This window comes from Aquibacillus halophilus (assembly GCF_009649745.1).
GTDB classification, from domain to species: domain Bacteria; phylum Bacillota; class Bacilli; order Bacillales; family Amphibacillaceae; genus Aquibacillus; species Aquibacillus halophilus.
In genome coordinates this window covers 1-57,671 of record NZ_WJNG01000022.1, presented here as the reverse complement: position 1 = coordinate 57,671, position 57,671 = coordinate 1, and the positions used below count along the sequence as shown (strand labels likewise).

At 36.0% G+C, this 57,671-nt stretch carries 55 protein-coding genes and 1 tRNA gene (1 of these 56 running past the window's edge); 51 read left to right on the top strand and 5 right to left on the bottom strand.

Annotation, left to right across the window (positions count from 1 at the left end; all coding sequences use genetic code 11):
* The 4 genes from yabA to rsmI form a co-directional block, all read left to right on the top strand.
* Positions 1-172, top strand: the end of a protein-coding gene (gene yabA / locus GH741_RS20405) for a DNA replication initiation control protein YabA (protein WP_338079589.1). The gene continues 176 nt to the left of window position 1, outside the view; the window shows 172 of its 348 coding nt (coding positions 177-348); its start codon lies beyond the left edge, outside the window; it ends in the stop codon at positions 170-172.
* Between the two features lie 237 nt (positions 173-409).
* Positions 410-1,159 (top strand): tRNA1(Val) (adenine(37)-N6)-methyltransferase, encoded by a 750-nt coding sequence (locus GH741_RS20400; protein WP_153738603.1) that lies wholly within the window; start codon positions 410-412, stop codon positions 1,157-1,159.
* A complete protein-coding gene (locus GH741_RS22340) occupies positions 1,101-1,301 on the top strand; it encodes a GIY-YIG nuclease family protein (RefSeq protein ID WP_338079588.1) in 201 nt (66 codons plus the stop codon). Before GH741_RS20400 ends, GH741_RS22340 begins: the two co-directional genes overlap by 59 nt.
* 113 nt (positions 1,302-1,414) lie before the next feature.
* Positions 1,415-2,290, top strand: a complete 876-nt coding sequence (gene rsmI, locus GH741_RS20390; protein WP_153738602.1) for a 16S rRNA (cytidine(1402)-2'-O)-methyltransferase — start codon at positions 1,415-1,417, stop codon at positions 2,288-2,290.
* A gap of 74 nt (positions 2,291-2,364) precedes the next feature.
* Here the strand turns inward: rsmI and GH741_RS20385 are convergent, their stop codons facing one another.
* Positions 2,365-2,646 (bottom strand): AbrB/MazE/SpoVT family DNA-binding domain-containing protein, encoded by a 282-nt coding sequence (locus GH741_RS20385; protein ID WP_153738601.1) that lies wholly within the window; start codon positions 2,644-2,646, stop codon positions 2,365-2,367.
* A 435-nt stretch (positions 2,647-3,081) separates the two neighbouring features.
* Between GH741_RS20385 and metG the strand changes: the two genes are divergently transcribed.
* The 25 genes from metG (at position 3,082) to GH741_RS20260 (ending at position 28,509) form a co-directional block, all read left to right on the top strand.
* On the top strand, positions 3,082-5,031 hold the full coding sequence (gene metG / locus GH741_RS20380) for a methionine--tRNA ligase (protein WP_153738600.1): 1,950 nt from the start codon (positions 3,082-3,084) through the stop codon (positions 5,029-5,031).
* Between the two features lie 105 nt (positions 5,032-5,136).
* The gene (locus GH741_RS20375) at positions 5,137-5,907 is read left to right on the top strand and encodes a TatD family hydrolase (protein ID WP_153738599.1); all 771 of its coding nucleotides are present in this window, start codon (positions 5,137-5,139) and stop codon (positions 5,905-5,907) included.
* Positions 5,908-6,260: 353 nt separating this feature from the next.
* Positions 6,261-7,463 (top strand): G5 and 3D domain-containing protein, encoded by a 1,203-nt coding sequence (locus tag GH741_RS20370; RefSeq protein WP_153738598.1) that lies wholly within the window; start codon positions 6,261-6,263, stop codon positions 7,461-7,463.
* Between the two features lie 797 nt (positions 7,464-8,260).
* The gene (rnmV, locus tag GH741_RS20365; RefSeq protein ID WP_153738597.1) at positions 8,261-8,821 is read left to right on the top strand and encodes a ribonuclease M5; all 561 of its coding nucleotides are present in this window, start codon (positions 8,261-8,263) and stop codon (positions 8,819-8,821) included.
* Positions 8,814-9,695, top strand: coding sequence for a 16S rRNA (adenine(1518)-N(6)/adenine(1519)-N(6))-dimethyltransferase RsmA (gene rsmA, locus GH741_RS20360; RefSeq protein WP_153738596.1), 882 nt, complete (start codon positions 8,814-8,816; stop codon positions 9,693-9,695). Before rnmV ends, rsmA begins: the two co-directional genes overlap by 8 nt.
* Positions 9,696-9,815: 120 nt before the next feature.
* Positions 9,816-10,691 carry a sporulation peptidase YabG gene (yabG, locus tag GH741_RS20355; protein ID WP_153738595.1) on the top strand — a complete coding sequence of 292 codons (876 nt, stop codon included), beginning with the start codon at positions 9,816-9,818 and terminating at the stop codon, positions 10,689-10,691.
* Positions 10,692-11,041: 350 nt separating this feature from the next.
* On the top strand, positions 11,042-11,296 hold the full coding sequence (gene veg, locus GH741_RS20350; protein ID WP_153738594.1) for a biofilm formation stimulator Veg: 255 nt from the start codon (positions 11,042-11,044) through the stop codon (positions 11,294-11,296).
* Positions 11,297-11,569: 273 nt separating this feature from the next.
* Positions 11,570-11,749 (top strand): small, acid-soluble spore protein, alpha/beta type, encoded by a 180-nt coding sequence (locus GH741_RS20345; RefSeq protein WP_153738593.1) that lies wholly within the window; start codon positions 11,570-11,572, stop codon positions 11,747-11,749.
* Between the two features lie 80 nt (positions 11,750-11,829).
* Positions 11,830-12,699, top strand: coding sequence for a 4-(cytidine 5'-diphospho)-2-C-methyl-D-erythritol kinase (gene ispE / locus GH741_RS20340; RefSeq protein ID WP_153738612.1), 870 nt, complete (start codon positions 11,830-11,832; stop codon positions 12,697-12,699).
* Between the two features lie 55 nt (positions 12,700-12,754).
* Positions 12,755-13,573, top strand: a complete 819-nt coding sequence (gene purR, locus GH741_RS20335) for a pur operon repressor (protein ID WP_153738592.1) — start codon at positions 12,755-12,757, stop codon at positions 13,571-13,573.
* Positions 13,574-13,773: 200 nt separating this feature from the next.
* The gene (spoVG, locus tag GH741_RS20330) at positions 13,774-14,064 is read left to right on the top strand and encodes a septation regulator SpoVG (RefSeq protein ID WP_153738591.1); all 291 of its coding nucleotides are present in this window, start codon (positions 13,774-13,776) and stop codon (positions 14,062-14,064) included.
* Positions 14,065-14,378: 314 nt separating this feature from the next.
* Positions 14,379-15,758, top strand: a complete 1,380-nt coding sequence (glmU, locus tag GH741_RS20325) for a bifunctional UDP-N-acetylglucosamine diphosphorylase/glucosamine-1-phosphate N-acetyltransferase GlmU (protein ID WP_153738590.1) — start codon at positions 14,379-14,381, stop codon at positions 15,756-15,758.
* Positions 15,759-15,773: 15 nt separating this feature from the next.
* Positions 15,774-16,727, top strand: coding sequence for a ribose-phosphate diphosphokinase (locus tag GH741_RS20320; RefSeq protein ID WP_153738589.1), 954 nt, complete (start codon positions 15,774-15,776; stop codon positions 16,725-16,727).
* A gap of 78 nt (positions 16,728-16,805) precedes the next feature.
* Positions 16,806-17,441, top strand: coding sequence for a 50S ribosomal protein L25/general stress protein Ctc (locus tag GH741_RS20315; protein WP_153738588.1), 636 nt, complete (start codon positions 16,806-16,808; stop codon positions 17,439-17,441).
* 261 nt (positions 17,442-17,702) lie between these two features.
* The gene (gene pth / locus GH741_RS20310) at positions 17,703-18,263 is read left to right on the top strand and encodes an aminoacyl-tRNA hydrolase (protein ID WP_153738587.1); all 561 of its coding nucleotides are present in this window, start codon (positions 17,703-17,705) and stop codon (positions 18,261-18,263) included.
* A gap of 86 nt (positions 18,264-18,349) precedes the next feature.
* On the top strand, positions 18,350-18,580 hold the full coding sequence (locus tag GH741_RS20305) for an anti-sigma-F factor Fin (protein WP_153738586.1): 231 nt from the start codon (positions 18,350-18,352) through the stop codon (positions 18,578-18,580).
* 146 nt (positions 18,581-18,726) lie between these two features.
* On the top strand, positions 18,727-22,251 hold the full coding sequence (gene mfd / locus GH741_RS20300) for a transcription-repair coupling factor (RefSeq protein WP_153738585.1): 3,525 nt from the start codon (positions 18,727-18,729) through the stop codon (positions 22,249-22,251).
* Between the two features lie 166 nt (positions 22,252-22,417).
* The gene (gene spoVT / locus GH741_RS20295; protein ID WP_153738611.1) at positions 22,418-22,951 is read left to right on the top strand and encodes a stage V sporulation protein T; all 534 of its coding nucleotides are present in this window, start codon (positions 22,418-22,420) and stop codon (positions 22,949-22,951) included.
* Between the two features lie 265 nt (positions 22,952-23,216).
* Positions 23,217-24,806: a putative polysaccharide biosynthesis protein gene (locus GH741_RS20290; protein ID WP_170287675.1), complete on the top strand. Its 1,590-nt coding sequence runs from the start codon at positions 23,217-23,219 to the stop codon at positions 24,804-24,806.
* Positions 24,807-26,252, top strand: coding sequence for a bifunctional methyltransferase/pyrophosphohydrolase YabN (gene yabN, locus GH741_RS20285; RefSeq protein WP_153738583.1), 1,446 nt, complete (start codon positions 24,807-24,809; stop codon positions 26,250-26,252).
* Between the two features lie 33 nt (positions 26,253-26,285).
* A complete protein-coding gene (locus GH741_RS20280; protein WP_153738582.1) occupies positions 26,286-26,543 on the top strand; it encodes an RNA-binding S4 domain-containing protein in 258 nt (85 codons plus the stop codon).
* A 90-nt stretch (positions 26,544-26,633) separates the two neighbouring features.
* The gene (gene yabP, locus GH741_RS20275; protein ID WP_153738581.1) at positions 26,634-26,936 is read left to right on the top strand and encodes a sporulation protein YabP; all 303 of its coding nucleotides are present in this window, start codon (positions 26,634-26,636) and stop codon (positions 26,934-26,936) included.
* Positions 26,933-27,523 (top strand): spore cortex biosynthesis protein YabQ, encoded by a 591-nt coding sequence (gene yabQ / locus GH741_RS22460; RefSeq protein WP_153738580.1) that lies wholly within the window; start codon positions 26,933-26,935, stop codon positions 27,521-27,523. Before yabP ends, yabQ begins: the two co-directional genes overlap by 4 nt.
* Before the next feature lie 16 nt (positions 27,524-27,539).
* Entirely contained in the window at positions 27,540-27,920 is a 381-nt protein-coding gene (locus tag GH741_RS20265) for an FtsB family cell division protein (protein WP_338079587.1), read from the top strand.
* Positions 27,921-28,089: 169 nt separating this feature from the next.
* Positions 28,090-28,509, top strand: a complete 420-nt coding sequence (locus GH741_RS20260; protein ID WP_153738579.1) for a S1 domain-containing RNA-binding protein — start codon at positions 28,090-28,092, stop codon at positions 28,507-28,509.
* Positions 28,510-29,375: 866 nt separating this feature from the next.
* On the opposite strand, the gene GH741_RS20255 is transcribed toward GH741_RS20260, so the two are convergent.
* From GH741_RS20255 to GH741_RS20245, 3 genes are all read right to left on the bottom strand, one after another.
* Positions 29,376-30,356, bottom strand: coding sequence for a polyprenyl synthetase family protein (locus tag GH741_RS20255; protein ID WP_153738578.1), 981 nt, complete (start codon positions 30,354-30,356; stop codon positions 29,376-29,378).
* Between the two features lie 22 nt (positions 30,357-30,378).
* Entirely contained in the window at positions 30,379-30,909 is a 531-nt protein-coding gene (locus GH741_RS20250) for a Gx transporter family protein (RefSeq protein WP_153738577.1), read from the bottom strand.
* Positions 30,910-31,272: 363 nt separating this feature from the next.
* Positions 31,273-33,180: an FAD-dependent oxidoreductase gene (locus GH741_RS20245; protein ID WP_153738576.1), complete on the bottom strand. Its 1,908-nt coding sequence runs from the start codon at positions 33,178-33,180 to the stop codon at positions 31,273-31,275.
* 409 nt (positions 33,181-33,589) lie between these two features.
* Here GH741_RS20245 and GH741_RS20240 point away from each other — a divergent pair, with 409 nt between their 5' ends.
* The 5 genes from GH741_RS20240 to GH741_RS20220 all read left to right on the top strand — a co-directional run bounded on the left by GH741_RS20240 (position 33,590) and on the right by GH741_RS20220 (position 38,163).
* Positions 33,590-34,630, top strand: a complete 1,041-nt coding sequence (locus GH741_RS20240) for an FAD:protein FMN transferase (protein WP_153738575.1) — start codon at positions 33,590-33,592, stop codon at positions 34,628-34,630.
* Positions 34,631-34,656: 26 nt separating this feature from the next.
* Positions 34,657-35,601 (top strand): 1,4-dihydroxy-2-naphthoate polyprenyltransferase, encoded by a 945-nt coding sequence (gene menA, locus GH741_RS20235; protein ID WP_153738574.1) that lies wholly within the window; start codon positions 34,657-34,659, stop codon positions 35,599-35,601.
* A gap of 95 nt (positions 35,602-35,696) precedes the next feature.
* The gene (locus GH741_RS20230) at positions 35,697-36,524 is read left to right on the top strand and encodes an energy-coupling factor transporter ATPase (protein ID WP_153738573.1); all 828 of its coding nucleotides are present in this window, start codon (positions 35,697-35,699) and stop codon (positions 36,522-36,524) included.
* The gene (locus GH741_RS20225) at positions 36,494-37,357 is read left to right on the top strand and encodes an energy-coupling factor transporter ATPase (RefSeq protein ID WP_338079586.1); all 864 of its coding nucleotides are present in this window, start codon (positions 36,494-36,496) and stop codon (positions 37,355-37,357) included. The genes GH741_RS20230 and GH741_RS20225 overlap by 31 nt, the downstream gene beginning before the upstream one ends.
* Positions 37,354-38,163 carry an energy-coupling factor transporter transmembrane component T family protein gene (locus GH741_RS20220; protein WP_153738572.1) on the top strand — a complete coding sequence of 270 codons (810 nt, stop codon included), beginning with the start codon at positions 37,354-37,356 and terminating at the stop codon, positions 38,161-38,163. The genes GH741_RS20225 and GH741_RS20220 overlap by 4 nt, the downstream gene beginning before the upstream one ends.
* 61 nt (positions 38,164-38,224) lie before the next feature.
* On the opposite strand, the gene GH741_RS20215 is transcribed toward GH741_RS20220, so the two are convergent.
* Positions 38,225-38,298, bottom strand: a tRNA-Met gene (locus GH741_RS20215).
* 218 nt (positions 38,299-38,516) lie between these two features.
* Here GH741_RS20215 and GH741_RS20210 point away from each other — a divergent pair.
* From GH741_RS20210 to lysS, 17 genes are all read left to right on the top strand, one after another.
* Complete coding sequence (locus GH741_RS20210) at positions 38,517-39,083, top strand: histidine phosphatase family protein (RefSeq protein WP_153738571.1); 567 nt, start codon at positions 38,517-38,519, stop codon at positions 39,081-39,083.
* A 43-nt stretch (positions 39,084-39,126) separates the two neighbouring features.
* Positions 39,127-39,741: an NUDIX hydrolase gene (locus tag GH741_RS20205; RefSeq protein WP_153738570.1), complete on the top strand. Its 615-nt coding sequence runs from the start codon at positions 39,127-39,129 to the stop codon at positions 39,739-39,741.
* 432 nt (positions 39,742-40,173) lie between these two features.
* Entirely contained in the window at positions 40,174-42,627 is a 2,454-nt protein-coding gene (gene spoIIE, locus GH741_RS20200) for a stage II sporulation protein E (RefSeq protein WP_153738569.1), read from the top strand.
* Positions 42,628-42,769: 142 nt separating this feature from the next.
* Positions 42,770-43,510, top strand: a complete 741-nt coding sequence (locus GH741_RS20195; protein ID WP_153738568.1) for a vWA domain-containing protein — start codon at positions 42,770-42,772, stop codon at positions 43,508-43,510.
* Positions 43,479-44,462 carry a protein kinase domain-containing protein gene (locus GH741_RS20190; protein WP_153738567.1) on the top strand — a complete coding sequence of 328 codons (984 nt, stop codon included), beginning with the start codon at positions 43,479-43,481 and terminating at the stop codon, positions 44,460-44,462. Before GH741_RS20195 ends, GH741_RS20190 begins: the two co-directional genes overlap by 32 nt.
* A gap of 233 nt (positions 44,463-44,695) precedes the next feature.
* Positions 44,696-46,084 carry a tRNA lysidine(34) synthetase TilS gene (gene tilS / locus GH741_RS20185; RefSeq protein WP_153738566.1) on the top strand — a complete coding sequence of 463 codons (1,389 nt, stop codon included), beginning with the start codon at positions 44,696-44,698 and terminating at the stop codon, positions 46,082-46,084.
* 10 nt (positions 46,085-46,094) lie between these two features.
* Positions 46,095-46,640: a hypoxanthine phosphoribosyltransferase gene (hpt, locus tag GH741_RS20180; RefSeq protein ID WP_153738565.1), complete on the top strand. Its 546-nt coding sequence runs from the start codon at positions 46,095-46,097 to the stop codon at positions 46,638-46,640.
* Between the two features lie 132 nt (positions 46,641-46,772).
* Complete coding sequence (ftsH, locus tag GH741_RS20175; RefSeq protein ID WP_153738564.1) at positions 46,773-48,761, top strand: ATP-dependent zinc metalloprotease FtsH; 1,989 nt, start codon at positions 46,773-46,775, stop codon at positions 48,759-48,761.
* A gap of 232 nt (positions 48,762-48,993) precedes the next feature.
* A complete protein-coding gene (locus GH741_RS20170) occupies positions 48,994-49,776 on the top strand; it encodes a type III pantothenate kinase (RefSeq protein WP_153738563.1) in 783 nt (260 codons plus the stop codon).
* Between the two features lie 15 nt (positions 49,777-49,791).
* Positions 49,792-50,664 carry an Hsp33 family molecular chaperone HslO gene (gene hslO, locus GH741_RS20165; protein WP_153738562.1) on the top strand — a complete coding sequence of 291 codons (873 nt, stop codon included), beginning with the start codon at positions 49,792-49,794 and terminating at the stop codon, positions 50,662-50,664.
* Positions 50,665-50,680: 16 nt separating this feature from the next.
* Positions 50,681-51,586, top strand: coding sequence for a peptidylprolyl isomerase (locus GH741_RS20160; protein ID WP_153738561.1), 906 nt, complete (start codon positions 50,681-50,683; stop codon positions 51,584-51,586).
* A gap of 101 nt (positions 51,587-51,687) precedes the next feature.
* On the top strand, positions 51,688-52,617 hold the full coding sequence (gene cysK, locus GH741_RS20155) for a cysteine synthase A (protein ID WP_153738560.1): 930 nt from the start codon (positions 51,688-51,690) through the stop codon (positions 52,615-52,617).
* A gap of 936 nt (positions 52,618-53,553) precedes the next feature.
* Positions 53,554-54,390 carry a dihydropteroate synthase gene (gene folP / locus GH741_RS20150; protein WP_153738559.1) on the top strand — a complete coding sequence of 279 codons (837 nt, stop codon included), beginning with the start codon at positions 53,554-53,556 and terminating at the stop codon, positions 54,388-54,390.
* Positions 54,383-54,748: a dihydroneopterin aldolase gene (folB, locus tag GH741_RS20145; RefSeq protein ID WP_153738558.1), complete on the top strand. Its 366-nt coding sequence runs from the start codon at positions 54,383-54,385 to the stop codon at positions 54,746-54,748. Before folP ends, folB begins: the two co-directional genes overlap by 8 nt.
* Entirely contained in the window at positions 54,745-55,257 is a 513-nt protein-coding gene (gene folK, locus GH741_RS20140) for a 2-amino-4-hydroxy-6-hydroxymethyldihydropteridine diphosphokinase (protein WP_153738557.1), read from the top strand. The genes folB and folK overlap by 4 nt, the downstream gene beginning before the upstream one ends.
* The gene (locus GH741_RS20135) at positions 55,227-55,427 is read left to right on the top strand and encodes a helix-turn-helix domain-containing protein (protein WP_153738556.1); all 201 of its coding nucleotides are present in this window, start codon (positions 55,227-55,229) and stop codon (positions 55,425-55,427) included. The genes folK and GH741_RS20135 overlap by 31 nt, the downstream gene beginning before the upstream one ends.
* A gap of 286 nt (positions 55,428-55,713) precedes the next feature.
* Complete coding sequence (gene lysS, locus GH741_RS20130; protein WP_153738555.1) at positions 55,714-57,195, top strand: lysine--tRNA ligase; 1,482 nt, start codon at positions 55,714-55,716, stop codon at positions 57,193-57,195.
* The last annotated feature ends 476 nt before the right edge of the window (positions 57,196-57,671 follow it).

Below are 57,671 nucleotides of genomic sequence, written 5' to 3'. Positions count from 1 at the left end.
AAGTAATCAAGGTGATACTGACATTAATAAAGATGTCTCTATAGGTGAGGGATACGACAATTTAGCCAGGCTTTATGAAGAAGGATTTCATATTTGTAATGTTCATTTTGGAAGCCCGCGCCAACATGAGGATTGTTTATTTTGTTTATTGTTTTTAAATAAAACAAAATAACTTATTAATTTTACAAGATGCCTAATAGATAATTATGTGCATAGATATCACGTAGATTAAAATATTAAGGACTAACCTTAAAGGCTTAAAAGTGCTTTTAGGTTAGTTCTTTTTTTATTTTTGTTTTACAAGTTATAAATGCCTAAAATATCTGTCCCGAAAACAAGTGTGCATTTTACGGACAGATAATCAACGTGATAAACTAATTATCATATTAACTCTGAAGGAGAAAAGTAAATGATTGATTTACAAGGTGATGAACGATTGGATTATTTATTAGCAGAAAAAGAGATGAAAATCATACAAAGTCCAACAATTTGTGCATTTTCCTTAGATGCTGTTTTACTCGCAAACTTTACATATGTTCCAATAAAAAGAGGAAGTATTTTAGATTTATGTACAGGAAATGCTGTGATTCCTCTATTACTAAGTCGACGTTCACAAGCAGAGATTACAGGAGTGGAGATACAGCCCCGAATAGTAGATATGGCTAAACGAAGTATAGAGATTAATGATCTGACGAATCAATTGACCGTGATACAAGGTGATTTAAAAGAAATGCCTCAGCTATTAGGTAATGGGAAATTTGATTTAGTGACGTGTAATCCTCCATATTTTAAAACAGCGAAAACAGAACATCAAAATAAGAATGATTATTTAACAATAGCACGTCATGAGATTAAATGTTCGCTGGAAGATGTAGTAAAGGCTTGTAGTATCCTTACTAGACCAGGTGGGAAAGTATCTATGGTTCATCGTCCAGGAAGATTAGTGGAAATCTTAACCCTATTTAAGAAATATAAAATAGAGCCCAAGCGCTTGCAATTGGTATATCCCAAAAAAGGAAAAGAAGCAAACATATTGTTGATTGAAGGGATCAGAGATGGAAGCCCAGATCTAAAAATTCTAGAGCCTTTATATACCTTCGATGAAGATGGTAAGTATACAAAGGAAATTAAGGAAATCATCTATGGAAAAAGAAAATAGACATTTTGTGTACATGCTAAAATGTAAGGATGGAACTCTATACACTGGATACACCAATGATATTAGAAAAAGAGTACGAATGCATGAGCAGGGAAAGGGAGCTAAATATACAAAGGGTAGAGGTCCATTTAAGCTTGTTTAAATCAGTGACTATCAAACAAAAACAAAAGCATTACAAGAAGAATATACAATAAAAAAATTAAGCAGAGCTGCCAAAGACAGCTTGATTAAAAATTATGAAGAGGGGCAGGATGGATGTTAAAGACTCAAAGTAGTTTCCAACACCAAATTTCTACAGGCACTTTATATATTGTGCCTACTCCAATAGGAAATTTAGAAGATATAACAATCCGCGCTATCAATACATTAAAAGCGGTAGATATGATTGCGGCAGAAGATACTAGAAATACAAAGAAATTACTTAATTATTTCGAAATAGATAATAAGTTGATATCCTACCATGAACATAATAAGCAGTCACGTGAGTCAAGACTACTAGATGCATTAAAGGAAGGTTCTGATATTGCTTTAGTAAGTGATGCCGGAATGCCGGCTATATCAGATCCTGGTTATGAAATTGTTAAAGCGGCAATAGAAGTAGATTTACCGGTAGTTGTTCTGCCCGGGGCAAGTGCAGCGTTATGTGCATTAGTTGGTTCGGGTTTACCTGCAAATGAATTTTACTTCTATGGGTTTTTACCAAGAAAGAAGAAAGATAGAGATGCTGATATGGAACGATTAAAATCCATAAATGCAACCTTACTTTTTTATGAATCCCCTCATAGGTTGTTAGATACTTTGGAGTATTTGCATGAGAAATTGGGCAATAGAAGAATTTCAGTTGCTAGAGAGTTGACGAAACGTTTCGAGGAATATATTAGGGGCGAAATTTTAGAAGTTATCAAGTGGACAGAAGAGGGAACTATTAAAGGAGAATTCTGTATTGTTGTTGAGGGGAATACAGAATCTGTATCAGATATCCCGGTTTGGTGGAATGAGCTAACGATAGAAAAGCATGTAGAACACTATATTAATGAAGACAATATGACTAGCAAGGAAGCGATTAAACAAGTCGCAGAAGTAAGAAAGTTACCAAAACGAGAAATTTACCAAGCATATCATATAGATTAATTCTTACTAGAATGTATAAAAAAAATCAAAACAAAAAACCTTCGCATGTGAATTGCGAAGGTGAATCGATTAATTTATTTTTCGTTTATTCTATTTTGAATTTCATCTATTAAAGCTTTTGCACCATCCGGGCTCAACACTATTTTACCATTTGCTAATGAAAGGTTATCATCAGAGATTTCACCAGTAATATGGCAAGTCATGTTTGGCTTATATTTCTTTAGGATGATGCGATCATCGTCTACATAAATCTCTAAAGCATCTTTTTCATTGATACCTAGAGTGCGACGGAGCTCAATAGGTATTACTACGCGGCCTAATTCATCAACCTTACGCACAATCCCAGTAGATTTCATTGAATAAACTCCCCTCATTCAAAATTCGTCAATATTCGACATATGTGTGTAAAAGATAGTTTACCAGTGTTTTACATATGTGTCAATTATATTTTAGCTTATTTCATCGTTTTAGGAAAGTGATATGCATAAAAGATACTTAATCAACTTTATTCATGAACTACTTTCCTAAAACAGGCTGTTTTAGCTTATTTATTTGTTCGACATATTTCGACATAAAGTGATTTACTCGGGCTGTAACTTGGACTATAAACATTGACCAAATAGACCCACTATCGATATAGTGTAAAATAGAAATCCTAAAACAATAGAAATAAGATAGAAGTTTCATTTAAATGGAAAATTTGCACCGAAATCGCTACAATAAAAAAAGAATAATAAATACCATATTAATGAAACTATTAAAAAGTGAATTACATAAGAGGAGGTACCTATATGTCAGAGGAAAAAAAGACGTTTTACTTAACAACTCCCATTTATTATCCTAGTGGTAATTTACACATTGGTCATGCTTATAGCACTGTAGCTGGTGATGTAATGGCAAGGTATAAGCGATTACGGGGCTATGATGTTATGTACTTAACTGGAACAGATGAGCATGGACAAAAAATACAGAAAAAAGCAGATGAAAGTGGTGTTTCACCACAAAAATATGTAGATGAAATTGTAAGTGGCATTAAGGATCTTTGGGAAAAGCTTGATATTTCCTATGATGACTTTATCCGTACAACAGAGGATCGTCATAAAAAAGTGGTAGAACAGATCTTTGCACAACTATTGGAACAAGGCGATATCTACTTAGATGAATATGAGGGAAGCTATTGTACTTCATGTGAATCATTTTTTACGGAAAGACAACTAGAAAATGGTAAGTGTCCAGATTGTGGTGGCCAAGTTGAAAGGGTAAAGGAAGAATCGTATTTCTTTAGGATGAGTAAATATGTAGATCGTTTACTTAAATATTATGAGGAAAATCCTGAATTCATTCAACCTGAGAGCAGAAAGAATGAAATGATTAATAATTTTATCAAACCAGGCTTGGAGGATTTAGCGGTTTCTCGCACAACTTTTGATTGGGGTGTTAAAGTACCAGGTAACCCCAAGCATGTTATTTATGTTTGGATTGATGCTTTATCTAATTATATTACTGCCTTAGGCTATGGTACTGATAACGATAAAAACTATCAAAAGTATTGGCCGGCAGACGTACATCTAATGAGTAAAGAAATTGTGCGCTTCCACACGATATACTGGCCAATAATGTTGATGGCACTCGACTTACCTTTACCTAAAAAGGTATTTGCACATGGTTGGATTTTAATGAAAGATGGTAAGATGTCCAAATCAAAAGGCAATGTGGTAAATCCAATCGATTTAACAAACCGTTATGGTTTAGATGCTCTTCGCTACTATTTGCTTCGAGAAGTTCCTTTCGGTTCTGATGGGGTATTTACTCCTGAAGGGTTTGTAGAAAGAATTAATTATGATTTAGCTAACGATTTAGGGAATTTACTAAACCGTACGATTGCTATGATTATTAAATACTTTGATGGAGAAATACCTGCGTTTAGAGAATCTCAGGACAAGTATGATGAGCAATTAGAGCAGCTTGGAAGAGAAACGGTAACCAAAGTAGAGGCAGAGCTAGATGAAATGGGATTCTCGGTAGCTTTAACAACAATTTGGCAGTATATTAGTCGTACAAATAAATATATTGATGAGACACAGCCTTGGGTCTTAGCAAAGGATGAGAGTAATAAGGAGCGTTTAGGTAACGTAATGGCACATTTGGCTGATTCCTTACGCCGTACTGGAATTCTATTACGACCATTCTTAACCCAGACGCCTTCAAGCATATTTGAACAACTAGGGATTGAAAAAGAGCAATATAAAACATGGGAAAGTTTAAACGAGATGGATGTCATTGCACAGGGAACAAAAGTGAAAAAGAAAGATCCAATCTTCCCGAGACTTGATACAGAAGAGGAAGTAAAGATTATTAAAGAAATGATGAAAAAACCAGTACCAAAGGAAGAAGAAACAAAAGGTGAAGCAAAAGAAGAAATCACTTTTGATGAGTTTATGAAATTAGATTTACGAGTAGCAGAAGTAATACATGCAGAAAAAATGAAAAAAGCTGATAAACTTCTAGTAATTCAAGTGGATTTAGGTAATGAAAAAAGACAAATAATATCAGGAATTGCAGAGCACTATAAACCTGAAGACTTATTAGGTAAAAAAGTGATCTGTGTTACCAATTTAAAGCCAGTCAAGCTTCGTGGCGAGCTCTCCCAAGGTATGATTCTTTCTGGTGAAGACTCAACAGGAAAACTTGCGTTAGCAACAGTGGAACAAACGTTGCCTAATGGATCTATAGTAAAGTAAAAAGTAGTATAGGAACGCTTATCGAATTAAATGATAAGCGTTTTCCTTTTTTGGAATACTATTGTCATATCAATAGTAAGAAAAAAGAAATAGGAGGTTGTTAATATGTTATTTGATACCCATGTCCATTTAAATGTACATCAATTTGATGAGGACCGAGAAGAAGTAATGACCCGTGCTCAAAATGCTGGTGTTACATATATGGTAGTAGTAGGATTTGATCATGAAACAATCCCAAAGGCAATTGAGCTAGCTGAAGAGCACCCCAATATCTATGCCGCTGTAGGATGGCATCCTGTTGATGCAATTGATATGACAGAAAAAGAATTGAAATGGCTAGAAGAATTAGCAGAACATCCAAAAGTAGTAGCAATTGGTGAAATGGGTCTTGATTATCATTGGGATAAGTCACCAAAAGATGTTCAAAAGGAAGTTTTTCGTAAACAAATACAGCTTGCTAAAAAAGTTAAGTTACCTATAATAATTCATAACCGGGAAGCAACAGAAGATATAATACAACTATTAAAAGAAGAAAATGCGGCTGAGATTGGTGGTATTATGCACTGTTATAATGATTCCCTTGATTACGTTCAGGAATGTCTTGATATGAATTTTTATATCTCATTAGGTGGTCCGGTGACCTTTAAAAATGCAATCGAACCCAAAGAAGTAGCACAGGCTGTGCCGCTAGAACGCCTACTAATAGAAACGGACTGCCCTTTTCTAGCACCTCATCCTAACCGGGGTAAACGGAATGAACCTGCATACGTTAAACTTGTAGCAGAAAAAATAGCTGAGTTAAGGAATATCTCATTTGAAGAGGTAAGTGAAGCTACAACAGAGAATGCATTTCTACTCTTTCAAATTAAACGGTAAATGCGCTAAATCCTTTGTAATAGTAGTATTAAATCAATAGGAGAGAAATTTGTCGATACTTTTTAGTTTTAATATCACTCTAAAATGTGCATACTGTGAGGAGCCAATAAATCTAATGGTTCCTCTTTTTAATTGTAGAAATAATAGTAGTTTAAAAGTCACTTGAAATATATATCTATGAACAATTGGTGACTTGTAATGCAATTTTAACATGATTGAAATATTAGTAGATAAATGGGAGTTGAAGCCAGTATTGGCAAGTCATTTAACAGTCTGTAGCTAATAAGGAAGCATTTGACAGGCTAAATCGTTGTTTATATAATACAACAGCGGGATAAAGGAGGCAAACGAGCATGAAAATCATTTCAAAGCTATTGCCGGCATTTAAAACAAAGCTGGTTATACCTATCCTTAGTATTATTGCACTTGTTGCTTTTGTGAGTTTTACAACTTACCAGGTAACAAAAGCACAGATCACTGTAACCGAAGATGGTGAAGTTTCTGCTATCAGGACACATGCTGACACGGTAGAGGATGTATTAAACGAACTAGACATCGAAGTGGAAGATCACGATAAACTTTCACATCCCAAAGACGAACTAATTACATCAGGAATGAAAATAGATCTTATAAAAGCAAATGAAATAATCGTCTCCATTAATGATGAAGACAAAACTTATTTCACAACAACAGAGACAGTCGGGGCTTTTCTTGACGAACAAAAAATTGAAGTATCTGATCATGATGAGGTGTCTTTAAATCGCGATCATAAAATTGAAGCAGGATTATCAATTGAAATTAAAGAGGCCTACCAAGTAATGTTAAATGATGGTGGCGAAGAAAAGCAGGTTTGGGTTACTGGAGGAACGGTTGCAGATCTTTTAAAGAGTGAGAATGTAAGTTTAGGAGATTTAGACCGATTAGAGCCAAAAGAATCTGATAGACTTTCAGAGGCAACTAATATTACTATTACAAGGGTAGAAAAAGTAACTGATATAGTTGAAGAAACCAAGGATTATTCCATAGTGAAAAAGAACGATAGTTCACTTGCTAAAGGTACTGAAAAGGTTGTATCTTCCGGTAAGGAAGGGATTATTGCTAAGCATTATGAAGTTGTCTTAGAAAACGGTAAAGAAGTAAGCCGTGAGTTAATTAAAGAAGAAGTAAAAAAGGAAAGCGAACAACGTGTCGTTGCTGTAGGAACTAAAGTGAACCAAAATACTGGTGTTAATACCGTATCACGTGGCGATGATACAGTTGCGAGAACACTTACAATGCATGCAACAGCATATAACTGGAATTGTGCGTCTTGTGATGGTAGAGGTCTTACCAGAACCGGAATAAATCTTAAAGCTAATCCTAATCTAAAAATTGTTGCTGTTGACCCTAGTGTAATTCCATTAGGAACAAAATTATGGGTAGAAGGTTATGGATATGCAACTGCTAATGATACCGGTGGAGCTATTAAAGGGAACCGGATTGATGTTCATTTACCAACCCTAGCCGAAGCATATAGATATGGACGAAAAACCGTACAGGTAAGAATATTGGAATAAAATAATTTTTAATAATCTGCCCTTACCGATATAATGGTAAGGGCTTTTCTTATGACCCAAAAGTATAGCGAATTGAAGATGTATTGTTTTTTAGGGTAATATCTAAATGTATAGTATTGTAATAAGGGAATTTGGTGCATGTATAGTTAAAATATTATTATAAAAATAATGCTGTTTCTTAAAAAAATATTGTTTTTGACACAATATCCATAGATTACGAAGTAGTATCTTCTATCTCTGACACTAATTAAAGTTGAATGCTTATATGCCGTTCCGGCAGAATACTTCGCTTTCCATGGGCACGGCCTCAGCCTCCTCAGAATCAAAAAGCGATTCTTCCGGGGTCTTCGGACACGCGCTGTTCCCATAGGAGTCTACGTATTCTGCCTTTCACTGGTAGTGGTGTTCTGATTATTAAGGGAAAAAATTAGTTGTATGTTAAGAGATTTCCCCACTTTTGAAAACATAGTTATTTTAAAGTTTGGGTACTAAACTACACTAGTTTTGAGCTTATCCATCCCTCTTTCCTTATTGTTGTAATAAGATGGTGATTGGAGCGGAGGGCAGTCGACTCCTGCGGGAAAAGCGACGGCTGAAAATCCCACAGGAAGCGGTTTTCTTCCGAGGAAGTTGAAGCGTTGCCCGCGGAAAGCGACTGCCCGGAGCGCAAATCAACTAATAGCTACGCTACGACGGATTTTTCATCAACTACGAAGAATAAAAAGCAATATAACTTATGAAAAGAACTAAAAATAAAATATAAACAATGGTTATGTGGATTAGGGGGATTATTAAGCTTGAAAATAAAAGAAGTAATAGTTGTAGAAGGAAAAGATGATACTGCAAAGATAAAACAAGCAGTTGATGCTGATACAATTGAAACCAATGGTTCTGCTGTCAATGATGCTATTATAGAACAAATAAAACATGCTAAAGAAAAACGAGGAATTATCATCTTTACAGATCCAGATTATCCAGGGCAACGGATAAGGCATATAGTCTCAAATGCAGTACCCGGCTGTAAGCACGCCTTTTTGTCTAAATCGGAAGCGAAGGCAAAACATGATAAAGGAATTGGGATTGAGCATGCTACAAAAGACACGATCCAAAAGGCTTTATCGAGTATTTATGAGCTTACGCAAGAGTATAGCAGTGAACTTACTAGAGAAGACTTGCTTCAATATGGACTACTAGGTGGTAACAAAGCAAGATCTAGAAGAGAGAAAGTTGGATTGGAGTTAAGGATTGGCTACACGAATGGAAAGCAGTTACTGAAACGGTTGAATATGTTTCAAATATCGAAAGTGATGTTTATAGAGACAATGAACAGAATTATTCAGGAGGAAAATAATGAGTAGACAAAAAGCAATCGCAACCCCAAATAAAACAAAAGAAATTCTAAACAAGTTTGGTTTTTCTTTTAAGAAAAGTTTAGGGCAGAATTTTCTTATTGATGTAAATATACTTGAAAGAATAATTCACCATGCTGGTATTAATAAACAAACAGGTACTATAGAAATAGGTCCAGGGATGGGAGCTTTGACGGAACAGTTAGCAATACATTCGAACCGGGTTGTTGCTATTGAAATTGACCAACGACTCGTCCCTATATTAAAAGAAACCTTGGAGGATTACTCCAATGTGGAAATAGTAAACGAAGATATACTAAAAGCCAATATTAGCAAAATAATTGATTCAAATTTTGAAACTGACCAGAAAATTAAAGTCGTGGCAAATCTACCATACTACATAACAACACCGATATTAATGAAATTATTGATGGATCGACTTCCGGTATCGAGTTTTACGGTGATGATTCAGAAAGAAGTGGCAGAACGTATGGCGGCACAACCTAATACAAAAAGCTATGGATCCTTATCGATTGCAGTCCAATACTACACGCATGCAAGTGTAGTGATGAACGTTCCGAAGACGGTGTTTATGCCACAACCTAATGTGGACTCTTCCGTACTACATTTAGAAGTGAGAGATTCTCCACCAGTCGAAGTGGAAGATGAAGAGTTTTTCTTTAATCTTGTTCAAGCATGTTTTGGCCAAAGAAGAAAGACATTGAGAAATAACTTGGCACGGCACTTTTCATCAACATTGAACAAAGAACAAATTGAAATACATTTGAACAAAGCAGAAATTGATGGTACTCGTAGAGGCGAATCCTTAAACATGGAAGAATTCGCAAGATTAGCGCGTGCATTTACTATCAAGGAGAAATAAATTAATAAATATCTATAATTTTTCTTTCTTAATGTGCGCTAAATAGGGAACAACTTATTTCCTTCTGTCATAGGCTATTTTATATATTCAAATTTGAATGGCCTAGTGAGAGGTGGAATAATGGATTTTACAACTGGTGAACTAGTAACGCGTAAATCGTATAATAACGATATACTATTTCGAGTTATTAATATTGATAATAATATAGTACTTCTTCATGGTGAAGATATTCGGTTAGAGGCTGATGCAAAGGTAGATGATTTAGTTAAGGTAGAGGATAGAGAGCTTGAAAAAAGGAAAAAGAAAATTAAAGAGAAGGAAGATTACTCTTTTCGTCTTTTTCGTCAGGACTATCAATTGATGAAGGAGAAGCGGGAATATGAAACAACATCAGGTTATAATCAACCGGCAAATTACTTTCAAATCCCTGCACGGGTGCTTCACTTGGATGGTGATCGACTTTACCTAAAAAAATGTATCGATTTATATCAACGAATAGGCTTACAGGTCCATGGTGTTCATCTCAATGAGAAAGATATGCCACTAGAGATTGGTTCACTGGTGGAAAAAATACAGCCTGATATGATTGTTATTACAGGTCATGATGCTTTTTCTAGAAGTAAAGGTTCAAAAAATGATATTAGAGCATACCGTCATTCTAAATATTTTGCTGAAACAGTAAGAGAGGCAAGGAAGGTTGTTCCTAACTTAGACCAACTAGTTATTTTCGCGGGAGCATGTCAGTCTCATTTTGAATCATTAATTAGGGCTGGTTCAAATTTTGCAAGTTCTCCAACAAGAATAAATATTCATGCACTTGATCCGGTCTATATTGCAGCTAAGATTGCCTACACACCATTTATGGAAAAAGTAAGGGTCTATGATGCATTGAGGAATACGATGACGGGTGAGAAGGGTTTGGGAGGTGTAGAAACTCGTGGGTTACTAAGAACCGGAATGCCTTATATCGATCAAGAAAAAGAGTCATTTGATTAAGCTAATTTAGAGTACTTGTCGATGGGATTTGATAAGTGCTTTTGTTTTTCTTGTAATGAATTTAAAGGCAAAAGGTCCAAAACCGTTAAAGGTATGCGAGTTTCTCCCAAATTCCACTTACAAAAAGAGTGTCCGCAAAGTGTAAATATCTCCTAAGTAAACTGTTTTTAACGCAATGAATTTATTTCGGAAAATAAAACACATAATTTTGAGATTTTGTGAGAAAATAAATTATATTAAAACATTAATAATTGTTGACATTAAATTTACTATACTGTTATAATATAATATTTTACTTGACTGATTAAACAAGCTTATGGTATAGTGAATATAGAGTGAGGTGGAGTGTATTGGCTAAAACATTGGTAGAAATCAAACAAGGTCTTGATGTACAAATTGGAAAACGCTTGAAGCTTAAAGCTAACGGCGGAAGAAGAAAGACCATTGAGCGTTTTGGTACTCTTGCAGAAACGTATCCTTCAGTTTTTATTGTAGAATTAGATCAGCAAGAAAATGCTTTTGAGCGTGTTTCTTACAGTTATGCAGACGTTTTGACTGAAACTGTTGAATTAAACTTCATCGATGATATGAGTAAAGTAATGTAATTCTTGGGGAGCAGTGAACAATCGTTTACTGCTTTTATACTATTCCAAATGTTTTATTTGGTCTGGTTTTTTTGAAAAGTTTTTTGTTATTAAAAATCTCAAGAAGTCCTTAAATAATGTTGATAAATGAAGCTCTACCAGTAGTTATGGTAGTGCTTTTTTATTTGGTTTTTTTAAATTTATCCTTTAAATGAAACATTTGGATCGATTAATTATCCTGTGAATGCTAAAAATAAGTGTGTCGTAAGACCAGATTGGAAAGGGGCTGCTTTCATGGGTAGACGAAAAGGTATTATGTCCGACCAATTGAAAGAAGAAATAGCTAAAGAGTTGGGTTTTTACGACACGGTCCAACAAGAAGGTTGGGGAGGCATCCGTGCACGTGACGCAGGTAATATGGTTAAACGTGCGGTGGAAATGGCAGAACAACAGTTAAAAAAGGGCAAATCCTAAAATAAAGGGGTTTGCCCCTTTTTGTTTTGTTGAGAGATATGGTAACATTTATAGGTATATGAATGAAGAAGGTGACGGCAATGTATGTACTTGAAAAAGCACCAGCAAAAATAAATCTAACTCTAGATGTATTATACAAACGACCTGATGATTATCATGAGATAGAGATGGTAATGACTACTATTGATTTGGCAGATCGTATTGAATTAGTATCTCTAAATGAAGACTGTATAAAAATTGAGTCAGAGAACCGCTTTGTACCAAATGATGAACGTAATTTAGCCTATAGGGCTGCAAAATTATTAAAGGAAACATATCAAATTACCAAAGGAGTCAAAATTTACATTGAAAAACATATTCCTGTTGCAGCAGGTTTAGCTGGTGGTAGTAGTGATGCTGCTGCTACACTAAGGGGGTTAAATAGACTTTGGTCACTAGGACTATCAATAGAACGATTAGCTTCCTTAGGAGCTAAAATCGGTTCAGATGTCTCTTTTTGCGTATATAATACAACAGCATTAGCGCAGGGAAGAGGTGAGATTATTACAGAGTTACCAGCTCCTCCTGCTTGTTGGGTCGTTTTAGCGAAGCCAACATTAGGTGTTTCGACGCAATCCATTTACCAGAAGTTAAACCTTAGTGAAGTAAATCATCCCAACACAACAGCAATGATCGATGCATTAAAAAATGGTGATTATTTATCTATGTGTAGAGAGCTAGGCAATGTACTTGAGCCTACAACAGTATCACTGTATCAAGAGGTGTATCAAATCAAAAGGCAAATGGAACAATCAGGGGCGGATGCAGTACTTATGAGTGGAAGTGGACCTACTGTTTTTGCTTTTGTACGACAAGAAAGTAGAGCTCATAGAATTTATAATAGTCTTAGGGGTTTTTGTGATGAGGTTTATGTTGTTCGAATGTTAGGTTATCAGGAGCCACTTGATTAAAACCGTATAAAGTGGTATGTTTTATATAAAAATATTCGGTTTTAGAGGTGTCCGCATGAAGAGAAGTGATCGATTAGTTGCAATAACTAACTATTTAATTGAAAATCCAATGAAATTGGTTTCCTTACCATTTTTTTCAACAACCTATGATGCAGCAAAATCTTCTATCAGTGAAGATCTAACTATTGTAAATAAAGTTTTTAAGCAAGAAGGAATGGGTTACCTTAAATCAATATCCGGTGCTGCAGGTGGTGTTAAATATATTCCTGAGCATTCGCTAGATAATAGCAAAAAATTTATTGACGATCTTTGTAAGAGGTTGGAGGACCCTAGTCGATTACTCCCAGGTGGTTATTTATTTATGAGTGATCTACTTGGAGAGCCTTCGACAGTGAGAAATATCGGGAAAATTTTTGCCTCTGAGTTCTCTAAACTAGAAATTGATGTGGTAGTAACAGTAGCTACTAAGGGAATCCCACTTGCTTATGCCGTAGCATCCTTTCTAAATGTTCCTGTTGTGATTGTAAGAAGAGATCCCAAAGTAACGGAGGGCTCAACGGTAAGTATAAATTATGTGTCAGGATCTTCAAGAAAAATACAAACAATGATTTTGCCGAAAAGAAGCTTACATGAGGGCGCAAAAGTTTGTATTATTGATGATTTCATGATGGCCGGTGGTACGATAAATGGAATGAAGGATTTGTTAAAAGAATTTAATGCACAAGTCAAGGCGATTGGTGTTTTGGTTGAAGCAGAGGATGAAGAAGAAGAACGTGTAGTCGATAACTATACCTCGTTAATACAAATATCAAATGTAAATGTAAAAAATAATAAGATTAAAGTAAATAAAGGCAATTTCCTTGGAAAGAGTTAATTATTAATGATTAACTCTTTCTTTTTCTTTGAATTAACATAAAGAAAAAACAGCGTACTTTCTACCTATTTTGCTATTTAATAGATTTTTCAACTAATTTACTCAAAAATAAAAATATTTTTTTAAAAAAAGAAGGAATTCTCTATATTTTGTTGAATGTAAGGTAATAAGTTCTAATAGGGAAAAGGTGGTGAGACATAATGGAGGTAACAGACGTTAGATTACGCCGCGTTAATACCGAGGGAAGAATGCGAGCAATTGCTTCTATTACGTTGGATCAGGAGTTTGTCGTCCACGATATTCGTGTTATTGACGGTAACAATGGTTTATTTGTAGCAATGCCTTCCAAAAGAACTCCCGATGGGGAATTCAGGGATATTGCACATCCGATTAATTCTGGTACTCGAGCAAAGATACAAGATGCCGTGCTAGAAGAGTATCATCGTGCTGGTGAAGTGGAAGTAGAATACGAAGAAGCCGGTGCTTCTTAAAAGTAATACAGCGGGGGTCTAATCGTAAATGATTAGACTTCTTTTTTGTCTATCCATTAAATTCAGCCAACTTCTCCGTATTTTCCAATTTTTAACTAGCAAATTCCCCATTAACTCAAAATTTAAATCTGAGGCTCTTTGTTGAAATAGCCTTGTGTTTAAGATATATTCATAAATGAATAATTAATTTAATATTAAATAGAAAAATTTTAATATGGGTACTATGTGTTATTAAAACGAGAGACTAATAATTACATATATCAATCTTAACTTTATACTTTTTTTAAAAAGCAAATTAAACGGAGGGTAACTTCATGACGAAAAGGTATGCAGTAGTGCTAGCTGCTGGGCAAGGCACTCGTATGAAATCTAAGCTCTATAAGGTACTTCACCCAGTTATGGGAAAGCCAATGGTTCAACATGTTGTTAATCAGCTTACAAAATTAAAGCTCGAAAATGTTATTACTATTGTTGGTTTCGGTGCAGAAAAAGTAAAAGAACAACTCGGTGATGTATCTAATTTTGTCATCCAAGAAGAGCAATTAGGTACAGGTCATGCCGTAATGCAGGCCGAAGAATTTCTAAAAGATAAAGAAGGAACTACAATTGTTGTTTGTGGTGATACACCGCTACTAACAAGCCAAACGTTAGAAGCATTGTTAAGCCACCATGACAAAGAAGGTGCAAAGGTTACAGTCTTAACAGCTAAGGCTTCTGATCCAACTGGATACGGACGCGTAATCCGTAATAAATACAACGATGTAGAGCGTATCGTTGAACATAAGGATGCGAATGAATCTGAAATAACTATTGATGAGATAAATACAGGAACCTATTGTTTTGATAATCAATCATTATTTAAGGCGTTAAAACAAGTGTCTAATAACAACTCTCAGGGAGAATACTATCTACCTGATGTTATTCAAATATTAAAAAAATCTAATGAAAAAATCAGTGCTTTTCAAACCAAAAGTTTTGACGAAACCTTAGGAGTAAATGATCGTGTTGCTTTGGCTCAAGCGGAAAAGCTGATGAAAAAAAGAATCAATGAAGACCACATGAGAAATGGTGTAACACTTATTGATCCTGATAATAGTTATATCGGACCCGATGTCATAATAAAGCAGGATGCTATTATTTATCCTGGTTGTTTTATTGATGGGAACACAATTATTGAATCAGATGCAGTTATTGGACCAAATACTGAAATAAGAAGTTGTGAAGTTGGGGAAAATACAACTATACGTCAAAGCGTGGCAATTGATAGTAAGATAGGAAAAAGAGTTCAAATCGGGCCGTTTGCACATATTCGACCACAAGCAGATATAGGTGATGAAGTTAAAATAGGAAATTTCGTTGAGATTAAAAAAGCTACATTAGATAAAAATAGTAAAGTATCCCATCTAAGCTATATAGGTGACGCCGAAGTTGGTAAAGGCGTAAATATAGGCTGTGGTACGATTACTGTAAACTATGATGGTAAAAATAAGCACTTAACAAAAATTGAAGATGATGCATTTATTGGATGTAATTCTAATTTAATAGCACCTGTCACTATTGGTAAGGGATCCTATGTTGCTGCTGGTTCCACCATTAATAAAAATGTGCCAGCTGATGCTCTTTCCATTGCACGAGTTAGACAAACGAATAAAGAAGACTACGGAAAGAAACTAAAAAAAATGCAAAAAGATTAATGGAGGGTTCACCAGATGTCAACGGGATATAAAGATTCATTTCTAAAAGTATTCACTCTTAACTCGAATCCAGAATTAGCTTCATCTATAGCAGAAAATATAGGAGTAGAATTAGGCAAATGTTCTGTTACTGCCTTTAGTGATGGAGAAATACAAATAAACATTGAGGAAAGTATAAGAGGTTGCGATGTGTATGTTATTCAATCAACATCGGAATCTGGAAACCAACATCTTATGGAATTGCTTATTATGATTGATGCGTTAAAACGAGCATCAGCAAAAACAATTAATATTGTTATGCCTTATTATGGTTATGCTCGCCAAGACCGTAAAGCTCGTGCTAGGGAACCAATTACTGCAAAACTAATTGCAGATTTATTGCAAACAGCCGGGGCGTCACGAGTGATTACAATGGACTTACACGCACCACAAATACAAGGCTTTTTTAATATTCCAGTTGATCAATTAATTGGTGTCCCTTTACTGTCTGACTATTTTAAGAAGAAAGAATTGGAGGACATCGTCATAGTTTCACCTGATCATGGTGGTGTAACAAGAGCACGTCAGATGGCAGATCGTTTGAAAGCACCAATTGCCATTATTGATAAACGTAGGCCACGTCCCAATGTATCAGAAGTCATGAATATTGTAGGTAAAATAGAAGGTAAAACAGCTATTCTAATTGATGATATGATAGATACAGCAGGAACAATTACACTTGGTGCTAACGCTTTAATTGAAAATGGAGCAAAAGAAGTGTATGCTTGTTGTACACATCCTGTTTTATCTGGCCCAGCTATTGAGCGTATTCAACAATCTGAAATCAAAGAATTAGTCATAACAAATACAATTCCTTTAAAAGAAGAAAAACGAATTGATAAGATTACTCAGTTATCTGTTGCACCGCTAATTAGTGAAGCCATTATTCGTGTACATGAGTTACAATCTGTAAGTGTATTATTTGATTAACTGTAATTAATGTTTGAATACCCTTATTAAAGGGTAAATATTATAATAGGTTTTTTAATTTATTGGAGGGTGATTAATTTGGCAGCAAAACTTAAAGCTGATCCACGACAAAATTTGAAGAAATCATATACAAAACAATTAAGACAAGCTGGTTTGGTACCAGCAGTTGTTTATGGCAATAAAAAAGAACCACAGGCAGTTGCAGTAAATAGTATCGAACTAATTAAAACAATTCGTGACGAAGGTAGAAATGCTATTATTTCACTTAGCATGGATGGAGAATCAGTCGATGTAATGCTTCATGAATATCAAACAGATCCTTTAAGGGACGAGTTAGTGCATGCTGATTTTTATATCGTAAACATGACGCAGGAAATGGATGTTGAGGTTGCTATCCACCTTGATGGAGAAGCACAAGGTTCAAAAGATGGCGGAGTTTTACAACAACCCCTTCACAGATTATCTGTTAGAGCTAAACCAAGAGATATTCCTGAGGAAATAAAGTTAGATGTTTCTAAGTTAGAAGTTGGTGACAGTATTACTGTTGCAGACTTAAAAGATGGTAAGAACTACGAGATACTTGACGATGAAAATACAACAATTGTTACAGTTCTACCACCGGACACTATAACTGAGGATGAAGAAGAGTCTGAAGATGAGTTGGAAGAACCAGAAGTAATTAATGAAAAAGCATCTGAGGATGAAGAAAAATAATAAATTAAAAGGCGTAGCCATCCTGGTTACGCCTTTTTTATACTTTTATGGTTTGCCCTTTTAAAAAGCTCTAAAGTTCAAAACATAGTATTTCATCAATATAGTTAACGAAAATAAGAGTTTCAATTACATAGTAAATACATATGGTGCTATCAAAATAACCATCAAGGCTTTCAATGGCCAAAGGTGTTTGTGCTTTATTTTTATTGATAAACTAAGTACAATAAGGGAAAGTTAATTAAAAGAAAGACGTGAAGGCAAATGAAATGTATTGTTGGATTAGGAAACCCAGGGAAAAAATATGAGCAAACTCGCCATAACGTTGGATTTATGATAATTGATGAACTAGCGGAACGAAATAATTGGAAATTGAAAAAGAAAAAGTTCAATGGGAAGTACTCGCTAGAAACAATTAATGATGAGCAAGTAATTCTGTTAAAACCACAAACCTATATGAATCTATCCGGGGAATCCCTACGTCCGTTAATGGATTTCTATGATATTAATAGCAATGATATTATGGTCATTTATGATGACCTAGATTTACCAACAGGAAAAATACGACTAAGACAAAAAGGTGGTCATGGTGGTCATAATGGTATTCGTTCTATCATCGATCATTTAGCTACAAAGGAATTTAAACGAGTTCGTGTAGGAATTGGCCGACCGACTACTCCAATTCCTGTTCCTGATTATGTATTAGGGAAGTTTAGTAAAGATGAAGCAGAAGAAGCAGCTGCTAGTATTAAAAAAGCTGTTGATGCTTGTGAATCATGGTTAACTAATTCCTTCCAAGAGGTAATGAATGAATTTAACCAGTAGGTCATACAATTAGTTCATAAGTGTATAAAATAAAGCTTTTCGGACAAACTATTGATGAAATTTTGTTTGCCGAGGAGGTTTTTTAAATGGCTGTAATATATAAATGTAACCATTGCGGAAATATAGTAGGTCAACTAGATCAGCAGGTCATCGATAGCACAACATTAGGGTGGAACGAGTTATCTAATGAAGATAGAAAAGAAATGATTGAATATCAGAGTAATGGTGATATTCATATCAAGACAATTTGCGAGGATTGTCAGGAGTCGTTAGAAAACAACCCTCACTACCACGAGTTAGATTATTTTATTCAATAAAAAATCGAGAGTACAAAAGCTTTGGTGTTATTACCAAAGCATTTTTGTACTAGTAAATGAATAACTTGATGGTCCAAATAAAGCGCTTTTATCTGGTTCTTTACTTTTTGGATTGTTAGGTTTGTAAGTTTCTAGGGGGAGGCATTATGGAAGGGATTAAAGACTATTTAAAATCACAGGATGATATTTACTCAATAATTAGTGGAGTGTCATCAGGTTTAACAGAACAGCTCGTAGCAGGTCTATCTGGTTCAGCAAGGGGGTTACTCACTTCGTTGATTAGTGAATCAATGAACAAACCAATATTACTTGTAACTCACCAATTAATGCAAGCTCAACAGTTATATGAAGATCTTAACGAGATTTCTGATAAAAGTAATATCTACCTTTATCCAGTCAATGAATTAGTAACTACCGAAATTGCAATTGCTAGTCCGGAACTCAAGAGTCAAAGAATTGAGGCATTAACAAATTGGTCAACAAATAGTAAGGGCATTTTAATTGCCCCTGTAGCCGCATTGAAAAGAATATTACCCCCCTCTACCTATTGGGAGAAATATCAACTAGATTTTAAGGTTGAGCAAGAAATTGATATGGATAATTACTTAAATTCATTAATTGAAATGGGATATGAACGAGTGGAAATGGTCTCAACTCCTGGTGAATTTAGTATTCGTGGCGGAATAATAGATATATATCCTGTGACAGAGATGAATCCGATTAGGGTGGAACTATTTGATACTGAAGTAGATTCTATTAGATACTTTGATTCAGAGAGCCAACGATCGTTGGAGAAGGTTGAACAGGTATCTGTTGGTCCAGCTACAGAGCTATTATTAACGTCAAATGACATGGTAAGAGGCACACAAAGACTAGAACAAGAGCTAGCAGAGTCGTTAAAAAAACTAAATAATAAAGAAGAGAAGGAAAAATTATCAGAATCAATTCAATATGATATTGAACGTTTAAAACAAATGAATCGTTTTCAAGAGATGTACAAGTATGCTTTCTATTTTTATGAGAAGCCTGCTAGTTTATTAGACTACCTTCCAAAGGACGGGCTTATCATATTGGATGAAATGAGTAGAATCCAAGAAACTGCTATAAGACTTGATGAAGAGGAAGCGGAGTGGCATCACAGTGTATTGCAGTCGAATCAAATGGTGAGGAATTTATCTATTTCCTATGATTGGCATGATGTTTGGTCCAAGATGGAGCAGCCAAGACTATATTTATCTGTTTTTTTACGACACATACCTAATACAAACCCACAAAATATCGTCAATATGTCATGTCGGGCCATGCAACAATTCCATGGTCAAATGAATTTGTTACAAAATGAAATTTCGAGATGGAATAAGAGTGATTATTCTGTTCTTATTTTTGCGCCTAATCAAAAAAGGGCAGAAAAAATACAATCTATTCTTGCTGACTATGATATGGAGGCTGAAACAGCCGATAGTGACGTAACACTACCTGTCTCTAAACCAACCATAGTAATAGATAATTTAAGTAGTGGGTTTGAACTTCCAATGCATAAGCTAGCTATTTTAACTGAGAGTGAGCTTTTTAAGAAAAGAACTGTTCGACCAAAAAGAAAGCAAAAGATATCAAATGCAGAAAGAATAAAAAGCTATCAAGAATTGAAGGTCGGAGATTACGTTGTACATGCAAACCATGGAATAGGTAAATATTTAGGGATTGAAACACTGGAAGTCAATAGCTTACATAAAGATTTTATGTTAATAAAATATTCAGGTGATGATAAGTTATTTGTGCCAATTGACCAGATTGATTTAGTACAGAAATATGTAGGTTCTGAGAGTAAGGAGCCGAAGCTTTATAAGTTAGGCGGTAGTGAGTGGAAGAAGGTAAAACGAAAAGTACAGTCAACTGTTGAAGATATTGCAGATGATTTAATAAAGCTTTATGCAGAAAGAGAAGCAACAAAGGGCTATGCCTTTTCTGAGGATACATTGATGCAAAGAGAGTTTGAGGATTCTTTCTCTTACCAAGAAACAGAAGATCAATTAAGATGTGTTGATGAAATTAAAAAAGATATGGAACGTATCCGGCCAATGGATCGATTACTATGTGGTGATGTAGGTTATGGTAAGACAGAGGTAGCAATAAGAGCTGCTTTTAAGGCTATTGCAGATGGAAAACAGGTTGCCATCCTTGTACCTACAACTATACTTGCACAGCAGCATTACGAAACAATTATGGAACGTTTCCAAGACCATGCAGTAAATATTGGACTTTTAAGCCGTTTTCGAACAAGAAAACAACAAAATGAAACGTTGGCCGGTCTAGAAAAGGGACTTGTTGATATTGTGATTGGAACTCATCGACTACTTTCAAAGGACGTGGAATATAAAAACATAGGATTGCTTATTGTAGATGAGGAGCAACGATTTGGGGTAAAACACAAGGAAAAAATAAAACAGTTAAAGACTAACGTAGACGTGTTAACATTAACTGCAACCCCAATTCCACGCACGTTACATATGTCTATGCTGGGTGTGAGAGACTTATCTGTCATTGAGACACCTCCAGAAAATAGATTTCCGATTCAAACTTATGTTTTAGAGTATAACCCAGTATTCTTACGAGAAGCGATTGAAAGAGAGATGGCACGTGGAGGTCAAACCTTTTTCCTATATAATCGGGTAGATAACATTGAGAGAATGGCCCAGGAAATTTCAGCACTAGTCGATGATGCTCGTGTTGCTTTTGCTCATGGACAGATGAATGAATCTGAGTTAGAAAATGTCATGTTTTCGTTTCTTGAAGGCGAGTATGATGTGTTAGTAAGCACAACCATTATTGAAACGGGCGTAGATATACCAAACGTAAACACCTTAATCGTTTATAACGCAGATCGTATGGGGCTAAGTCAGTTGTATCAACTAAGAGGGAGAGTAGGCAGATCCAATCGTGTCGCTTATGCTTATTTTACGTATCAGAAAGACAAAGTTTTAACAGAAGTAGCAGAAAAACGATTACAAGCCATCAAGGAATTTACAGAGCTTGGATCAGGCTTTAAAATTGCCATGCGTGATTTATCGATTCGAGGGGCAGGTAATTTACTAGGTTCTCAACAACATGGTTTTATTGACTCTGTCGGCTTTGATATGTACTCACAAATGCTGACAGAAGCAATAGAAGCACGAAAAGAAGGAAAAGATTCCGAAGTGAGTAAACCTTTTGAAGTAGAATTAGATCTAAAGCTTGATGCTTATATCCCCAACAGCTACATTGATGATGAAAAACAAAAAATTGAAATGTATAAACGCTTTCAAGCAATTACAACACAAGAAGATGTTCATGATTTAAGGGATGAATTAATTGATCGTTTTGGAGATTATCCTGATGAAGTAACTAACTTGTTTCATGTATCATCGATTAAAGTTTTTGCAAAACAACATCGTGTTGAATCAATAAGTGAGAAAAATAATAAAGTTGAAATACTAATAGAAGATGAAGCAAGCCAAAAACTAGATGGCGCCAAGTTGTTTGAACTTGCTAATAAGTATGGACGAATGATCCAGCTTGGAACAGAGGAAAGAAGACTAAAGGTCGTATTCGTCTGGGATAAACAATCAAAAGTTAAAAGATATGAAATTGTAGAGGAGTTTATTCACGGATTAAAGGATATGAAAAGAGAATAAAAATGTGGTGATGGGGTTTTTGAATAAATAATGCACAATAAAATATTTGAATAAATGTATAGCTTATGACCGTGTGATTTATACTAATACCCACAACTGGTTAATTCTGCTTTTACATTTTCTTATTGACCAGGTAGATCATCAAAGAAAGGAAGTCTACGCAGATATGAAAGCAACAGGAATTGTACGTCGAATTGATGATTTGGGTAGAGTAGTCATTCCAAAAGAGATTAGAAGAACTTTGCGCATTCGTGAGGGAGATCCCTTGGAAATATTTGTGGATCGTGAAGGTGAGGTCATTTTAAAAAAGTATTCTCCAATTAGTGAATTAGGTGATTTTGCTAAAGAGTATGCCGATGCATTATTTGATTCACTGGGTTCACCAGTATTTATTTGTGATCGAGACGAATTTATAGCTATATCTGGAGAGTCAAAAAAAGAGTACTTAGGAAAAAATATAGGTAAGGAATTAGAAAAGGCTATGGAAGACCGCACTGCCCTCTCAGAAACAGAAGAAACAACAATAGAAATTGTGGACGGAAATGAAGAAAGAATAGCATCTTATGTATTAAGCCCGGTAATCGCAAATGGTGATCCAATTGGCTGTGTTATGATCATATCAAAGGAAAATAAACTCAGCACAGTTGAAGAAAAAGCAGTTGAGACAGCCGCAAGCTTTTTAGCAAGACAAATGGAATAAACTTCATAGCAAGATCTGGGTTGACTTAAAAGGGATATCCTTTTGTTCTGTCAGCCCTTTTTGCTTCACTAGAGAAGAATATAAGATGTAAAGATAGGGACAAAAGTTCAGGGTGTTTTACCTCAACTAATTTTAAACTAGCTAATCCTCTCTTAAAATTGGGGGGATTTTTATATGGAGTTTTTCGTTTTTCTCGTTGTGGTATAATTACAATGATTGGAAAAAGTGTAATGGCTGTAGTAGCCAAAAAGAAAGGCCGTACATAATGGAGAATGAAAAAGTAACCAAACAACTTTTTAAGGGTGCTTTATTACTTACATTTACTGGGTTGTTAAGTAAAATACTTAGTGCAGGATACCGGATTCCACTACAGAATATAACAGGGGATCTGGGCTTTTATATTTATCAACAAATTTATCCGTTTCTAGGAATAGCTTTAATGCTTTCTTTATATGGATTTCCGACAGCAGTATCTAAGCTTGTCGCGGAGCACAAGGATAATGGAATAGGACTCTCAATATCCTCATTTTATCTGCCTGTCTTTGGTATATTATGTGTGATAAATGGAGTACTCTTTATGGGTATATATATGAATGCAGGATTAATAGCATCAACGATGGGCGATGCTAAGTTAGAAGGCCCTTTACGAGTGGCTGCTATGGCATTTTTATTTGTGCCGTTTACCTCTATAATACGAGGGGTGTTTCAAGGTTTAAATGATATGAAACCAACAGCTCTATCCCAAATTATTGAACAAGTAGTAAGGGTAGCCATTATATTGATTACAGCAGTACTACTAGTTAAGCAAGGAAAGAATATTTATCAAATAGGAACCGGTGCGGCTTTTGGTTCAATTGTGGGTGCATCTATCGCTGGATTACTTCTCTTGACTATTTGGTATAAACGAAAGCCGTTTGAAAGTAAACCTTACTCTTTTCATTGGATATTTTATTTAAGACCAATAGTACTATATGGCTTTTTGATTAGTGTTAACCACATGTTACTGTTATTACTGCAATTTTCTGATGCCTTTACTTTAATTCCAAATCTGATTGAATATGGGTATAGTGAAGATCAAGCAAAAATATGGAAAGGTATTTTTGATAGAGGGCAACCGCTTATCCAATTAGGTACTGTGTTAGGGTCATCAATTGCATTGGCGATTGTACCAACAATTACCAGAAAAAGACTAGAACAATCCCCTGATCAATTTATATCGCACATTCAAAGTGCTTTAAAATTTAGTTTTTATATTTCGGTAGCTGCAACTGTCGGATTAATCGGAATCTTTCCACATGCGAATGTATTATTATTTGAGAATGCAGAAGGAAGCTTTAGTCTACGCATTTTGTCTTTAGCTATATTGTTTAGTTCTTTAATTATAACAACCGCTTCTATTTTGCAAGGTTTAGGCTATGTTTATCATACGGCTTTGTACGTGATGATTGGGCTAGTAATCAAGTGGTTGATTAATTCATGGTTAATACCTATCTACGGTATTACTGGAAGTGCCGTGGCTACTGTTGTTAGTGTGTTGATTGTTTTGCTTCTTAATATACAACAACTAAAAAAAGTTTTACCTAGAACAAAATTATTATCCATTCATTGGGGTGCTTTTTTAATTGCAACATCGGTATTAATTTTATTCTTATTCATAATGAATCAATATATATTTTACTTTATCGAGGTATCATCTCGTTTTGAATGTCTAGGATTTGTTTTACTTGTAAGTTCCCTAGGTGCAGTAGGTTACCTTGTATTATTAGTCAAATGGAACGGTTTTACTGACAAAGAATTAAGCGCCTTTCCCTTTGGTGAACTATTCGTTGAACTTAAACATAGGAGGAAATGGTAAATGGAAAATACAATTGAGATAATTGGTCTTGGTGCTGGTGATATTAATCAATTACCGCTAGGAATATACCGAAAACTTGTTGGACACAATCAAGCTATTCACGTTCGGACAATTGATCATCCTGTTGTTAAAACCCTTCAAGAAGAAGGGGTTGAATTTGTTTCCTATGACTCGGTATATGTCCAACAAGGACAATTTGAAACAGTTTATAAAGAAATTGTTTCTCAGTTACTCGCGGAAGCTAAAGAAAACTCGATTATCTATGCTGTTCCAGGTCACCCAATGTTAGCTGAAAAAACGGTACAATTACTTTTAGAGCAAAAGGAAATTACTGTTAACCTTATTGGTGGCCAGAGTTACTTGGATGATCTATTCTCAGCATTGAAAATAGATCCAATAGAGGGCTTTCAATTTCTAGATGCAACGGCTTTTAAAAGAAATCAATTGGAATATCGTCACCATCTCGTTTTTTGTCAAGTGTATGACTCCTTTGTCGCTTCAGAAGTTAAGCTTAGTTTACTAGAGGATTTGTCTCCTGAACATCCAGTCACAATTGTGGAAGCAGTAGGTAGTAAGCAGGAAAGGTTAGTTACTATCCCTTTAGTCGAGCTTGATCAAACTGTGAAATTAAGTAATTTAACAAGTGTCTATGTCCCACCCGTAACAGGCGAGGAATTAAATAATCAATTCTATCGACTTAGAGAGGTTATTGCTCAGTTAAGGGGTCCTAATGGTTGTCCCTGGGATAAAAAACAAACACATGAATCACTAAGAAAATACTTGATTGAAGAAGCCTATGAATTTATCGAAGCAGTGAATAATGCTGATGATGATGGTATGATTGAGGAAATTGGTGACGTGTTATTACAGGTGATGCTACATAGTCAAATTGGTGAAGATGAAGGATTTTTTACTATTGATGACGTAATAGTTACATTAACTGAAAAAATGATTCGTCGACATCCTCATGTATTTGGGAGTAAAAATGTTGAAACAGCTGAAGAGGTTGTAGAAAACTGGGAACAGATAAAGCGTCAAGAAAAAGGTGAACAACCAAAATCATTAGTTGATGATATAGCAGTTGATTTGCCAGAATTGTTGAGAGCTGAAGAAATACAAAAGAGAGCAGCAAAAGCGGGATTTGATTGGGATAATCCCGTACCAATATGGGCTAAAATTCATGAAGAGTTAGAGGAAGTGCAGGATGCCATTGAAGCAGAGGATTTAGAAGAGGTTGAGAAGGAATTAGGAGATGTTCTATTTGCTATTGTAAATCTTGCAAGATATTATAAAATCAATCCAGAGCTAGCACTAAACAGAACAAACTTAAAATTCAAAACAAGGTTTCAATTCATTGAAGAAAAGGTAAGAGAATTAAACCTAACGATGGAAGAAATGTCGTTAAACGAGCTAGATGAATTTTGGAATAAAGCTAAAAGGAATTAAATAGAATAAATGAAAAGGAAGTGACTTATCCAAATGAGATTAGATAAGTTTTTGAAGGTTTCTAGGTTAATTAAAAGACGTACACTCGCTAAAGAAGTTGCCGACCAAGGAAGAATTGTAATTAATGGTAACCAAGCAAAAGCCTCATCAACAGTAGCTGTAGGAGATGAATTAACGATTCAATTCGGTCAAAAGCTCTTAACGATTCAAGTGGAATCATTGAGAGAAGCTGTTAAAAAGGATGAAGCGGCCACATTGTACAAAGTAAAAAAAGAGGAAGCTGTTAAATAGATTAAATTATTTAGTAGAGCATTTTCTATATTATTTGTTCTAAACTTGTCCCTCCCCTCATAAATTATAACGATAAAGGGAGGGCTGTATATGAATTACTATGAAAATAATCCTTCTATTAGACCACCACAGACAGAGCACTTCATAAAGATGAATAATAGAAGAAACTTAGAAATAAGTGGTGTAAAAGAAGTTGATAGTTTTGATAATGAAGAGTTTCTTTTGCAAACTGTTATGGGCTATCTAATTGTTCGTGGTGAAAACTTGCAAATGAAAAACCTGGATGTTGAAAAAGGTAATGTATCAATTAAAGGTAAAATTTACGAGCTTTCTTACTTGGATGAACAACATGGGGAGAAGGCTAAAGGATTCTTTAGCAAGCTGTTTAAATGACACTCTCCATTCAATTCTTCACTATTATTTCCATGATTGCTGGAGGATTATATTTAGGCGCAGCAATAGATACTTTTCGTAGATTTGAATTTTATTGGAAGAAGCGCATAATTTTCTCCTACATTATAGAGATTTGTTTTTGGTTATTGCAAACACTGATTTTATTTTATCTATTATATTTGGTAAATCAAGGAGAATTGCGCTTCTACATTCTTTTAGCGCTCTTGTGTGGATATGCCGCATATAAAAGCGTGTTTGAGAAGACATATAGAAACATATTGGAGAAGCTAATTTCTACTAGTATTTCAATCTATTACTTTTTCTATCGTTTAGTACAAGCTATAATTGTTAGGCCAGTAATACTATTGTTTAATTTTCTTGTCGCTGTATTCATATGGATCTGGGGTATTGTTCTAACTTTACTATGGTTAATAATTAGGGTTTTATGGTACCCTGTTAAATTAGTCTCCAAGCTAATTTGGTTTCTAACACCTAACGTCGTAAAAAAATACTTTATCTATCTTGCAGGATTTTATAATAAAATCAAGAATACTATAAGAAAATGGTGGAATGAGTTCAGAAGCTAAAGGGGGTAACTAGTCGGTGTCTAAAAAAGTAAAAAATATAGCAAAGATTGAATCAAACTATGTGAAAAATTATGATGCATATTTAGAAAGACAAAAGAAGAAAAATAAACGCTTACACCGCCGCCTAGTACTTTTTACTATCGTGGCAATGATTACGTTTGGAACTATTATTGCATATAATTTAAATCAACGTACTCTTTATTCAAATAAGCAAGAAGAACTTGAAGAACTTGAAGAGCGAATGACTTCCCTTAAAGAAGAAGAAAAAGGTTTAAAACAGGAAATAGAGTTATTGAATGATGAGGAATATGTATTACAAATAGCGCGTACTAATTATTTCTTTTCTAAAGAAGGAGAACTAATTTTCAAATTGCCAGAACAAGACTCATCATATTGACACGCTTTTACCTGCATATATATAATATATAGGAAGGATATCTTTTTCTGCACTTGCTGGATTTTATTATTTAAAATTCGTATCAAGTTTAAGAGAAAGTCAACCCTTTCGTCATAGTCGCTCGTAGTAGGCTAGTTTGTCTAAAATTTTAAGGAGGAGCATTTTTTTTATGTCAATCGAAGTAGGCAGCAAGTTGCAGGGTAAGGTAACGGGTATTACTAATTTTGGGGCATTTGTTGAACTTCAAGGTGGATCAACAGGACTTGTTCATATTAGTGAAGTTGCCGATAACTATGTTAAAGATATTAATGAACATTTGACTGTTGGTGAGGAAGTAACAGTTAAGGTTATTAATGTTGGAAAAGATGGAAAGATAGGGTTATCTATTAAGAAGGCAAAAGATAATCCTAATCCTAAGTCCGGACGCCATAAAAGCAACCCGAAAAACAACCGCAATGGAGGCGGCGACCGAACGGAGTCATTTGAAGCGAAAATGAACCGTTTCCTTAAAGATTCTGAAGATCGTCTAGCATCTTTAAAGAAACAAACTGAATCCAAACGCGGAGGTCGAGGTGCTAAAAAAGGATAACTTGCTGTCTATAAAGAGAGTCCTATAAAGAATGTAAATGCCTTGGTTATATTAATTAATAAAAAGCTGATACCTACGTTGGGGATCAGCTTTTCTGTTTTAGTCTGTTTTCTAAAGATTGATGTTTTTACACAATGTCTATAGAATGCGGCGTAACTTTTTAAAATTTTATTTATATACTTTTTCTTAATCGACTGCAATGTTGATTTGCGCTCCGGGCAGTCGCTTTCCGCGGGCAACGCTTCAACTTCCTCGGAAGAATACCACTTCCTTGAAAAAGGAAAACACTTTTTCTGCGTTCGATGTATCGCTTTCGAAGTTTTTTCTTGTCCTACGGGATTTTCAGCCGTCGCTTTTCCCGCTGGAGTCGACTGACCTGCGCTCCAATCACCATACTATAAGTATAGTTATCAATTTACAACACTATACTAGCCTTGGAAATACACGACACGCAATAAAATTTTCAAATTAATGAGTAGTGATATTTCACTCTTGAACAGAAAGCTATTCTAAGATGCGGATAAACACCCCTTTTTAATTGGAAAAATGCTCATGAAACTTAGACACTATGGGTTTTATTCTTCAATAATCCAGAACACTACTACTAGTGGAGGCAGAATACGTAGACTCCTATGGGAACAGCGCGTTCCGAAGACCCCGGAAGAATCGTTCTTTGATTCTGAGGAGGCTGAGGTCGTGCCCATGGAAAGCGAAGTATTCTGCCGAAACGTTAGTATAGCGCGATTTAACTAGAGTGAAAGAGAGCAAATCAATGCAGAAGTTACGACGCAATTTACATCAACTGCGAATATTAAGAACAACAAAACTTACGAAATGAGCCTTGTTTTATTAAAATTTGTAAATAGTTAAACGGTGCGGTTAAGCAATGCTGCTGTTATCTGATAAAGTTTTTCTTTGTATGGACCATCAGGTAGCTTGTTAAGCTGCTTAATTGCTTTGTCTGTGTATCTCTGGGCAAGTAACAGTGCTTTTTCAACACCTTCATATTTCTTAATTAATTCAGTAAGTGAAACCATATCTTCATCAGTAAGTGACGATTTTTTATCTAATAGCGGTTGGAAAGCACCCGGATTTGCTTGCATTGCATAAATAAGTGGCAGTGTATATATTCCTTGTTTAATATCGGCCATGACTGGTTTCCCCAATGTGTTACAATCCCCTTGATAGTCTAATATGTCATCCATAATTTGAAAAGCCATACCAATGTGATGTCCCATATTCCAAGCGTTCATCGTATGTCGACGAGAAGCCTGACTTTCGATTGCTCCTGAATAACAACTAACCGCAAATAACTGTGCTGTCTTACCTGAAACACGTGATAAATAATCTTTAACTGTAACCGCTGATCGATAACGTGAATCCAATTGCTCTAATTCACCACTCAATATTTTCTCCATGCTCCGGGAGTTAAACTCTAAATGAGCTAAAGAAGTGGCGTGCTTAGACAGTATGGTAAAACAAACGCAGAATAGATAGTCACCGGAATAAATTGCGAATTTATTATCATATTTTGAATGGATGGTAGAGATTCCATGCCGAGTGTCTGCCTCATCAATTACATCATCATGTATAAGTGTAGCCATATGCAATGTTTCTAAAGCTGCAGCAACTGCAATTGCTTTATCCTTATCATTATCAGGTCCAATTTGAGCACATAAAAGAGAATAAGCAGGGCGAAGAAGTTTTCCACCTGAGTGTACTAATTCTTTGATCGTTGTTTCAACGGTTTTATTGTGAACTCGTATATGTGACTCTATTAATTTGAGTACCACAGATAAATCTTCTTTTAAATCTGGATAACCATTCCACATTTGATGTACACGCATAGTAATACCCTCTTTCTTTTAATTAGTCGATTTCTTGTAAATCCCTATAATAATGTAATTTTTCAACATGAGTTAATAAGTAATTGGCAACAATACCAATTGCAATGCCTGATAGTATTCCTACAAGGGATAGGACGGGTAGATAGAGAAGAACAGTCCAAGTTTGTGCAATCCAACTTGCGACAACCAGCTGACCAACATTATGCAGTACCGCACCAGTTGTACTAACACCAATCAGGCTTATTCGTGAGGACCCTAATTTCTTTACACCCCACATACCTAGAAAACTTAATAATGCACCCGATGCACTATACATAAAAGAAGAAATGGTTCCACCCAGTAAGGTCGCTAGAATGATACGGATGGCTACCACCTTACCAGCATCTTTAGTTGATAAGGTGTATAGAGCCATTAGTGTAATAATGTTAGCTAATCCCAGTTTGGCTCCAGGGGCAATGGCAAATGGAAACGGAATAGCTCGTTCTAATAGAGTTATAATTACGGCTTGAGAAGCTAACAATGCAATGTAAACAAGGCGTTGGTTTTTGGTCATTTTCATCAACTTCCAATCTATCAGTTTCTCAAGTAGCTAAGTTAGGAACTAATTATTCAATCATCATTTGACTATCCATTTCGATTACTAGTTTGTAGGTGAAACATACTATTTGTCACCACGTTTGGAGAGACATCCTTTGTAGTTATTTTCGGGAATTAGCTGCTACAGTACTTGCTATTAATAGTTGAAAATAGTAAAGGACAAAAAAGAAATACAGAACGGTGTGTTGATCAGTTAAATTATGGACTCTCACATCTTTTCTCTCCTTTACTATTTTAATAGGATTACTTCCATTACTAGCGAAAGGCATTTTAGCCTTTCGCTGCAATGGTCTGCTTTTTATGTGAAAACATTCACTTGTTAGGATGCTTTTCTACTATTTTTCTTTTGTGTAGCTTTATCGTAATCTGAGTAGATGGCTTGTTCTTTCCCGTACCACCAGTTACCTACTTTTTGTTGTAGGAAAGGTACAACCCAGTAATCTAGACCAAATGTCCGACCAGATCCATTCATTAGTGCGATGGATGCTGGTAATGCCCAAACCTTATCCCAGCCAAGCATTGCAGATAATGTAAACATCACTAGAAACCCTGCACTAGCAGCACTAGCCAGCCAAGTAAATAAACCACCTAAGATTGCTAATCCGATTCCGAGTTCTATGAAAACCATCATTTTTTGCATGATAACAGCCATCTCTGGAGTTGGAAGGACAATCTCCATAAACCACTGAAAGATCCCTGGCATTCTGCTCAAAATTGGTGTTGCCCATTCCGATGCATCAGCAGCTTCACTAGCACCGCTGGTTGTTGATTGTAGCCATTCAAATGGCATCCGGACAGTTGACCCGACTAACCAAGAATCTTCTCCTAGTCCATTAAATAATTTAGGTACATTGGCGAAACTTGATGTAGCTTCTTTCCAGGTTGATTCTCCCCAAATTTTCGCACCTGCTTCTACAAGCCAAAAACCAGCAACGAAAACCCGCAAAGGTAAGCTCCAAAGAACATTGCCATATCGTGTTGAGAAGTTCCGGAAAATGTTGCGTTTGTCTTTGGTGTGGAAAAATTCATGCATGACATATTGGAACATATAATAGCCGCTTCTAATACCAAAGAAATAATACAAATTAACTATGTGTTTCATGAAGTTAGCGAACCATCCACTCAAATGAATTCCACTTAGATCTGCCACTCCGTATCTTGCACCAATGGATACCATAACTCCGTGATACTTACCTTTATATGCTTGTTTTTCCCCACCACTGATCTCTGCAATAATACTCTTGGCTGCTGTCATACCTGTTTGTTCTGCTGCTTCAACTATTTGTGGTGTTGGTTTGCCGGGTTCTTCTTCGTAATAAGCTAAATCACCGATAACATAAACATCATCTAAATCCTCAGATTCCATATACTCATTAACTTTTAATCGGCCTGCACGTCCAGAAGACATTCCATAGTCCTTAGTATCAGAGTTAGCCTTAACACCAGCTGTCCATATTAGTGTATGTGTTGGGATTTCTTCCCCTGATTTTAATAGAATAGCATCAGGTTTTACTTCAACGATGGGAGCATTTTTAAGGATTTTAACTCCTTTTTTCACCAGATATGCTTCAGCCTTGTCAGCATCCCTTCGCTCTAACATGTTTAGGATTGTTGGGGCTGCTTCAACAACATACAATGTGATTTCTTCTTCATCTAACTTATGATCTTTAGCTAGACGACTCTTCCATTCTACTAATTCACCAACCATTTCGATTCCTGTAAATCCTGACCCACAAACAGTAAATGTAAGCATTGCTCTCCGTATTGATTCGTCACTGATTTGTGCTGCGGATTGAACTGTTTTCTCAATGTGTCCGCGTAATTTTACTGCGTCTTCCCAAGACCATAGGGTAAAGGCATGTTCGCCAACGCCAGGCGTACCAAAATCATTTGGCTCCCCGCCCATACCAAGAATTAAGTAATCATAAGAAAAGGATCCTTTTTCAGTAGTAACGGTTTTATTATCATGATCAACATGTGTAACGTTATCTGTGACCAAATTAACCTTTGTTCGATTGAATAGACGACGAAGATCAAATTGAATTGCATCTGGCTCAACACGGTGTGCTGCGACCTCATGAAGCTCAGTCATCATGGTATGGTACGAATGACGGTCAATTAATGTAATAGAAACAGACGGGTCTTTCTTGTACTTTTTGGCCAATTTCTTAGCCGCATGAACACCTGCATAACCAGCGCCAATGATGACAATGTTTTTTTCAGCCATTTCTCATTCACTCCTTTATAATACTTTTTAAACCTCTTATATTGTGAAGTACTGAACAACTAACTTTATTGTAATCCTATAAACATTTACTGTAAATGGTTTTTAAAGATAATAGATAAAAAAGATGTTCAATTGTTCACGAATTAGTAACAAAACATCTTAAACTTAAATGTTCGAAATGTATTCACATAATAATTAATAGCTTTAAACCTAATAACAGTAGGATTTAGTGAACCTTTATCTTGTTTTTGACATCTATAGAGGCTTTAATCCATATAGACAGATGGTTTAGCCAGTGATAAGATTACGGTGTAAATGTGAAATTATTCACAAGTTGTCGTGTAGCCACGAAGATATTATTTTAAATGAATGAGAAACTACTATCCTCATTAGAAAGGTTTTGAGTGAAATGAATAGAAAATATATTTTAGTAGCTTGGCTGATTATACTTATACTAGTTATTGGCTGTAGTCAGACTACCACAACAGAGCTAACGAATAATCCTTACAAGAAAACGGAATTTTTAATGGGAACTATTGTAACAGTGAAGATCTACGATGAAGGAAAAGAGGATGTTCTAGAGCCTGTATTTAAAAAAATACAATCTTTATCAAACCAAATAACAACAAACGAAACCGAATCAGATATTGAAAAGATTAATAAAAATGCTGGAGTCGAACCAGTTATCGTATCAAATGATATATATAGATTAATAGAAGCTGGGAAAACCTATAGTGAGATGTCCGGTGGCTCTTTCGATATATCGATTGGTCCATTAACAAAACTTTGGCATATTGGATATGATGATGCTCGAAAACCCAATCAGCAAGAAATAGATGCAATCCTATCTTTAATAAATTATAAAGATGTTGAACTAAATTCAGAAGAAAGCACTGTTTTTTTAAGGGAAAAAGGTATGAAATTAGATTTAGGTGCAATTGCCAAAGGCTTTATTGCCGATGAAGTTGTAGCAGTCTTGAAGGACCATAATGTAACAACAGCTATTATCGACTTGGGTGGAAACATCTATGTACTTGGAAATAATCCATCAGGCAATGCATGGACTGTTGGTATTCAGAATCCGTTTGCACCAAGGGGAGAAACAGTAGGAAAAATACCGGAAGCCAATAAATCAATCGTAACATCGGGTATCTATGAGCGTTATTTAGAAGTTGATGGAACAAAGTATCATCACCTGTTAAACCCAAAAGACGGCTATCCATTTATGAATGATATTGCAGGAGTAACGATTATTAGTACTGAATCAATTGATGGTGATGCTTTGTCCACCTCAGTATTTTCTAAGGGATTAGAGGGTGGAATGGATTATATAGAATCATTTGACGGAGTAGAAGCTGTTTTTGTAAGTACCGATAAAAAAATATATATAACCTCGGGATTAAAAGAAGTTTTTGAGTTGACGAGTGAAGAGTTTGTGCTAGGTAACTAGTCTAAAGGTTGCTGGAGGTGGGTCAAATGTCGTTATACACATTTTTTAAGTTAGTAGAGATTCAAACCAAAATCGCAAGCGTTTTTCCATTCTTAATTGGAACGTTGTTCGTTATTTATCGTTTTGACATGTTTGAACCTTTAAATACACTGATCTTCTTTGGATCGATGTTGATCTTTGATTTAACAACGACAGCAATTAACAATTATATGGACTATCGCAAAGCTTTGAATCAAAATTACCGAATCGAAAGAAATATCATTGGTCAACAAGACATTCCTGAACGCTTGGTTGTCGCTACTATCATTACAATGTTGGTAATAGCAACTGGACTTGGGGTATGGTTAGTATTTCGAACAGATCTGTTAGTGCTTTTTATCGGTATGATCTGTTTTGCAATTGGTATTTTTTATACTTTTGGGCCTATCCCACTATCCCGGATGCCACTAGGAGAAGTCTTTTCAGGAGCAACGATGGGTTTCGGGATTATTTTCTTAACAGTCTATGTAAATGCATTTGATCAAGGAATTGCTCAATTACTTTGGGAAGGTCGATATGTAAGCTTCTTTGTAGATGTTATTTTAATACTTGAGATTGTATTGATTTCATTACCCTGTGTCTTTACCATTGCTAACCTGATGTTAGCAAATAATATTTGTGATTTGGATGATGACATTGCAAACAAGCGATATACTTTACCTTATTATTTAGGAAAACGTTATTCTATATGGTTGTTTAATGCATTATATGTGGGCTCATTTTTAGCAATAATTATTGCTGCGACACTAGGTTTACTACCAGTAGTTGTTTTACTATCTCTAATTGTTAGTATTCCAGTTTATAAGCATGTTTGTCAGTTTAATAGAAAACAACTGAAGTCGGAAACATTCCAAGTAGCTGTTAAAAATTTAGTGCTTGTTAACGGATCAATAGCAATCATGTTGACCGTATCATTTCTTATTTCATTTTAAAAATGATAAATATCTAATTTAAATTACCTAGAGGTAACTAGGCCAAAAGAGCTTGTATTTCCTAAATGAATGGAAAAAAAGAGGGGGTGAAGGAGATGGGTAAACCTATATTAGAGGTAGAAGAACTGACTTTTAAATATGATAAAAGACTAGAAGAAGAGACGTTATCGGCTGTTTCATTTACTGTTAATAAGGGGGAATGGTTGGCCATAATCGGTGATAATGGGTCTGGTAAATCAACTCTGGCAAAATTATTAGTGGGATTGTTAGAGCCGCAGAAGGGGCGAATTTGTATAGCTGGAACGGAACTTACTGATGATTCCAAATGGGAAGTTAGACGACATATTGGGCTAGTTTTCCAGAACCCTGATAATCAATTCATTGGTACGACAGTTCAGGATGATGTAGCTTTTGGTTTGGAGAATGTAAATATGTCGTATGAAGAAATGGTGCCAAGAGTCAACGAGGCTCTTCGGATGGTAGAAATGTCAGCCTTTTGCGAACATGATCCATCTCGTTTATCTGGTGGCCAGAAACAAAGGGTTGCAATCGCTGGAATTCTCGCTTTAAAGCCTTCTATTATTGTATTAGATGAATCATTGGTAATGTTAGATCCCAAAAGCCGGCGTGAATTACTTTCAACACTAAATCAGTTAAAACACAAAGAGTCTTTAACTATTATTTCGATTACTCATGATATGAACGAGGCTGCTGTGTCAGACAGGATAATGATGATGAAATCTGGAAGAGTACTGAAAAGCGGACCACCTGCACAAATTTTTATAGAAGAGCAACAATTAGAACCTCCATTTGTTGAACGGCTAAAGCGGGAATTAGAGAACAAGGGAAAGGAAGTTCCCAAAGCGTACACGACAGAAGAAGAGATGGTGAAATGGCTATGCAAATCTTGTTTGATGGTGTAACGGCAGATTATCAACTAGGTCCAATTCGCAGTCCAAGAGTGTTGAAATCTATAAATCTAGAAGTAAAACCGGGGTCATTTACAGCTATTATTGGCCATACCGGTTCAGGTAAATCGAGCTTGTTGAAAGCAATGAATGGGTTGTTAATTCCGAGTGAGGGTTACGTGGAGGTAGGCAATACTATAATTAAATCAAGTAATAACAAGCGAGCATTAAAAACCGTGAGGAAACAAGTGGGGATGGTTTTTCAGTTCCCAGAATCGCAATTGTTTGGGGAAACGGTGGAACAGGATATTTGTTTTGGGCCATTAAACTTTGGAGTTCCCTTATCACAAGCAAAAGAAATAGCTAAAGAAGTGGTGCAACAGGTAGGCCTAGACCCTACTATTCTTTCAAAATCTCCGTTCTCCTTATCAGGTGGTCAAAAACGACGTGTTGCTATTGCTGGAATTTTAGCTATGAATCCTAAAGTGCTCGTCTTAGATGAACCAGGGGCGGGACTCGATCCAGTTGGAAAAAAAGAAATATTAAATTTAATTTCATCGTGGCATCATGAACGGGGTTTGACAACGTTATTGGTAACTCATGATATGGATGATGTTGCAACATATGCTGAAAATGTAATTGTTATGGAAAATGGAAGAATCGTTATGCATGACGACAAACGAAGCGTTTTTTCTAATGAACAGCAATTGATTAACTGGCATGTGGATGTTCCTGATGCAAGGCGTTTTCAATTAAAAATCGAACAAGAAATGGGAATTAAATTTGGTCAAGTTTGTTTAACCACTGAAGAATTAACTGAGGCATTGATAGAGGTGGGTCTAGTATGAATAAATTAATTTTGGGGCGCTACTTTCCAGGTGAATCATGGATGCATCATCTAGACCCAAGATCTAAACTACTTGCAGCTGCATATTTTATTTTAGTAATTTTCTTAGCAAATAATTGGCAGACTTATCTATTGTTGTGGGTATTCACTATTTTTGTTTTGTATTCATCCAATGTAAGCTTTAGTGTTTACTTACGCGGGGTTCGACCTTTGTTATGGCTTATCTTATTTACAGTTTTTTTGCAGGTTTTGTTTACTGGAGGAGGAGTTATCTACCTAGAGTGGGGTCCTATAACAATTTCTGAATTTGGTTTACTTAATGGTGCCTATATCTTTTGCCGTTTTGTGATGATTATTTTGATTTCAACAGCAGTAACGTTGACAACAAAACCGATTGATCTAACGGACGGAATAAATGCTTTACTACGTCCGTTAAGGAAGCTGAAGGTTCCAGTTGATGAATTATCCTTGATGCTATCGATTTCATTACGTTTTGTTCCAAACTTATTGGATGAAACGCAAAAGGTCATGGATGCCCAACGAGCTAGGGGAACTGAATTTGGGGCGGGTTCACTTTTACAACAAATGAAAACGTTGGTACCAATTTTTCTTCCTCTATTTGCAAGCTCATTAAACCGTGCTGAGGATATGGCAAATGTTATGGAGGTGAGAGGCTATCAATCGGGTGAAAAGAGGTCAACATTTCGACAGCTTAGTTGGGGGATTCGGGATACTGCATCCTTATTAATCATGCTTCTGCTAACAATTTCCATGATTTGGCTAAGAACGGAAACAACAGGTTATTAAATTAGTACCATAAAAAAACGATTTCTCTAATGAGAAATCGTTTTTTTACTGTTTCGTGAAATAGCGGCGGAGGGAATCGAACCCCCGACCTCACGGGTATGAACCGTACGCTCTAGCCAGCTGAGCTACACCGCCAAGATAACTAGTAATCTATTACGGGTAAAGAGTCACAAATGCTATGATACAATAGCATTCATAAGGTGTCAAATGATAGTAGAATATGTCTATCAATCAGAGGCATAGGTTGAAAGTGCTTCGAGAAGGGTCTTTCAACCATGACAGGGTATTATGTTTTATAATGAATGAAAGAATAATTATCTGCTCACATTAATTATTAGAAGGGAAGATGACTAATGATATGTCTAGTACGCCATGGACAGACAGATTGGAACTATTTAGGTAAAATTCAAGGAATGACTGATGTACCTCTTAATGATGTAGGAAGGCGACAAGCTGAAGAATGTAGAGAATATGTAAATAGTCAAGACTGGGATTTTATTATTTCCAGTCCATTAAAAAGAGCAAAGGAAACAGCGGAAATTATAAATAAAGATTTGAACTTACAGATTATCGAAATGGAAGAATTTAAGGAAAGATCATTTGGAATAGCTGAAGGTCTAACTTTGGAAGAAAGAACTATCCAATTCCCTGAAGGTGACTATCCTGGTCAGGAGTCAAAACAAGACTTAGTCGAACGTGTTATGAGTGGCATTGACACAATAAACAGATCGTATCCGGGGAAAAAGGTACTACTAGTTGCTCATGGGGCGGTTATTGGAACGTTACTGTCTACAATATCTAATGGACAAATTGGTTCCGGCAGAACCAAATTGATGAATGCCTGTATAAGTAACATCCAGCATGTAGATGATCAATGGAAAATTCATAATTATAACCAAATTGATCACTTAACCATGTAATAAGTGAGCGAAAAAAATTACTAGGAGCCTAGGGGGAAGTTGGTTGGAATTTTTAGATATCTATGATGAAAACGGAATGCACATTGGGACAGCTCTTCGCAGTGAAGTTCATCAACAAGGATTGTGGCATCACACCTTTCACTGCTGGATAATGACTAAAGAAAAAGAAAAGAACTATCTGTTATTCCAAATTAGACAAAGAGATAAAGATTTATTTCCTAGTCTATTAGATATCTCAGCTGCAGGCCATATTCTGGCAGGTGAGTCAATCGTAAATAGTAGCCGAGAAATAGAAGAAGAATTAGGAATAGTAGTTCCCTATAATGATTTAAAACACATTGGAGTTATTCGTGAGAAGTTGGCTGGAGATAACTTCTTAGATTACGAGTTTTGCAATGTCTTTTTGCATGTGACTAACTTTAAACTAAACGACTTTATAATACAGGAAGAAGAGCTTTCGGGATTGGTAAAAATAGAATTAACGGAAATTATTAACTTATTTTTAGGAAATCTTGATTATGTGCATGCAGAGGGATTTAAACAATTAGATGGAAAAAGAGCGTCTATAGACATTCAAGTGAAAAAAGAAGAGTTTGTCCCTCATCAATTGGATTATTACTTGAAAGTATTCAAAGAAGCAGAAAGATTAATTAGATAATAACCCTTCTCAGGAGAAACAACCAACCACATGAAATTTCACGTGGTTGGTTGTTTCTTTAGTTTTCAAAGCCATCGTTTAAAAAATGGTTACACCTATTATTTTGATCTATAGTACTCGGTTTTCAAAATTTAAATAAAATAATTTCCGAATGTTGATTAATATTAGACAGTAAGATTCGTCAAAAATCACTTTATTTTATGTAATGGAAAGAAAGCGCTTTATATGTTGTTGCGATTGGTTTAGGGACTATAAATATGAAAAAAAGCCATCCATTGGTCTAAATATAACCTAAACTAAGATCCTTTTTTATGTTGAAAAGCGTTTACTATCCTAGAAACTAGTCGAACATTTTTGTATATCACTTCTGCTGTTTTGACAAAAAAATGAGATTCTGTATGATTTAATATTCAACAGAAGGAGTGATGTAGAATGATGGGTTCAGCAACGACTCAAGGATCCAAGTCAATTGTGATCAAAAAAAATGTGGATACTTGGAAGCGAAGGTGGGGGGAGAAGGCGAAGCTGTTCTTCCTTGAGAAAGGCTGGCTACTATTTATTGTTGGCTTTTTACTTGGACGAGCTATTGTACTTTCCACATTATCGCCTTTTGCCCTTTCCTTTCTCGCTTCTGTATGGTTTATGCGAAAGGACAAAGCATTTAAAGTTATGATTGCAACAGTAGCAGGAGCACTGACCTACCAGTGGGAACATGGCATATTTGTTGCCATAGCGATGGTAGTTTTTATAATTGTAGCATCATTATTTAAGCATATGAATCATCAACAAAGGATTATTCCTATTGTTGTATTTTTTTCTAGTCTGTTTCCAAGGGTGCTACATTATTTTTTGTATGAACAAGTAACCGCTTATGAATGGATGCTAGCGGCAGTTGAAGGAGTGCTAAGTGCTGTACTTGTACTTATATTTATGCAAAGCATTCCATTATTATCACCAAAAAGATTTAAACCTACACTTAAAAATGAAGAGATCGTATGTATGATTATATTACTTGCATCTGTTTTGACCGGAACAATTGGTTGGGAAATACAAGGAGCATCATTTGAACAAATTTCAACTAGGTATCTTGTTCTGTGGCTTTCCTATGTTGGCGGGGCCGCAATTGGATCAACGGTTGGGGTTGTAGCTGGATTAATACTTAGTCTAGCTAATGTCGCAAGCCTCTATCAGATGAGCTTACTAGCTTTTTCAGGTCTGTTGGGGGGGCTGCTTAAGGATGGTAAAAAAATTGGAGTTAGTCTAGGACTAATTGTAGGAACTTTGTTGATTGGTATTTATGGACGAGGTATTGGGGAGTTACTCCCTTCCTTAGTCGAATCGTCAATTGCTATAATCTTATTCTTCTGCACACCAGAGAGCTGGATCAAGAAGTTATCTAGGTACATTCCTGGGACAATAGAACATTCCAAAGAGCAAGAGCAATATTTACAAAAAGTTAGGGATGTTACCGCTAGTCGAGTGGAGCAATTCTCAAATGTGTTTCAAGCGCTTTCTAAAAGCTTTACCCTCGAGCAGAAGACTCAATTAGATGATGATAGTGACCAAGAAATAGATTATTTTTTAAGTAATGTCACAGAGAAAACCTGCCAGTCTTGCTTTAAAAAGGATTGGTGCTGGGCGCAGAATTTCGATAAAACCTACGAGCTTATGTCCGATTTAAAGGGTGATTTGGAATCTGGCAACGGAAACTATCCAAATAAAGTATTGAAACGAAATTTTGAGAATCATTGTGTAAAGTCAAATAAGGTTATCGACACGATGAAGCAAGAGCTTTCTTTCTTTGAAGCAAATCAAAAATTGAAGAAGCAGGTTACAGAAAGCAGAAGGTTTGTAGCAGATCAATTATTGGGTGTATCCGAAGTGATGGGGGATTTTGCAAAAGAGATATTGAAGGAGAGGGAAAATCATGAACAACAAGAAATAGAAATAGTCGCTGGATTAAAACATATGGGTATTGAACTTGAAAAGCTCGACATATATAACTTAGAGAAAGGAAACATCGATATAGAAATGAACCTTTCTTTTTACAATTACCATGGTGAAGGGCCAAAGCTGATAGCTCCCATGTTATCTGATATCTTAAAAGAGACTGTCATAGTAAAAGAAGAGGAGATTTCCCCACTCCCTAACGGTTACTGCTACTTTTCGTTTGGATCAGCCAAAAAGTATGTGATTGAAACGGGAGTATCACATGCTGCTAAGGGTGGGGGGCTAGTATCAGGTGATAGTTATTCTACTATTGAACTTGGTGCTGGAAAATACGCAATGGCTATTAGTGATGGGATGGGTAATGGGAAACGTGCACATGAAGAGAGTACAGAGACATTAAGTCTCTTACAACAAATTTTACAATCTGGTATTCAGGAGCAGGTAGCAATCAAGTCTATTAATTCTATTCTTTCGCTAAGAACTAGTGACGAAATATTTTCGACATTAGATTTAGCCATGATAGATTTACACAATGCGGCAGTGAGATTCCTTAAAATTGGTTCAACTCCAAGCTTTATAAAGAGAGGCAATCGAATTCATATTGTAGAAGCTAGCAATTTACCGATTGGGATTATTCAAGATTTTGATGTAGATGTAGTAAGTGATCAACTGAAAGCAGGCGATATGTTAATCATGATGAGTGATGGAATATTTGAAGGTCCAAAGAATATTGAGAATGTAGATCTATGGTTGAAGAGAAAAATAAAAGAAATAGAGACTACAGATCCACAAGATATGGCCGACTTAATTTTGGAGGAGGTTGTAAGAACACGATCAGGACAAATCGAGGACGATATGACAGTTCTTGTAGCAAAAATAGAAAAAAACAATCCTAAATGGGCTGCTATTCCAAGTTATCATAAGGAAGCTAATTAAAGATATCTATAACCTTATTAAAACAGGTATAAATTTCTCTGTGACTGGTCATGCTTATGATGTTAAGTGTGAGCGTTCTAGTAGATTCTTATTTGAATATAGTGCGATCACGGACGGATAAACAGGAGGAGGAACATACCTGATGAAAAAGGGAACATTGAAACAGATTCTATTAATTACAGATGGCTGTTCAAATAAAGGTGAAGACCCATCAGCTGTCGCAGCTTTAGCAGCCCAACAAGGTATTATTGTAAATGTAATAGGTGTACTAGAGGATAATCAAAGGGAGGACTCTGCAGGATTACAAGAGGTTGAAGAGATAGCTATGTCAGGCGAAGGGGTTAGTCAGATAGTTTACCAGAAAGCATTGTCACAAACGGTTCAAACTGTCACAAAGCAAGCCATGACACAGACGTTACAAGGTGTTGTTAACCAGGAGTTAATGCAAATATTAGGTCCTAATCAAAGTCTTGAAGAACTTCCACCTGAGCAACGAGGAGAAGTTATGGAAGTTGTTGAAGATTTGGGTGAAACATGTGATTTAGAAGTGCTTGTGTTGGTTGATACAAGTGCAAGTATGCATAACAAGCTTCCGACGGTTCAGGAAGCATTGGTTGATTTATCTGTTAGTATGAACGCAAGAATTGGACGTAATCGTTTTGCCATCTTTTCTTTTCCTGGTAAAAGAAAAGATATTAATAAAGTATCAGACTGGGCACCTAAGCTAGATTCTCTTTCTTCTATATTTCCCAAATTATCAAGTGGGGGTGTTACACCGACAGGACCAGCATTAAAAGAAGCAATGTATCAATTTGGGAAAAAAAGCTTACGAAGGAGCTTTATGAGAGAAGATGAACCAAACATCGAAGAAACAGGGAATTAGTCTTAAGCCGGGAAGTATTGTTGATGGTAAGTGGCATCACAATCGCTACTATATAATAAAACAACTTGGGCGTGGCGCTATTGGCTCTGTTTATTTATGTGAATCCAACGGAAAAAAAGCAGCATTGAAAATAAGTGATAAAGGCTCCTCTGTTACAATGGAAGTAAATGTACTTAAAACCTTCCAGAAGGTCCAAGGAAAACCCCTTGGACCTTCTTTGTTAGATGTAGATGATTGGATTGATAGTTTAGGTAATAGATATTCCTTTTATATAATGGAGTATTTAAAAGGGAAAGAAGTGTCAACGTTTATTAAACAACATGGGGAAGAATGGCTTGGTATTTTAGTAATACAGTTGTTGGAAGACCTCGGAAGACTTCATCGGGAAGGATGGGTGTTTGGAGATCTTAAGACGGACAATCTTATTGTTACCTATCCACCAGCAAGGTTGAAGTGGATAGATGTCGGCGGCACAACTCAAATTGGTCGTTCTATTAAAGAGTACACTGAATTCTTTGATCGAGGATATTGGGGTATGGGCTCAAGACGAGCCGAACCTTCTTATGATTTATTTGCACTAGCAATGGTGATGATCCACTATTATCATCCTATTCAATTTACTAGAGGGAAAGTGCCTAAAAAAACATTGATGACAAAATTACAAGCTACACCACAACTAAAAAAATATCATCAATGTATTAGAAATGCGTTATTAGGTCAGTACAATTCAAGCGAACAAATGAGAGACGATCTCTCAGCAATGATGATGAAACAGAATGATCAAGTTCGTAGCCACCAAAGTAATACTAGTAAAATAAAGAATCCGCAGATAAAAAGAAAAGATCATCAATCACAGAACAAGAAAAAAGAGATTGTTCATCCCGTGTTTGAGAGCCTTGGTATCTGTGCAGTTGTGATTTTATTTTATGTTTTTTACCTTATCCTTATATAAAGAAAAAAAATCAAGGATAGTTCATGAGATTGGCAAAATTAGTATTGTCAATGGTATGCTTTCGCCATAGGTGTTAGCAGAATAATAAATATTTCTACTTCTTTTTGCAGTTTTAACATAAACAATGATAGGATAAGGGTGTTTTAAACTGCAATGAAGAGTTAATCCTAAGGGAATCATAAGTAAAGAAGTTGTTATACTTAAAATTTCGTTTCTAAAAGGGCGAGGGTGACATGAATAAGGACGTCAGTAATTTCATCCAAAAGCACCAGTTGTTTCATCATGGTGCAACAGTATTGGTAGGTGTATCGGGAGGACCTGACTCGATGGCACTACTTCATTATTTAAACACATTAAAAGGCGACTGGGGATTCCGTATTATTGCTATAACAATTGATCATGGTTTACGAGGGGAACAATCGCAACAAGACGTCAATTATGTTAAAAATAGTTGCAAATCATGGGGAATAGAATTAATTGAAACCACTTTGGATGTTCAATCGTATAAGCTAAATGAAAGGAAAGGGACTCAGGTTGCTGCACGAGAGCTTAGGTATTTGTTTTTTGAAGAACAAATGAAAAATTTTAACGCAGACTATTTGGTACTAGGGCACCACGGAGATGATCAAGCAGAAACAATGCTAATGAGATTTGTCCGAAACGCAAACCCTTCTCTTTTGAAAGGGATACCAATAAAGCGGGAGTTTGGGAATGGATTCATAGTTCGACCATTTTTACCTATTACAAAAGAAGATATTGAGTCCTACTGTAGTGATCATGAAATATACCCTAGAAGAGACCCGTCAAATAATGAAGATATCTACACTCGAAATTATTTTAGGCATAAGATCCTTCCTTTACTTGAGGATCAAAATCCTAATTTGCATAAAAGTTTGCAGAGGCTTAGCGAGACAATTAGTCATGATGAGGAATTCCTAGCTGGAGAAACAACAAAACTAGTAGAAAAAGAAATTACCTTTTCTAAAGATGTAGGTAGAGCTACATTTAAATTGAGTAGCTTTTTGCAATATCCATTTGCTTTACAAAGGCGCTCCTTTCATCTAATATTAAACTATCTATACCGTACAGTTCCAAATGGGCTGTATTATGTTCATGAGAATCAATTTCTTGATCTTATACATAGTAAGAAACCAAATGTAACGGTTGATTTTCCGATGGGTTTAAAATTACGAAAAACCTATCAAAATGTTGAATTTTACTTTCATGAGCCCCCAGCCATTCCTTTTGTTCATTCCTTGCCAGTCCCAGGGGTAGTAACATTACCAAATGGTTCGACCATTACAGCTTCTCTATCAAATGATCCAGGTGAGTACTCGAAGAATGAGTTAGTTTGTGATGTGAATGATATTAAATTACCACTAACCATTAGAACGAGAAAATCAGGAGACAAAATAAAGGTAAGAGGATTAAATGGTAGCAAAAAAGTAAAAGATATCTTCATTGATCAAAAAATCCCCCTTCACCTTAGGGATCATTGGCCATTGTTAATTGACCAAGATGGAAAGGTGATTTGGTTAGTTGGTCTTAAGAAAGGTAATATAGATAGAATTAACCATTCAAAAAAATTTCTTCGAATACACTATGAGAAGGGTAACATCTAGGAGGATCAGGATGCATAATGACATAGAAAAGATATTGATTTCTGAACAAGAAATCAAAAACAAATGTAAAGAAATTGGTGCGCAGCTTACTGCAGAATATAATGGTAAGTTTCCATTAGCAATAGGTGTTCTAAAAGGGGCAATGCCTTTTATGTCTGACGTCCTTCGCTATACGGAGACCCATTTGGAAATGGACTTCATGGACGTTTCTAGTTACGGTGGAGAAATGCGGTCATCTGGTGAAGTTAAAATTGTCAAAGACTTAAACACAAAGGTTGAAGGAAGAGATTTACTAATTATTGAGGATATCATTGATAGTGGTCTAACTCTGAACTATTTAGTCGATTTGTTTAAGTATAGAAAGGCTAATTCAATTAAAATTGTGACATTGTTGGACAAACCAGAGGGAAGAACAGTTGATATTAAGGCAGATGTTGTAGGGTTTAAAGTTCCAAATGAATTTGTTGTTGGATATGGATTAGATTATCAAGAAAAGTATCGCAACCTTCCATATGTAGGTGTCCTAAAGCCTAAAATATATGGAGGAGAAGAATAATATCGAATACAACTTAAAGGTATTAGTGTTGGGAAAATGACATATCATAAAAAGTAATTGTAATTAGTTGTATTTGGTCTTTTTTATGTGATACTATTTACTATAGTTTTCTCGCTTGGGAGGAGGTACGCAATGAATCGTGTATTTAGAAATGTAATTTTTTATTTTCTAATATTCCTAGTAGTAATAGGAGTAGTTGGAGTATTTAACGGACAAAACAATCAAGAACAACAGTTTGATGTAAATGAATTTTATCAGGCTCTTAATAATGGTGATATTGAAGAATTGACCATGCAACCGTCCAACCAGGTTTATCGCATATCTGGAACGCTGCAGAGTGACGGTACTACTTTTGTGACGAATGTACCAGATAATCCTGAGATAATTGCAGGTATTGCGGAAACAGCAAGAGATCAAGATATTTTGACTGTTGCAGAACATGAACAACAAAGCGGATGGGTAACGTTCTTAACGACCATGATACCGTTTGTTATCATATTCATCTTATTCTTTTTCCTACTTAACCAAGCCCAAGGTGGCGGAAGTAAAGTAATGAACTTTGGTAAAAGTAAGGCTAAGATGTACAGTGAAGAAAAGAAGAAAGTACGATTTAAGGATGTTGCCGGTGCAGATGAGGAGAAGCAAGAGCTTGTAGAAGTAGTAGACTTCTTAAAGGATCCTCGAAAATTCACTGCTATTGGTGCAAAAATTCCTAAGGGTGTACTTTTAGTAGGTCCTCCAGGTACAGGTAAGACATTACTTGCTCGTGCTGTGGCTGGTGAAGCAGGTACACCATTTTTCTCTATTAGTGGTTCTGACTTCGTAGAGATGTTTGTTGGTGTTGGTGCTTCTCGTGTACGTGATCTATTTGAAAACGCGAAAAAGAATGCACCATGTATTATCTTTATTGATGAAATTGATGCTGTTGGTAGACAACGTGGAGCTGGTGTTGGTGGTGGACATGACGAGCGTGAGCAGACCCTAAACCAATTACTAGTCGAGATGGATGGTTTTGGTGAGAATGAAGGAATAATTATAATTGCTGCGACTAACCGTCCAGATATCCTTGACCCAGCATTGTTACGTCCAGGACGTTTCGACCGACAGATTACTGTAGATCGTCCTGATTTAAAAGGACGTGAAGATGTACTTAAAGTACACGCAAGAGATAAACCATTAGCAGACGATGTGGAGCTTAAAGTAATTGCTTCGCGAACTCCAGGGTTCTCTGGAGCGGACTTGGAGAATTTACTAAATGAAGCTGCGCTAGTTGCTGCAAGAACAGATAAGACGGTAATTGAGATGGAAGATGTAGATGAAGCAATTGATCGTGTTATTGCAGGACCAGCGAAGAAGAGTAAGGTAATTTCGAAAAAAGAAAAAAATATTGTTGCTTACCACGAAAGTGGACACACGATTATAGGAATGGTACTAGATGATGCTGATATGGTACACAAGGTAACAATTATACCTAGGGGTCAAGCTGGTGGATATGCTGTAATGCTTCCTAAAGAAGATCGTTATTTCATGACAAAACCAGAACTGCTTGATAAGGTTACAGGTTTACTTGGGGGTCGTGTTGCGGAGGAAATAATATTTGGTGAGGCAAGTACAGGGGCACACAATGATTTCCAACGAGCTACCAGTATTGTTAGAAAAATGGTTACAGAATATGGTATGAGTGAAAAAATTGGCCCGTTGCAATTTGGTAGCTCTGGTGGACAGGTGTTCTTGGGTAGAGATATGCAGAATGAGTCGAATTATAGTGATGCAATTGCATATGAAATTGACCAAGAAATGCAGAACTTTGTTAACCAATGTTATAATCGTGCAAAACAAATTTTAACTGATAATAAAGATAAGTTAGAACTTGTAGCACAATCTCTTCTTGAAGTTGAGACACTTGATGCGAGACAAATTAAGGGATTATTTGAGGATGGGAAGTTACCAGACCCAGTTGTATTTGAAAAAAAAGGTGAAGATGACTCGTCTCAGTCAAAAGAAGCCTCTACTGATAATAAAGATGTTAAGGTAAATATTAAATCTAAGTCAGAGGAAGAGAACACTACTGACGAAGATAAAGAAAGTAATAACGAAGATAACAACGATAATAAAAAATAAAGTATAATAAAAAACAGCCTTTTGTTGATAAAGGGCTGTTTTTTTATTTTCAGCTAAAAGCATAAGAGATGTAATTTTATTAACTTAAATTTATAATTGAGTTGACTATTGCTATCCTGCTTTTGTAGTAAATCATTCCGATGGGAAGAGGATAGACAATAAGTGTATGGAGAAAAGTAAGGTTATGATATGATGGGCAGAAATAATTCATAAAGAAATGGTGGAAAAGATAATGATTTTTGTATTGGATGTAGGTAATACAAACACGGTATTGGGTGTGTTTGACAATGATCATTTAAACTATCAATGGCGTATAAAAACGGATCGCCATAAAACGGAAGATGAGTTCGCCATGCTAATTAAGTCATTGCTAGAGCATGAAGGCTTGTCTTTTTCAGATATTGAAGGAGTTATTATATCGTCAGTTGTTCCGCCAATAATGTTTTCGTTGGAACGGATGTCCAAAAATTACTTCAAGAGAAAGCCAATGGTTATTGGGAATACCTCGGTTGATTCGTTACTAAAAATGAAGTATCCGAACCCAAAAGAGATTGGTGCTGATCGAATTGTCAATGCTGTAGGAGCTATTCAAGAGTATGGAGCGCCATTAATTATAATCGATTTTGGTACAGCCACTACCTTTTGCTATATAAATGAAAAGGAAGAATATGTGGGAGGAGTAATAGCGCCAGGGATTAATATTTCATTGGAGGCCCTTTACTCTAAGGCAGCTAAGTTACCGAAGATTGAAATTAAAAACCCTGGGAACGTGATTGGTTCATCTACAGTTGAAGCAATGCAATCAGGAGTATATTTTGGTTATATAGGGCAAGTTGATGAAGTGGTCAGAAGAATTCAAGATCAATCAATTAAACAAACAAAAGTGATTGCGACCGGTGGGTTAGCACCATTAATTGCAGGTGAATCTAAAATGATAGATACTGTCGATTCTAATCTAACTTTAAAAGGACTCTACTTAATCTACAAATATAATGAAAATAAACCTTTAAACTAAGGAGTTTGATACATCATGAGTGATTATTTAATTAAAGCAATAGCATTTGATGGTAAAGTCAGGGCATATGCTGTCCAATCTACAGATACTGTAGAGGAGACAAGAAGAAGACAAGATACGTGGGCAACTGCTTCGGCAGCTCTTGGTAGAGCTGTAACCATTACATCAATGATGGGTGCGATGTTAAAAGGGAAAGATAAGCTAACAATTAAGATAGAGGGGAACGGACCAATTGGACCGATAGTCGTCGATGGGAATTCGATTGGTGAAGTAAGAGGATATGTTACAAACCCCCATGTTAATCTTGACCTGAACGAAAAAGGAAAATTAGATGTTGCTAGGGCTGTTGGTACAGAAGGAACTCTGAGTGTTGTTAAAGACTTAGGGTTAAAGGATTATTTTACAGGGCAAGTTCCTATTGTTTCGGGTGAAGTAAGTGAGGATTTCACTTACTATTTCGCAAATTCGGAGCAAGTCCCATCCGCTGTTGGCGCTGGTGTGTTAGTCAATCCGGATCATTCCATACTTGCTGCGGGTGGTTTTATCATTCAAGTTATGCCGGGGGCAGATGATGATACAATTGACTTAATTGAAAAGAGCATTAATGAAATGCCTTCCATTTCAAACCTAATTCAAACAGGCCATTCACCGGAAGATATTTTAAAACAATTATTGGGAGAAGAGAATCTCAAAATACTTGAGAAGTTACCTGTGAGTTTTTCTTGTCACTGTTCTAGAGAAAGAATTGAACAAGCCATAAAAAGTTTAGGTGATGATGAAATTACACAAATGATAGAAGAAGATAATGGTGCAGAGGCAACCTGTCATTTTTGCAATGAGCAGTATCAATTTGATGCAGAAGAACTGAATGAATTGAAATCCGAATAAGGAGAGGGAAAATGGAATGACACGGAGGTTGTTATGGGGGCTTATTGTTCTTCTGTTGGTTACAAATCTGACAACAATAGCAGTTTGGACTTTTGATAGAAGCGATGATAGTGATTCAGATGGGAGTTTTAGCGTTAATCTAAATAAGAAGGAACCTGTTGCATCTGTAGCAGGTGAGGATATTTCTTATGATAAGTGGACAAATAAATTAGAAGAAAGATATGGTAAACAGGTATTAAAAGATATGGTAGATAGGGAACTAGTTCTCAATTTAGCTGAAGAACACGATTTGGAACTTAACGACAAATTAATCGAACGAGAACTTTCGCTACTTTTAACAATGGGCGGGATTCTAACAAAAGAACAAATAGAAAAAAATAGAGAAACATGGGAAGAAGACGTCCGTTATAGATTATTTTTAGAAGAACTGCTCACAAGGGGTATCTCCGTTGGGGATAATCAAATAGAAGAATATTATAACAATTACAAAGATCAATATGAGTTTATTGAATCCATCCAATTGTCCCATATTCTTGTTGATGACAGACAGACAGCGGAAAGAATTGTAACTGAGCTTGAAGATGGGGCATCCTTTAATTCATTAGCAAAGGAATACTCTGTTGATGAGGATTCAAGAAACGATGGAGGATATCTAGGTTATTTTACTAGCTCAAGTTCCTTCCTATCTGCAGATTATTATGATAAAGCAATGGATATGTCGGAGCATACCTACAGCGATCCCTTTCTAACGGGTAATGGAGTAGCAATTATCTATTTACATCAACTATTGCCATCTATTTCATTTTCATATGATGAACTTAAGAATCATATCAGAAGAGAAATAGCGCTTGAGGAGATTAAAACTACCATATCTGCAGATCCACTTTGGAATGAACTGGACGTTGACTGGGTTTATGAGTAAAAATTGTAAAATAATTCCGACTAATTGGTTGACTTTTTAATGGCTTTTAGCGTAATCTAAAGTTAAAACCAACAATATTACTAGGAATTAGGAGTGGTAAAATGAAAATAGCTCAATCAATAGCGGATTTAATTGGGAATACCCCAATAGTAAAGTTGAATCGTACAGCAGATAGTGACGGTGCTGAAATTTATTTGAAACTAGAATTCATGAACCCTGGAAGCTCTGTAAAAGATCGTATAGCACTAGCAATGGTGGAAGCTGCTGAAAAGGATGGTAGTCTTAAAGAAGGCGATACAATCATTGAACCAACTAGTGGAAATACAGGTATTGGTATTGCCCTTGTTGCTGCAGTAAAGGGATATAAGGCGGTACTGGTTATGCCGGATACAATGAGCATGGAAAGACGAAACCTCCTTCGTGCCTATGGCGCTGACTTGGTACTGACTCCTGGTGCTGATGGGATGAAAGGTGCTATTAAAAAGGCGGAAGAACTACAAGCAGAACACGGATACTTCATGCCTCAACAATTTAACAATGAGGCTAATCCAGAAGTTCATGCCCGGACAACTGCAAAAGAGATTATCGAACAAATGGGTGATCAACTAGATGCGTTCGTGTCTGGGATTGGTACAGGTGGAACTATAACTGGTGCAGGGAAAGTCCTAAAAGATAAGTATAAAGATATAAAAATCTATGCTGTTGAACCAGAAGCATCTGCAATCCTATCAGGCGGAAAGCCTGGTCCTCATAAAATTCAAGGGATTGGTGCTGGGTTTATCCCTAAAGTGCTAAACACTGAAGTTTATGATGAAGTAATTACTGTTAGTAATGATGAGGCATATGCTACAGCAAGAGAAGCTGCTCGAAAAGATGGTTTGTTGGGTGGCGTTTCGTCAGGTGCTGCTATATTTGCCGCTAAGAAGGTAGCCAAGCAACTAGGAAAAGGTAAAAAAGTTTTAGCTGTAATTCCAAGTAACGGTGAGAGATACCTTTCTACACCTCTATATCAATTTGAAGAACAAGAATAATTTTAAAACCCTTGCAGAAATGCAGGGGTTTTATTAATGAGTTCTAATTCTATATGAATTATTAGTGTGTTAGAGGTATGCAAGAAGTTTAAACTTTATAAACCAATTAAATGACTCTCTTCGTATAATTTATTACTATTTAACCTCCGCATTTGATGAAAAATGCGACGTAACTTTGTCGTGACTCACCCCCATCCTGTATAGGTTGAGTGATCATCCATCGCTTCGGAAAAACACTCCCTTTCCATGGGGAACGCTTCAGCCTCCTCACGAGAAAAACCGCTCGTTGCGGGGTCTTCAGACTGTTCCTTTCCCATAGGACCAGAAATGACATCCGTGAATTTGCAACACACGAAGAAAATTGCTTTATATTTTCGAGGAGTGTCGCATTTTTCCGAAGCTAAAGTAGCTTTCTGTTCAAGTGAGATACAAAACGATGAGACGTTTATTACATGAAATATAACTACTCTCTCGCACAAAAGATTGTATTTTTGAGGAGTCTTTGATTATCTTCACGTAGTATAATGTTATGTTTAATAACTTCAATTACACAACAGCTGTTTATTCTTATATTATGGTTGATTGAAGCGCGGGGCAGTCGACTCCAGCGGGAAAAGCGACGGCTGAAAATCCCGCAGGACTTGAATTTACTTCCTGAATAAACACCGCACGCAGAAAAAGTGCTTTCCTTTTTCAAGCAAGTGGTATTCTTCCGAGGAAGTTGAAGCGTTGCCCGCGGAAAGCGACTGCCCGGAGCGCAAATCAACATAGCAGCCGATTAAGGAAAAGTGAAAAAATTTAACAAAAAGTTGCGTCGTAGATTGTGACTAAAGCGAAGAGTTTATAGAAAACAGCCGATAACAAACTTCCATAATGAAGTATTTAATATTATCATGTAGAATGGAAAGTAAATCTATTAAAGGACGGACCATACACATGAGTAAATGGCTATCGACTAAAGTTAAAAGTTATAATTTAAACGAGAAAACACTAGTGATGGGTATCTTAAATGTCACCCCTGATTCATTTTCTGATGGTGGGAGATATGATCAGCTTGATGATGCGGTTAAGCAGGCGGTAACTATGATGCAGCAAGGAGCTGATATTATTGACATAGGCGGGGAATCGACTAGGCCTAATCATACCCCTGTCTCACTAGACGAGGAGCTAAATCGTGTTCTACCTATTATAAAAGCAGTAAGTAAGGCCGTTAATGTTCCCGTTTCTATCGATACATATAAGGCTGAGACAGCTAGACAAGCAATTGAAGCGGGTGCCTCCATTATTAATGATGTTTGGGGTGCTAAAAAAGACCCTGAAATTGCCGAAGTAGCTGCAAGGCATGATGTACCAATTATTCTAATGCATAACCGAGATAATAAGAATTACAATTCTATTATTGATGATATGAAAGAAGACCTTAAAGAAAGTATTAAAATAGCTTTAGATGCCGGTGTAAAACAAGAAAAAATTATTTTGGATCCTGGAATAGGATTTGCCAAAACGGTTGAGGACAATTTGGTCGTCCTCAGAAATCTACATCAATTTGCCGAGCTTGGATACCCAATTTTACTAGGTACATCCAGGAAATCATTGATTGGAAAGGTGTTAGATTTACCTGTTGAGGAAAGAGATGAGGGAACAGGTGCTACGGTTTGTTATGGCATTACAAAGGGTATTAATATCGTGAGAGTTCATAACGTGAACTTAACTGTGCGGATGACCAAGATGATGGATGCGATGATGGGTAAAGGTGGAAAAATAAATGGATAAAATATACCTAAATAAATTAGAATTCTATGGTTATCATGGTCTGTTTCCTGAAGAGAATAAATTGGGCCAACGTTTCTATGTTGATTTAGTCCTAGAGCTCAGCTTGCAAAAGGCTGGTAAAACAGATGATATGGTAGATTCAATTAATTATGGAACAGTGTTTCAATTGACGAAAGAAATAGTAGAAGGTCAGCCGAAAAATCTTATTGAAGCAGTGGCGGATGAAATAGCTACGCAACTATTGTCAGCATTTGAAAAGTTATTTGCTTGTACGGTAAAGGTATATAAGCCAGATCCACCAATAGCTGGCCATTATAAATCTGTAGCAGTAGAAATATACAGGGAGAACAGTAAATGAATAAAGCATATGTAGCGTTAGGATCCAATATAGCACCAAGGGATACATTCTTATCACAAGCTATTAACGCTTTGGATGAACATCTTGAGATTAAATTAACCTTTAAATCAAACATTTACGAGACAGAACCAATGGGTTTGAAAGAACAAGAAAAGTTTTTAAATTTAGTTGTAGAGGTTAGCACAAGTTTGGAACCATTGGAATTGCTAAGTTATTGCCAACAAATTGAAGAAAAACTGGGGAGAAAAAGGGAATTGAGATGGGGTCCCCGAACAATTGACCTTGACATTTTGCTCTATAATAACGAAAATATTAAAACGGAACAGCTAATTGTTCCACATCCTAGAATGCATGAGCGATCTTTCGTACTCATTCCTTTAAAGGATATTGACCCAATGATGATCATTCCAACCGTAAATAAAACTGTTTCAGTCATTCTAGATGAAACAAAAGAAGAAGACAAAAAGGGAGTAATCTTATGGGTGCCGTCGGACAAGGAAGAAGAATAAAGGCTTATCGTAAGCTAAAAGGATATACTCAAGTTAAATTTGCGAACAAGTTAGGTGTTTCGGTTTCAATTATTGGTGAGGTTGAAAGAGGCAATCGGATGCCATCTGATGAGCTATTAGAAAAAATTACAGATGTTTTAAATATTTCTATTGATGAATTAACCCTATAATATCGACAATAGGTTTACCTTTGTCATTTTGTGAAAAATAGCAATTGTACTATCGATGATATTATAATAACTATATCGTAATTTAATAGAAGATATTCTTTATAGCTGTGTAGATCAAAAGATGGAGTATTATTCTAAGGCAAAACGTTGACACTTTGTAACTCGTTTCCTATACTAAACTATAAGTGTGTTGCTGCCAGTACCTAACTGGCAGCTTTTTAATATTTTAAAATGAGTTGAAAATACAATTTGTACATACGAAAATTTAATAAATGGAGTGAAAACTATGACAGAAGAATTAAATGATCTCATGCGTGTTCGTAGAGAAAAATTACAATCATACAAAGACCAAGGGTTGGACCCTTTTGGTGATAAGTATGTTCGTACACATTTGGCTGAACAGTTAAAGCAAGAGTACGACCAGTTTTCTAAAGAAGATTTAGAAGAAAAAGCTATAGAAGCGACTATAGCTGGGCGGATCATGACAAAACGAGGCAAAGGGAAGGCTGGCTTCGCTCATATTCAGGATCTAAGTGGCCAAATCCAACTATATATAAGGAAGGATAAAGTTGGAGAAGAAGCTTATGAGATATTTAACACCGCAGATATGGGTGATATTGTTGGTGTGACCGGTACAGTCTTTAAAACAAATGTTGGGGAGCTATCGGTAAAAGCAACTAAGTTCCAAATGTTAACCAAATCCCTACGTCCATTACCAGAAAAGTTTCATGGTTTGAAGGATGTAGAACAACGCTACCGACAACGTTATTTGGATTTAATAACAAACCCACACAGTAAGGAAACGTTTTTAACTAGAAGTAAAATTATACAAGCAATGCGTCGCTACTTAGATCAAAGTGGATTTCTAGAGGTAGAAACACCAATGATGCACGGAATTGCCGGTGGTGCATCCGCAAGACCATTCACTACACACCATAACGCTTTAGATATTCCTCTCTATATGAGAATAGCGATCGAGCTACATTTAAAAAGGTTAATTGTTGGTGGAATGGAAAAGGTATATGAAATAGGGCGCGTTTTCAGAAATGAAGGAGTTTCCACACGACACAATCCTGAATTTACAATGTTAGAGCTTTATGAGGCATATGTGGACTTTCACGATATTATGTCCCTAGTTGAGAACATGGTAGCTCACATTGCGAGAGAAGTAATTGGTTCCACGACTGTACCTTATGGAGAATACCAAGTGAATCTAGAACCTAAATGGGCAAGACTTCATATGGTAGATGCGATTAAGGAATATACTGGTGTAGATTTTTGGAGAGAAATGACCGATGATGAAGCGAAAGCATTAGCAAAAGAGAATGAAGTCCATATTAAAGATACAATGACATTCGGTCATATAGTTAATGAATTTTTTGAACAGAAAGTAGAAGACAAATTAATTCAACCGACATTTGTCTATGGTCATCCATTGGAAATATCCCCATTAGCCAAGAAGAATAAAGATGATGAAAGGTTCACAGATCGTTTTGAATTATTTATTGTTGGTCGTGAGTATGCGAATGCATTCTCTGAATTAAATGATCCAATTGATCAACGCGAACGTTTTGAAGCGCAAGTAAAAGAGAAAGAACAAGGTAATGATGAAGCTCATGAGATGGATGAAGATTTCCTTGAAGCGCTAGAATACGGTATGCCACCTACTGGGGGATTAGGTATAGGGATAGATCGACTTGTCATGCTATTGACTAATGCACCATCAATTCGAGATGTTCTTTTGTTCCCACAAATGCGCAATAAATAATATGACTGGCCCTTGGCCTTAAGCCGAGGGCCATCTATTTGAGTTATGTAATGACTGATGAAAGTAATTGGTCAAATTAATTACCATATATTTCAATGAATTTAATTATTGATTTATGGAGATAATCATGTTAAATTATTAGTCGTTGCCTAAACAACCAACAACCAACCAACTTAATTATCAATTAGAAAGTTGTTGACTTAGGTTAGACAACATGGTATATTAATTAAGTCGCCATTTTGAAAGGCGCAAAACAACAAGAAAAATATTATAAAAAGTTGTTGACTTTATCAAATTAACTTGATATAATATATAAGCTGTCGCAAAAACGACCGCAAGTATTGATCCTTGAAAACTGAACGAAACAACCAGTATGTGAAGTAAGAAATTAAGCTAGTTTTTTGAACGAGCAATCAAGCTCATAAACTTTATGGAGAGTTTGATCTTGGCTCAGGACGAACGCTGGCGGCGTGCCT

Coding starts and splice junctions, on each gene's coding strand:
- GH741_RS20400 (WP_153738603.1), top strand. CDS start 410: ATGATTGATTTACAAGGTGATGAACGATTGGATTATTTATTAGCAGAA.
- GH741_RS22340 (WP_338079588.1), top strand. CDS start 1,101: ATGAAGATGGTAAGTATACAAAGGAAATTAAGGAAATCATCTATGGAA.
- rsmI (WP_153738602.1), top strand. CDS start 1,415: ATGTTAAAGACTCAAAGTAGTTTCCAACACCAAATTTCTACAGGCACT.
- GH741_RS20385 (WP_153738601.1), bottom strand. CDS start 2,646: ATGAAATCTACTGGGATTGTGCGTAAGGTTGATGAATTAGGCCGCGTA.
- metG (WP_153738600.1), top strand. CDS start 3,082: ATGTCAGAGGAAAAAAAGACGTTTTACTTAACAACTCCCATTTATTAT.
- GH741_RS20375 (WP_153738599.1), top strand. CDS start 5,137: ATGTTATTTGATACCCATGTCCATTTAAATGTACATCAATTTGATGAG.
- GH741_RS20370 (WP_153738598.1), top strand. CDS start 6,261: ATGAAAATCATTTCAAAGCTATTGCCGGCATTTAAAACAAAGCTGGTT.
- rsmA (WP_153738596.1), top strand. CDS start 8,814: ATGAGTAGACAAAAAGCAATCGCAACCCCAAATAAAACAAAAGAAATT.
- yabG (WP_153738595.1), top strand. CDS start 9,816: ATGGATTTTACAACTGGTGAACTAGTAACGCGTAAATCGTATAATAAC.
- GH741_RS20345 (WP_153738593.1), top strand. CDS start 11,570: ATGGGTAGACGAAAAGGTATTATGTCCGACCAATTGAAAGAAGAAATA.
- ispE (WP_153738612.1), top strand. CDS start 11,830: ATGTATGTACTTGAAAAAGCACCAGCAAAAATAAATCTAACTCTAGAT.
- purR (WP_153738592.1), top strand. CDS start 12,755: ATGAAGAGAAGTGATCGATTAGTTGCAATAACTAACTATTTAATTGAA.
- spoVG (WP_153738591.1), top strand. CDS start 13,774: ATGGAGGTAACAGACGTTAGATTACGCCGCGTTAATACCGAGGGAAGA.
- glmU (WP_153738590.1), top strand. CDS start 14,379: ATGACGAAAAGGTATGCAGTAGTGCTAGCTGCTGGGCAAGGCACTCGT.
- GH741_RS20320 (WP_153738589.1), top strand. CDS start 15,774: ATGTCAACGGGATATAAAGATTCATTTCTAAAAGTATTCACTCTTAAC.
- pth (WP_153738587.1), top strand. CDS start 17,703: ATGAAATGTATTGTTGGATTAGGAAACCCAGGGAAAAAATATGAGCAA.
- GH741_RS20305 (WP_153738586.1), top strand. CDS start 18,350: ATGGCTGTAATATATAAATGTAACCATTGCGGAAATATAGTAGGTCAA.
- mfd (WP_153738585.1), top strand. CDS start 18,727: ATGGAAGGGATTAAAGACTATTTAAAATCACAGGATGATATTTACTCA.
- spoVT (WP_153738611.1), top strand. CDS start 22,418: ATGAAAGCAACAGGAATTGTACGTCGAATTGATGATTTGGGTAGAGTA.
- GH741_RS20290 (WP_170287675.1), top strand. CDS start 23,217: ATGGAGAATGAAAAAGTAACCAAACAACTTTTTAAGGGTGCTTTATTA.
- yabN (WP_153738583.1), top strand. CDS start 24,807: ATGGAAAATACAATTGAGATAATTGGTCTTGGTGCTGGTGATATTAAT.
- GH741_RS20280 (WP_153738582.1), top strand. CDS start 26,286: ATGAGATTAGATAAGTTTTTGAAGGTTTCTAGGTTAATTAAAAGACGT.
- yabP (WP_153738581.1), top strand. CDS start 26,634: ATGAATTACTATGAAAATAATCCTTCTATTAGACCACCACAGACAGAG.
- yabQ (WP_153738580.1), top strand. CDS start 26,933: ATGACACTCTCCATTCAATTCTTCACTATTATTTCCATGATTGCTGGA.
- GH741_RS20260 (WP_153738579.1), top strand. CDS start 28,090: ATGTCAATCGAAGTAGGCAGCAAGTTGCAGGGTAAGGTAACGGGTATT.
- GH741_RS20255 (WP_153738578.1), bottom strand. CDS start 30,356: ATGCGTGTACATCAAATGTGGAATGGTTATCCAGATTTAAAAGAAGAT.
- GH741_RS20250 (WP_153738577.1), bottom strand. CDS start 30,909: ATGACCAAAAACCAACGCCTTGTTTACATTGCATTGTTAGCTTCTCAA.
- GH741_RS20245 (WP_153738576.1), bottom strand. CDS start 33,180: ATGGCTGAAAAAAACATTGTCATCATTGGCGCTGGTTATGCAGGTGTT.
- GH741_RS20240 (WP_153738575.1), top strand. CDS start 33,590: ATGAATAGAAAATATATTTTAGTAGCTTGGCTGATTATACTTATACTA.
- menA (WP_153738574.1), top strand. CDS start 34,657: ATGTCGTTATACACATTTTTTAAGTTAGTAGAGATTCAAACCAAAATC.
- GH741_RS20230 (WP_153738573.1), top strand. CDS start 35,697: ATGGGTAAACCTATATTAGAGGTAGAAGAACTGACTTTTAAATATGAT.
- GH741_RS20225 (WP_338079586.1), top strand. CDS start 36,494: ATGGCTATGCAAATCTTGTTTGATGGTGTAACGGCAGATTATCAACTA.
- GH741_RS20220 (WP_153738572.1), top strand. CDS start 37,354: ATGAATAAATTAATTTTGGGGCGCTACTTTCCAGGTGAATCATGGATG.
- GH741_RS20210 (WP_153738571.1), top strand. CDS start 38,517: ATGATATGTCTAGTACGCCATGGACAGACAGATTGGAACTATTTAGGT.
- spoIIE (WP_153738569.1), top strand. CDS start 40,174: ATGATGGGTTCAGCAACGACTCAAGGATCCAAGTCAATTGTGATCAAA.
- GH741_RS20195 (WP_153738568.1), top strand. CDS start 42,770: ATGAAAAAGGGAACATTGAAACAGATTCTATTAATTACAGATGGCTGT.
- GH741_RS20190 (WP_153738567.1), top strand. CDS start 43,479: ATGAACCAAACATCGAAGAAACAGGGAATTAGTCTTAAGCCGGGAAGT.
- tilS (WP_153738566.1), top strand. CDS start 44,696: ATGAATAAGGACGTCAGTAATTTCATCCAAAAGCACCAGTTGTTTCAT.
- hpt (WP_153738565.1), top strand. CDS start 46,095: ATGCATAATGACATAGAAAAGATATTGATTTCTGAACAAGAAATCAAA.
- ftsH (WP_153738564.1), top strand. CDS start 46,773: ATGAATCGTGTATTTAGAAATGTAATTTTTTATTTTCTAATATTCCTA.
- GH741_RS20170 (WP_153738563.1), top strand. CDS start 48,994: ATGATTTTTGTATTGGATGTAGGTAATACAAACACGGTATTGGGTGTG.
- hslO (WP_153738562.1), top strand. CDS start 49,792: ATGAGTGATTATTTAATTAAAGCAATAGCATTTGATGGTAAAGTCAGG.
- GH741_RS20160 (WP_153738561.1), top strand. CDS start 50,681: ATGACACGGAGGTTGTTATGGGGGCTTATTGTTCTTCTGTTGGTTACA.
- cysK (WP_153738560.1), top strand. CDS start 51,688: ATGAAAATAGCTCAATCAATAGCGGATTTAATTGGGAATACCCCAATA.
- folP (WP_153738559.1), top strand. CDS start 53,554: ATGAGTAAATGGCTATCGACTAAAGTTAAAAGTTATAATTTAAACGAG.
- folB (WP_153738558.1), top strand. CDS start 54,383: ATGGATAAAATATACCTAAATAAATTAGAATTCTATGGTTATCATGGT.
- folK (WP_153738557.1), top strand. CDS start 54,745: ATGAATAAAGCATATGTAGCGTTAGGATCCAATATAGCACCAAGGGAT.
- GH741_RS20135 (WP_153738556.1), top strand. CDS start 55,227: ATGGGTGCCGTCGGACAAGGAAGAAGAATAAAGGCTTATCGTAAGCTA.
- lysS (WP_153738555.1), top strand. CDS start 55,714: ATGACAGAAGAATTAAATGATCTCATGCGTGTTCGTAGAGAAAAATTA.